This window comes from Alteromonas sp. LOR (assembly GCF_000753865.1).
In the GTDB taxonomy this organism is placed as follows: domain Bacteria; phylum Pseudomonadota; class Gammaproteobacteria; order Enterobacterales; family Alteromonadaceae; genus Alteromonas.
This window is the reverse complement of record NZ_JQFW01000027.1, coordinates 1-57,671: the sequence shown is the minus strand read 5'-3', so window position 1 is coordinate 57,671 and position 57,671 is coordinate 1. Positions and strand designations below refer to the sequence as shown.

The following is a 57,671-nucleotide window of genomic DNA, read 5'->3' as shown; positions in this document are numbered from 1 at the left end:
ACTATCAATACCATTGAGTACTTTTACGTTGAAGCCTGGAGTGGGCACACTTGAGGAACCAGGCTTAGTCTGCATTGGTTCTATTCCCATTGGGTTTGAGCAAATGGGCCATCCCGTTTCAGTTTGCCACCAATGATCCACTACCGGCTTATTGGTTTTCTCTAGCGTCCAATAATACGTAGGAGGGTCTAAACGCTCTCCGGCCATAAATATCGTTCGCAGACTGGAAAGGTCATACTGCTTGATAAACTCGCCTTCTGGATCTTCTTTTCGAATAGCTCTAAAAGCAGTAGGTGCGCCAAATAAAATATTGATTTTATGCCGCTCTACCATACTCCAAAATGCCCCTGCATCGGGCGTGCCTACAGGTTTACCCTCATACATTACCGAGGTAGCACCTTTTATCAGTGGTCCATAAACGATATAAGAATGCCCAACTACCCAGCCTACATCGGAAGCCGCCCAAAACACATCGTTTTCATCAATACCGTAAAGTGCTCCCATAGAATAATAAAGGGCTACGGCGTGACCACCATTGTCTCGTACTACACCTTTGGGTTTGCCGGTCGTGCCAGACGTATAAAGAATGTAGAGAGGATCTGTTGCGTCTACCTTAACGGCAGGGACGGGCGAACACGTTTCCATTAAAGAATGCCAATCATAATCGAAGGTAGAATCGAGTTCGGCGTGCAGCTGTGGCCGTTGAAAAACCACGCATCCATTAGGCTTGTGCGAGGCAAGCTCAATGGCACTGTCTACCAACGGCTTATAAGGGAGCAGCTTTGTCCCCTCAATGCCGCAAGACGCAGTAACGATAAACGATGGAGTAGCGTCATCTATGCGTACCGCTAATTCATTTGCTGCAAATCCACCGAAGACCACAGAATGAATAGCACCTAAGCGAGCACAGGCAAGCATGGCGATAGTGGCTTGTGGGATCATGGGCATATAAATTATTACTCGCTCTCCCTTAGAGACCCCTAGGTCTTGAAGCGCGCCGGCAAAGGTAGCCACTTCCTGTAGCAATTCACTGTAGCTATAGGTTCGCGTGGTATTGGTAACCGGAGAGTCGTAGATAAGGGCGGCTTTGTCTCCCCTCCCCGCATTGACATGGTGATCAAGCGCAAGATAACTGGTATTGAGCTGCCCGCCTTTGAACCACGTTTGATAACCGTTTGCTGAGCCAGATAGTGCTGTTTCAGGCGCTTTAAACCATTCTATGTCGCGAGCTTTTTCTAACCAAAAGCGTTCAGGAGAGGTTGTTGAGGCTGTATATTCTTCTTTGTAGTTCATAACCAAATCCGTTGTAGAGTTCATTGTTACACTACTTCAGTATAGTCGTGAATGCTTATAAGACTTCAGGCTTACATAAGTTAAGCTTTTGTTTAATAGTCAAAAAAAAGCCGGCAGCACCGCTACCAGCTTTTCAAAAAAACGAGTTCGCTTTTGATAAAAATAGCTTAGTCTTTTTTGTAGTCATCATGACATGACTTACAGCTTGCACCAATTTTCCCAATGGCATCTCGGTAAGCACTCTTATCGCCAGCTTTAACGGCAGTTTGTAAGCCCTGAGCGGCAGTGTTAAGCGCAGCAATTTTTGTTTCAACATCTGAGAAATTTTCCCAAATAGCATCTTTTGCGCCAGTGTCTACGTTGTATTCTCGAGTATCTACCGACAAGTAGTCGCCCATCATGGTAGCAAGTTGCTCTAATCGCACAGCGTTAGTTTGCATTACAGACTCATCAAACGGTAATGCGCCTTTTGCCATGCCACCTAGTGGTCCCATATTGCTTTTCACTAGTTGAAAAATTGACTGGCGATATTGTGTTGCCGCTTTTGCATGCTTTGCCGACATTGCAGGCTTTACTTCTGCGGCTAATGCGTTACTAGAAAACGCAACACTTGAAAATGCCATGCAAGCTGTGGCTGCGATTACTGCTTTATTTATATGTTTCATGCCTGTTCCCTTTTTTTAACACTATGAGATTTGCTTTCTATACACTGCGGTATCAGTGGTGATTTTTATAAGGCCTGTTGCCCCGCTGTTTCGAGCGCGCTTTTCATCGTGACGAAGAGCCGTTCAAAGCGCAAGTGATAATTGATAAAAATCAGGCGAAACAATCTAGGAACATGCCAAGCGCATGTTAGGGGCACAAAAAGTACACCCGCAAAATTGAGAGTTAGGAAACACAAGAAATTACAGCAGTGAAGAGTTAGAAAAATGATGGCAAGTAAAAAAAAGGCAAGGCCCCATTAAAGGGGCCTCTAGTGCGGCGCAATGCCGCTACCATGTTGAAATGGTAATCACACCGCTTAATAGCGTGGTGTGATAAATTCAGTATGGTTGAAGATTAAATTCTTCCGTTAAGCTCAGCAGAAATGGGTGAGTCTTGTAAACCTTGCTCAGCAATCCACGCTTGAAGTGTTTTGCCGTCTGCTTCTGGCGCTTGAAGGTCTTTACTTGGCATTTTCTTAACAAGTAACGTACCTACTTCAACCGCATTGCTGGTTACTGCTGTACGGATAAGGCTTTGTCCGTCACATGAAACACCTGCGTAATAATCGCGAAGTTTCAAACGGTAATCTGACTGTACGCTACGCATTTTCTTACGAAGCTCACCTTTGTCATCAGCCTGTACGATGGTACAGATATTAGCTAGTGCATCATTGATGCCGTCTGCTTGTGCTGCGTTAGAGAAAGCAAGAGTAGAAGCTGCGATAACGATAGAGGTTTTAACTATTTTCAACATGGTTAAAGTTCCTGATTTAATTAATAAAGGGTTTAAGTTGGTGCGTCTTTGCAAGTGCTGCGTGACTGCATGTGATGTATTAAACGCCATTATTGGTAGAACAAAAACATGCTGAACAATATATAAGTATTCAAACCTATACTTTAGTTGAAGCCAAAAATTACCACCCAGTGTTAAATGTGAAAATTATCTAACAATTTCATGAATTTAATCATAAGCGACGCAATAAAATCAGAATTATTGTATATAGGAAAGTAAGGACAAAAGGTATGAATTGAGGAAATAATTAGGCCAAATTGAACTAGATAGACAGTAGCTACAGATAAAAAAATGCCAGTTAGCATGGCTAACTGGCATTTTTTAATTATCTTTTTAAGTTGTCTTTTTGAGCTATCTTTCCGTGCTATCTTTCCGAGCTGTGTTTTTGGCTATTTTATTAAGCCTTTAAACATGATGAGGTGTGTAACCTCACCAGCATTACGACAGAAACTTAACACCTAAAAAGCTGACTAATTTAATTAGTTAGGTCGTCAAAGAACTTTTTAACGCCATCAAAGAAGCCTTGTGCCTTCGGACTATGTTTGCTTGACGCTTTACCCATAGACTCTTCAAGCTCGCGCAATAGCTCTTTCTGCTTAGATGAAAGGTTCACTGGTGTCTCTACCACAACCTTACACATTAAGTCGCCAAGCGCGCCGGTACGCACCGACTTAACGCCTTTGCTGCGTAGGCGGAACATACGACCAGTCTGAGTTTCAGGGCTTATTTTCAGCTTCACTTTCCCATCGAGTGTAGGAACTTCTAACTCACCACCAAGGGCTGCGGTGGTAAAGCTTAACGGTACTTCGCAGTACAAGTTGTTGCCATCACGCTCGAAAATTTCGTGGTCGCGAATATGTACTTGAACGTACAAATCGCCTGCTGGCGCGCCGTTTTCACCGGCTTCACCTTCACCTGACAAGCGAATTCGGTCACCCGTATCCACGCCTGCTGGAATCTTAACATTAAGGGTTTTCGTTTTTTCTTTGCGACCATGCCCGTGACAGCTGTTACATGGATCTTCAATAATTTTGCCTTTACCCGAACAGGTAGGACAGGTTTGTTGAACCGCGAAAAACCCTTGACGCATTTGCACTTGGCCGTTGCCGTGACACGTTGGGCATGTTTTTGGCGAGGAACCGTTTTTAGCCCCAGAGCCATCACACACTTCACATTCTGCCAAAGCAGGAACCCGAATATCAACGCTCTTACCGCGAACCGCTTCTTCTAGCGAAAGTTCAAGGTTGTATCGAAGGTCTGAACCTTGACGAGCGCGAGATTGACGACCGCCTCGACCGCCGCCACCAAAGATATCGCCGAACACATCACCAAAGATGTCGCCGAAATCTGCACCGCCGCCGTAGCCACCACCACCGCGGTTAGGATCAACGCCTGCGTGACCATACTGATCGTAAGCAGCACGTTTCTGTGAATCTGACAGAATCTCGTAAGCTTCTTGAATTTCCTTAAACTTTACTTCAAGTGCTTTGTCACCCTCAGTACGGTCTGGGTGATATTTCATCGCTAGCTTTTTATACGCTTTTTTAATTTCGCGTTCGCCAGCACTTTTATCTACTCCAAGCACTTCGTAGTAGTCACGTTTCGACATATCGTTTACTTACCCTACTTATTGTCGACAAGCCATGTAAATCGCCTGTCAAATCTACATCTGACTGTTGTGAAAATCACCTGCGCTGCTCATACGCTAACGACAAGTCATTTACACAACAAAGGCGCAGCAAGAAAATCCTGATGCGCCTGAACTGCTAAACAGCCCGGCGCACCGGGCTAATCAATACAGCTTACTTTTTATCTTCGTCTTTGACTTCTTCAAATTCAGCGTCAACAACATCGTCATCGCCTTTTGCAGAAGCTTCTTGCTCAGCGCCTTCTTGTGCACCGGCTGCTGCGCCTTGTTGCGCTTGCGCTGCTTCCATCAACTTGCTAGACGCTTGGATAAGTTCCTGCGTTTTCGCTTCGATTTCAGCTTTATCTTCGCCCTTGCTCGCTGTTTCTAGCGCGCTTAGTGCTTCTTCAATTGGCGCTTTGTCTTCTGCACTTAGTGCATCGCCAACTTCTTCCATTTGCTTGCGAGTCGCGTGGATCATGCCGTCAGCTTGGTTGCGAGCCTGAATAAGTTCTTCGAACTTCTTATCAGCTTCTTTGTTCGCTTCAGCGTCTGCTACCATTTTTTCTACTTCGTCGTCACTTAGACCTGAAGAAGCTTTGATAGTGATCTTCTGCTCTTTACCCGTATCTTTATCTTTTGCTGATACGTGTAGGATACCGTCGGCATCGAGATCGAAGGTTACTTCGATTTGCGGTACACCGCGTGACGCTGGACGAATACCTTCAAGGTTGAACTGACCAAGAGACTTGTTGCCGCTTGATTGCTTACGCTCACCCTGTAGTACGTGTACTGTTACCGCAGACTGATTGTCTTCTGCTGTAGAGAACGTTTGCGACTTCTTCGTTGGAATAGTCGTGTTCTTCTCGATTAGCGCCGTCATTACGCCGCCCATGGTTTCAATACCAAGAGACAGTGGAGTAACGTCTAGAAGCAATACGTCTTTAACATCACCAGAAAGAACACCGCCTTGAATTGCCGCGCCTACAGCAACAGCTTCATCAGGGTTAACGTCTTTGCGTGGCTCTTTGCCGAAGAATTCGGTTACATACTTTTGAACCAAAGGCATACGAGTTTGACCACCAACCAAGATGATATCGTTAATCTCGCCTACTGATAGACCAGAATCTTCGATAGCCTGCTTAAGTGGACCAAGCGAATTTTTAACTAACTCTTCAACAAGAGATTCTAGCTTAGAGCGAGTTAGTTTAATCGCTAAATGCTTAGGACCTGAACCATCAGCAGTGATGTAAGGCAGGTTAACCTCTGTTTGTTGTGAAGATGAAAGTTCAATTTTCGCTTTCTCACCGGCTTCTTTAAGACGCTGCATAGCAAGCGGATCTTTACGAAGGTCGATGCCTTGATCTTTCTTAAACTCGTCAACAAGATAGTTGATAACACGGTTATCGAAATCTTCACCACCAAGGTGGGTGTCACCGTTTGTAGCGAGTACTTCAAATGTGTGCTCGCCGTCTACTTCATCAATTTCGATGATAGAGATATCGAACGTACCACCACCTAAGTCGTATACTGCAACGATGTTATCGCCTTGCTTTTTGTCCATGCCGTAGGCAAGAGCAGCAGCAGTTGGCTCGTTGATAATCCGCTTAACTTCAAGACCAGCAATACGACCCGCATCTTTCGTTGCTTGACGCTGAGAATCGTTAAAGTATGCAGGTACAGTGATAACTGCGCCTGTCACTTCTTCGCCAAGATAGTCTTCAGCGGTCTTTTTCATTTTCTTAAGTACTTCAGCAGAAATCTGAGGAGGCGCCATTTTCTCGCCTTTCGCTTCTACCCATGCGTCACCGTTATCAGCCTCTACAATTTTGTAAGGCATGATGTCGATGTCGCGCTGTACCTCTTTATCTTTAAAGCGACGACCAATCAAACGCTTGATAGCGAATACGGTATTTTCAGGGTTAGTTACTGCCTGACGCTTCGCTGATTGACCAACAAGCGTTTCGCCGTCATTTGTGTATGCAATGATTGATGGCGTTGTACGATCGCCTTCCGCGTTTTCAAGTACGCGTGGTTTGTCGCCGTCTAGAACTGCGACACATGAATTTGTTGTACCTAAATCGATACCTATGATTCTACCCATTTTCGTGTCTCCGAAAAGTTTCTTAATTCTGTAAAATTAGTGGGGTTATTCCCGCTATTTTCAATAGTTGTCAGTAAAAAAACTGACTTTTTGTGTCTTATTTCGCTGTGCGTTGTTTGTTCAACTTACGCTTGCGTATCAACACCACCGCTTGGCGCGCGCGATACCATTACCATGGCAGGGCGGAGCAAACGGCCGTTAATTTGATAACCTTTCTGCATCACTGCCATTACTGTGTTCGGCGCGTGGTCTGCACTTTCTTGCATCGACATTGCCTGATGCAAATCAGGGTTAAAGGTTTCGCCCTGCGGATCAATAAGGCTTAATCCAAATTTCTCAATAGTGCTCATAAAACTTTTGTGGGTCATCTCCACACCTTCGAGCAGCGGCTTCACCGCTTCATTGTCGCTATCCGAAAGTTCGATAGCACGCTCTAGGTTGTCAACAACAGGCAGAAGCTCACCAGCAAAACGCTCTAGTGCGAACTTGCGTGCTTTCTCAACTTCACCTTCAGCGCGACGACGAGCGTTGTCAGCATCAGCGCGAGCGCGAAGTACGCCGTCTTGTTGCTCTTTAATCGTTGCTTGAGCTTCAGATAAAGCAGTCTCTAGCTCATAAATGCGCTGTGTAGCTTCATCTTGAGGAGCGTCAGTACCTTCTACTGCCTGGCCTTCAACTTCTACTTCTTCAGTAGCCTGCACAGTTTCATCAACTGCGTTTTCTTTATCTGCGTGCACGTCGCGACTGTCGCTCATGCCTACCTCCAAACATTGTCTAAATTGGGCAACACCCATTTGCTAGTATTACTAAACAAAAGGAATATCTCTGTTGCGCTTATTTATGGGGCTGGTTTGTAAGCGATCAAGGGTAACCACACAATTTTTGTGGTTTGAATTTAATTTTTTTTCGAAAAATAATTATCAGCGTCAATACTGCTCACTATTGTGAAAATCGTGTTAACGTAAATCAGTGATTTTTATGAGGCGGATGAATGCTCAGCATTTGGTCGGTAGGCAGTATTGTTGCTGTGTATCTTTTTATTTTGTTTGCTATTGGCTTCTGGGGCGAAAGGTACCTCAAAGACAATCGGCAGCACCCTATTTTATACAGCCTAGGCTTAGGCGTTCACTGCACATCGTGGGCGTTTTTTGGTACCACATCACAAGCCGCAGAATACGGTTGGGCTATCGTGCCTACTTACATGGGCATTATATTAACCATGGTTTTTGCATTTCCTGTGGTACTGCACATCAGTCGGTTATGCCAGCAACACAATATCACTTCTCTCGCTGACCTGATTGGTATGAGATACAAGCACTCTCACCTTGTCGCTGCTTTTGTGAGCGTTCTGTGCTTTGTGGGAGTTATTCCTTACATCGCTTTGCAGCTCGACGCCATTACAAAGAGTATTACTCTGATCACACCCAATACCGCCGAAACCAGCCAAAGCGTTAGCATGTATGTGGCTCTGTTGATGGCTATTTTTGCCATCATCTTTGGGACGCGAACCCTTAACTTAACTGACAAGCACCCTGGGCTTTTAATGACTATTGCATTTGAGTCGGTGTTTAAGCTTGTGGCGCTGTGGTGTATTGGTATTTTCGTTTGCTATTTTATGTTCGACGGTGTGCTCGACCTTATTTCAAAGGCGTCTGTACATGAACAAGCGCGAGATGTTATCTATGCCGACAGCGCTCCCCTTGTTTATGTTACTCACGTAATGCTTGGGGTTTGCTCCATGTTTGTACTGCCGCGTCAATTTCATATGAATTTTGTCGAGCTAAACGGCGAAGGGGAACTGCGAACCGCCCGCTGGTTTTTCCCCGTATATTTACTGGGTATGACCATTTTTCTCATTCCTTTGGCCCTGGCCGGCAAAATGCTGCTGCCTGAAAGCGTAAGCTCAGATACCTATGTATTGGCGCTTCCCCTTTTTGCCGAAAACACGCTGCTCTCAATCATTGCGTTTTTAGGAGGATTGTCTGCAACCACCAGCATGGTAATTGTGGCCACGCTTGCCCTAGGCATAATGATTGCCAACAACTTAGTTACGCCGCTTTGGATAAAAGCGAGGTTAAGAACCGAGCCAAACCATACGCTTGAGACAAATAAAGTACTCGTTATTCGTCGCTTAACCGTGTTGGTAGTGCTGTCGGTGGCCCTTTGGTATCACCTCAATGTCAGCCAAGCTGCACCACTGGTAAAAAGTGGCGTGATCGCCATTGCCTTGTTGGGGCAGTGCTTTCCCGTACTGATGTTTGGCCTTTATTGGAAAAAAAGTACTAAGGCTGCTGCTTTGGCCGGGTTATGTGCAGGCTTTCTTTGTTGGTGCGCACTACTGCTCTACCCCAGCGTTATGTCTAGTTACTATTTTAATGCACCGCCCACAGATGCTCAGCTAGGTATCGGCTTTATTGTTTCACTTATTACCAACGCCGCCGTATATGTGGTGGTTTCCCTGATAAGTTTAATCAATAAACGACGATTAATAAGTAGAAGGGGCTTAGTGGGTCATCGAGGTACCAATGGCTCTCAAACTCACAACCTAGTTGGCAATATTGACGACAGTGAGAATTTGGCCTTATCCACACCCTACTTAAAAATTCGCGTGGGTGACATCGTCTCTTTAACTCAAAGAGTGTTAGATAAAAAGAGTCACGACACGTTAATCAATCAACTTTCCATCGACGTCTCTGACGCTCGCGCTAACGGGCTTGCCAATCACACCTTATTGCAACGAGTAGAGCAACTTCTTGCAGCGCAAGTTGGCGGTCCAAGCGCTCGTATACTATTAGGCGCTATTGCCGATAAAAACACAGATTCACTTCCCGAGCTTGTAGACTGGGTGGAAGAAGCCTCTCAGTCGTTTCAATTCAATCACGAGGTGCTGCAGTCGTCTGTGCAAAACATAGAGCAAGGGATCAGTGTGCTTGACGAAAAGCTGCACTTACTTGCTTGGAATGAACGCTACGTTGAACTGTTCAGCTACCCTAGAGGCTTTTTAAAAGTCGGCATGTCAATACATGACATACTGAGCTTTAATGCCAAACGAGGGCTTTTTGGGAAGCAAGGGCGCAATAGGAACGAAACCGACACCAGCACTTCAGCAACAGCAGATTCGACGCCTTTAGAATCAACGCCTCTAGACTCAGCAACCATAGATACTGACATTACCGATGTAGATGAGATAAATGGCCGCATTAATCAAGAAATAGAAAAGCGCGTTCAGTTTATGCTGGAAGGGAGTCGCCACAAATATATACGAAAACAACATGATGGCAGGGTTATAGAACTTAACGGCGCCCCCCTTCCCGGAGGCGGCTATGTAACTACCTATAGCGATATTACCGAATACATCGCCATTCAAGATGAATTAAAAGAGTCAAAATCGGAACTTGAGCAGAGGGTAATGCGACGCACGAAAGAGCTTCAGCTTGCCAAGCAACAGGCTGATGCAGCAAATGAGAGTAAAACTAAATTTTTAGCCGCTGCAGGACACGATTTGATGCAGCCGTTTAACGCCGCAACCCTCTTTGCTTCTATGCTAGAGAAGAAAACGAAAAATAGTGAATTATCGGGCTTGTCTGAGGGCGTAGTAAATTCACTCAATAACGCACAAACGCTACTTTCTATGTTGCTAGATATGACAAAGTTAGACTCTGGCGTGCTCAAACCTAACAAGATGACCTTCGCGGTAGACGACGTACTTTCATCATTAGTGACGGAGTTTAGTCTTATCGCGTCTCAACGAGATATTTCATTAAAATACGTAAAAACACACTGTCACACACACACCGATAAACACCTTTTCAGAAGAGTGATACAAAACTTACTGTCTAACGCGATAAGGTACACCCAAAAAGGCAGTGTTTTAATTGGGGTAAGACAATGTACCGCCAATGGTGAAAAAGCATTGAATGTATGCGTTTACGATACAGGTCCGGGTATTCCACTGCATCAACAAGAAGCTATTTTTGGCGAATTCCACCAGCTAGAAAACCCCAATAGTTCACAGGGCATTGGCTTAGGATTAACCATTGTTGATGGGGTATGCAAGTTGCTCGGGCACTCTGTATCACTGAAATCTGCTTTGCATAAAGGCAGTTGCTTTGCCATTACTGTGCCTAAGTACCCTGCAAGCGCAATACAGAGAAAAGGAATGGAGGCCGAACCAAACCCTCTACAGTTTGACGCCACACAAGAGAATCCACACTCGCTGTTTTTAACAAATAAACGAATTCTACTTATTGAAAACGACGAGCAAGTAACGGTAGCCATGCAGGCGCTTCTCAGTGATTGGGGAGCTGAGGTTATTACCGCAACAGGAAAGAAAGACGCCCTTGCTGCTTTCAAACACAAACCTGACGTTATTATAGCCGACTATCATCTAAACTTCGGTGAAACAGGCACAGACATTTTGCAGTCAATGGACTCCATGCCATCTGATTCTATAGCGTCACTTCAATCAATAGCGTCGTTTCAATCAATAGCATTATCTGAATCATCAAAGTCGCTCAAGCCTAACAAACCAGCCCTTCGTATATTAATCACTGCGAACCGCAGCCCTGAGATAAGGGATTTAGCCGCAGAGATGAACCTTGCCTATTTACCAAAACCTGTAAAACCAAGTGCCCTCAAGCGATTGTTAAAACAGACGTTTAGCTAAAGTCGGTAAGAACTCCCCTATCGCTTAAGTATTTAGTACAGTGCCAATATGGCCTTTAACGATGCTAAATCTACTGGTTTAGTGAGATATTCGTCCATACCTGCATCGAGGCATTTTTGCTTTTCGCTATCCATGGCATGGGCTGTTAGCGCGACGATGGGTATCTTTTTGTTTTCATCTCCTGCATGCCCCTCGCGAATACGACGTGTTGCCTCATAACCGTCCACATTCGGCATTTGGCAGTCCATAAAAATAAGGTCGTAATGTTTCGCTCTTGGTTTCGACAAACGTTCTATCGCTTCAACGCCATCGTTTGCAAGCTCAACCTCTACTCCCAAGTTAGTTAAAATTGCTAACATAACTTGTTGATTTATCGCGTTGTCCTCAGCCAATAACACATTCAAATCGAAAGATTGTGGTTCTGTTTCGACGTGCATAACGCTATTAGCTTCCTCGCTTATTAGAGGCGCACTTAGCTTTACCACAAACCTAAACGTAGAACCCTGACCAGGTGTGCTTTCAACAGATATTTCGCCGCCCATCAATTCACAAAGCTGCTTGCTAATTGCAAGCCCCAGCCCGGTACCACCATATTTTCTTGTGGTCGACATATCAGCTTGGGAGAAAGAGTCGAAAAGTCCAGGCATGGCAGATTCGCTAATACCAATACCCGTATCACTAATCTCTACATTCAATAACAATGCATCTCCCTCGCTCACTACATTATACTGAATGTTTATACCGCCGCTTTCTGTGAACTTAATGGCATTAGACAGTAAATTATTAAAAATTTGTTTTAGGCGATGAGGGTCTCCCACAACCTTTTTGTAACTCTCACCAGCGGCTTTTGACTTAAGCCACAATCCCTTTTCTTGTGCTTGAAAGGTTTGTTCCTGCACAAAGTTGTCCATGAACTGCGCTAAGTCGAATTCAACATTTTCTATAGCCAGCTCTCCGGCTTCTATTTTTGAGAAATCTAGAATATCGTTAATGATGATCATCAATGAATCTGCACTGCGTTGAGCAGTGTTAATAAATTTCGTTTGTTTGTCATTAGGAGACGTACGGCTGATCATTTCAATCATGCCAATAATACCGTTCATTGGAGTGCGAATTTCGTGACTCATATTGGCAAGAAATGCACTTTTTGCTTCATTTGCTTTTATTGCTTCATGCTCATGAGCAATCGCTAAATCCCTTTCTTGCAGCAGCTCCACTTGTTTACTCACCAAACTTCTTCGCGCTAAATGTGCAAACCAGCTCAATGTTGTGCTCATAGCCAATGCAAAGAAAAAATGCATCGTCATAGACATCTCGACGACTGAATTAATGACTAACCACCCCGCCCAATTTAGCAGTATCAATAACACCCAGTGCAGCCTGTTCGAGAGAACAATACCGCTGGCAATAATAACTAAAAAAAGATTGGTTGTTTGTTCAGGTGATTGTGAGTGCCATAAATGTAAAAGGCTATTCGTTGTGCCAAGCAGTAATATTGAAACAATCCCTAAACGCTGCCATACACTTGAAAGATTTTGTGCTTTCAGCATAAGAGTAAAGCTAATGACAGTGGTTATGGATGCGGATGTGATAAGCACCCATTTAAATTCTTCAGTAAGTAACAGGAAGTGACTAAAGGAAAGCGCAAAATATAAAAAGAAAAAAGCCATTGCAACAGGTTTTAGTGGCTCCTGATGTACGCCTTTAGCTGTTGCCGCTGACTTTTGCAAACTCATCTTAATCCTAGTCCGTGTTTAAGAGAGTTAGATATTAGGCTAAAACTATAAAATTTACATAATCAATTAGGCTAAGAATTGCGCAGCTATTCATCTTTAGAACCACCTTCTCTTCTGCGGCTGTTGGTACCGCTATTTTGGTGCTGCTATTTTGGTGCTGCTATTTTTAGTGCTGCTATTTTTAGTGTGATTATGGTCGGTGCTGCTTTTTCCATTAACACCGTCGTCGTTTATACGTTTATTTGTCTATCTGCTTATCGCTGCTACCGGTATCGCTTGCACCAGTGAAGTTTCTATCCGTAATGTTTTGTTCAGTGCGGTTTTGTTCAACATTATGACCAAGCACCACATCGATAACTGTTTTCTCGTGTTCAGTGAACGCCGTTTTAAAATTATCACTGTGCACAGGTATTGATTTACGCATAGGTGGAGCAATGCGCTCGTTAGCTCTTGCCAACTGCTGAGTAAAATCTTCTATAGATATTCGATTGTAGGTATACACTCCCTCTTTCTTTCCTCCAATAGACGGCGTGAGCAGGTCGTCATGCTCGAGTAAAAACGCATGTTTGAATACCGCCTGAGATTTAGTAAAGCAATGTGTTTTGCTGCGCAGCATTGCCGCTTCTGGCAGCGCTTTAATACGAACGCTGTCATGGCTTTTTTGCCATGTAACACCACACACACTCACAACATAAGCGTCATCTTGCTGTGCGACGGTGGCTCTGGCAAGTGGGGAGCCCACGGGCATTGCGTCTAACGCTTTTATAACATCGGGTAATTCATTGAGAGAGAGCTTTTCTAATGTCATTACACCGCTATTAGAGGTGTAAGTAAGCTTTAGCGTATTTTCTAAGTAATACACCTGGCCGGTATCTTGCCAGATAGAAACAGCATCGTTTTTGTGATTATTGATATGTTTTTTGTTTTGCTGAGAAGCAAGGGACTGTTTGTTTAATCCACTTGATAAGCGCTTAATAATATTTGATAACACGGCATACACTTCATATTATTGAGTGTTGTGTTTTACGTATTTATAGCCAGTGTGGTTTAATTCTCGCACTACATTCTCACAATACAATAGTACTGAATTGGTTTACCCTTAATTAGTTCGTCTTCAATTGGTTTGCCCTCGATTGGTTTGCCAAGACTTACTACTTATCGACTTTATCCACTCTACTCACCACCCGCGCCCGCAAGCCAGAGTAGCTGCATGCCAGCTGAAGTAGGCACGCCTGTCAACTGGCGCGTCCACGGGCGCTTTATTTGTTATTGCTACCAAATCTAATACTATCGACACTGATACCCGTACCGATTACTCTAACGATATTACTACACATAAAAAGGATTTGCCGTTGCGACTGTTTTTCTCCGCTTCACTGAACTCAATACTCTTTGTATTGCTAACAACCTTGATAGTTGGGTGCAGTGACACCAATGAATTAAGTGAATCTGAAAGACGATATAACGCAGCAGTGAAGCTCCATGCAGAACGTATTGAGGAAACGAGAGCACTACTTGATGAAAAACTGACAGGCGAATTTTTATCTGACATTAATACGCTCATTTATGCAAAAGAAAAACTCGATAGTGCAAAGTCTGTTTTCATTGATGCAAAGATTGTCGGTATCACCTCCCCTGATGCACTAGCACTTGAATTGAGGTTGAAACAGTTTGAAAAACAAGCCGCCAAGTCATCCTTATCCTTATTGCGTGCAGCGCTTGAAAAGACCCTTAATTTTCAAAGTAGCGTACACGATATGCCGCTAGCACCTGTGAGCGGCGCATCGCTAGAAAGCAACTCGATGATCGAGTACATGGGCAAAAAATTTAATACCTCACTTGATGATTGCTGTCTTAAGGACCTAAAAGATATCGAAGTCTTTATGCGAGGCGCTGAAGGTGAATTGTTCTATGCACTGCGAAAGCGTATTCTCAATGTGGAAAATGATTTAACTCGAGTATTGTCTGACGATAACTATCGAAGTGGCTATAAAAAGCGCCTTACGCAATTAGAAAAAGATATGGACGCTTACTTTCAGCCGTAAAGCATTCACGCGATGGTATTACGGTATTTTAATGGTCCAGGGTTAAAGTTCGAAAATATTTGAAAGCGTTCGAAACGCGTAGTACCTAAGATAGTGCCGGTAAGAATAACGATCCTAAGAGTAACGATAATAATAAGAACGAGCCGATAAGGAATGAGGCGTATGAAAACGATAATACAACTTTCAATAAGTGCACTTTGTGTAGCATCAATATATTCATCTAATGCTTTTGGAGAAGCGCCGTCAGAGGCCATCCCAATTGTTAACAACTACCCGGACTGTAATTATGAAGTATTGAAAGAAATTACATTACAGGATGCAGCCTCACGGCTATCACATAGTGATAACGATTCACGAAAAGACTCGAATTCCTCAAACGTCTCGGGCAAGCAAGCCACTCAAGATAGCAACACCGATGCCTTATCTTTATTAAAGCAAGCTGCACTTCTTGATGCAAAAGAGCTTGGTGCCAGTCAAATTGTACTCGTATCCAGCGAACAGCTCTCTGTTAACAGCGATGGGAATGAAGGGGCTTCCAGTAAAACCCGCTCTCTTGAAAAAACATCTGCTGCAAAGCTCGACACTAATGATTCCGACACTACTAATTCCAACACTACTGCTTCCGAATCTCCTATTGTGAGTGCCGCGCTAATAAGCAGCTGTACCTCCAAGGCGCTAGCTAAAATTGGCGTAGAGAGAAATCGTTTGCTTGGTACTACCAAGGTAAGTATGTCCTACGAGTACAGCACTGTCGTCAAAGGGCGAGACATGACCTTTGATTTTGCCGACTACGCAATAGGCGGAAAAAAGGAGGTACAAAACCCTGAGCTTAAAAACCAAGTAATTTCTTTTGATAACGGTGTATTTGGGGTAAAGGTAGAAGATGATCTATCTATGCTGCTTGAAACATTAGGCACTCCTACCGCAGAGTTAATTCTCAATGACACTGAGACCTTATACGTCTACGGGCGAAACCTATGGATTGTGGTGCGAAACAACAAAGTAAAAAGCATACAGAGTCATAACACTTGGCTCTCTGCTGGTTTGATTAATTATTTTGAGTTTGATGACAGGCCATTTCTTGCATGGCAAGTGAACGGCTCCATTGGCAGAGGGGACGACATGAAGTCCATTGACGCCAAACTCGATGGCAATTTAAAAGAAGAATATACCTATCGACTAGCCTCAAAGAATGGCGTTTTTATTGATATCGGATTAACCCTTGAGATAGCTAATGAGGACAAGCGTTACGTCGCAAAAGACTTTGCTTATGGGTATCTTGATGGCAATGATTCTAAAGCCGATTCTGAAATAGCTCCTGAAATAACGAATTCGAAGCCGAGTATTTACGAAAAAATACACAGCGACCTCACCGAAGCATCTCAAACGCTAGAGCCCATTACTATAGATCAATTTTCCTTTACTCCCATACTTGCAGCACGTGGTTATCAAGACAAAACACTGCACATCTATGACAGAAGCCTGGCTATGGTGTATTCCAACAATACACTGAGAAAGTTGATAGTAAGAGACTCGTTTTTTAAAAATGTGCCACCTAAGGGCAAATGGACCTTCGGACCTCTACAAGCAGGTATGAACGAAGAAACTGTAACAGCGTTATTCGGTGAAGAAAACATTTTTGCACTTGGCGATTATTGGGAAATCTATGTCGATAATCTCAAATATGAACTCTATTTTGCCGAAAACGAAAAAGGCGCAATGTCACTCGATGAACTTGAGGTAGAGATGTTTTAGCACTAGCTGCCATCGTTATACTCAACTATCACTACAGATGTGTTGCACTCTTTCTTATAAAGCAATCTTATATTACATAAATGTATTTATAACTGTGTTAAAGGTTCACTATGCTTAAATTGTACGGATTTGATGTTAGTAATTACTACAACATGATTAAACTGGCGATGGCGCTGAAAGGGATAGATTATGAAGCCGTCATGACGTATCCAAATCAAACGCCAGAATATTTAGCAATCAGTCCAACGGGTAAAGTGCCCGCATTGCAAACAGACCAAGGCGTACTGGTAGAAACCAATGTCATCCTTGAGTATCTTGATGAAATCTCGCCTCAAGCGCCACTTTATCCAACCGAGCCCTTCGCAAAGGCCAAGGTGAAAGAGTTAGTTAAACTCATCGAGTTATATATTGAATTACCTGCAAGGCGTTGTCATACAGAGGCATTTTGGGGCGTACCCGTTGATGAAATCACCAAAAGAGAAGTGAAGCGTGCATTGTTTAACGGTGCTCAAGCGCTTGCCCGCGCCGCTGAATTTTCTCCTTATATTGCAGGTGACACGTTAACTGCGGCCGACATTATGCTGCTTTATTCCATGGACCTTGCAGCTCCGGTGGCTAAAAAGCTTTTTGATGTAGACTTGTATGAGTATGCTCCTGGCAGTAAAGCACTCATGACCAGGTTAAAAGAAATGCCGGAAGTACAACAAATTGAAACAGATAAACGGGCCGCTGCGCCAGCGTTTAGCGCCTATTTAAAAAAGGCCCTTGGCAGTAAATAAACGGGTGCCAATTAGTGCTTGTTGGCCAACATTATCCATCGGTTCGCATAGCATTTTTAAATGCTATGCCAGCCTTGGTTCTATTGATAACCCCTAGCTTCTTTAGCACTGCGGAAACATGCTGCTTTACCGTTGACTCTGAAATCGCTAACTCGTAGGCAATTTGCTTGTTAAGCAAACCATCGGCGACCATTTTAAGCACTTTCAATTGATGAGGCGTGAGCAGGCTCAATCGCGCGCTGAAGTCATCCAGGATACTGCTAGCATCCGCAGTGGCACTGATATGCTCTGGCAACCAGGTTTCGCCGTCTAATACAGTATCTACCGCATCTATAATACAATCCACAGACGCTGATTTAGGAATAAATCCACTTGCGCCCAACGCGAGTGCTCGCTGCACAATACCAGGTGCATCTTGAGCTGTTACAATAACTACAAGCACATCTGGATACTCAGCTCTAATCTCAGACAATCCGTTCAAACCCTCACTGCCTGGCATTCCCAAATCTAAAAACACGATGTCGATGCTGGTATCTTGAGCTAATAACGCCTTTGTTTCTGGGAACGTAGACGCTTCAAGTAGCACTGCGCCCTCGCTGTTTTGCAGCGCATGGCACATTGCAGCACGAAATAGCGGGTGATCATCCGCAATGAGCAATTTTACCGGTACTGGGCTATTCATTCATCGCCACCATTTGTATCTAGTATTTGTATCTAGCATTTTTATCTGTCATCCGTCTCTGCCGTTGATTTCTGCCATTCACTTCTACCATCTAGTTTTCGTATTTTTGGCTGTCAACTTGTTATTTTAGTGTAAACAGAATACTAACACGACATTGGGCTTCTTTCTCTTACCTACTTTCACCTTCTCTTGCCTAGCAGAAGATTTCCTTAGGACAAAAGATTTCGTAAACCTTAAATTAAGAAAAATCTATAGAAAGTATTAATAGAAAAGCCCGCTTAAAAAGCGGGCTCTTAAAGTTTGCAGCTTTGTTTTATTAGAAACGGTAGCCAAGCGTTAGATGAACGGTTCTTGGGTCGCCATAATAGCCAATCAAGGTTGTATCGCCTCCTAGCCCTGGTCCAAAATTGCCATCTTCGTCGCGGGTGACAAAGTCATATCCGCCGGTAAGGTACTCTTCGTCGGTGAGGTTTTTCACGTGAAGACCTGCGTACCAATCTCCTTCTATGCTTTCCCAACGAGCACTCAGGTTAACCATGCCATACGCATCTTGTTCAATAAGATCGCTGGCTTCGAACAGTAAATAGTCACTTCTGTAGTAGTAGTTTGCGTTAAATGTAATATCGCCAAAACTGGTTTCTAAGAAATAGTTAGCGTTTAAATTAAAGGTGTTTTCTGGCGTACTTGCTGAACCAATTAGTGGTGGTATCGCATTATTCTCTTTAATTTCAAAGTCGATGTATCCATAGGCCACATCAAACTGAAGGTTTTCTGAGGCAATCCAGGTCATCTCTAACTCGGCACCTGTTGCTGCTGTTTCTGCCGCGTTTCTTAAGCGTTGATCCAGCGCTGTAGGGTCGGATAAATCACCCTCTACACCAATATACTGCCTATCGCTATGATCGTAGGAAAAGAGCGTAACGTTCAATCGTAAGGTATCACTTAAGTCACTTTTCATACCCAGCTCAAAACTGTCTACCACTTCTGGATTTACGCCAGGTTCATTTATTGTTGCACGAGGGTTAAAGGTGCCCGACTTGAAACCTTGAGAATAGCTGGCGAAAAACATCATGCTTGGGTCGAATTGATATTCTAGCCCTACACGAGGTGTGAATCGCGACCAGCTTTGCACTGCTGGGGCATCGAGTAACCCATCACCATCTGTATCTGTGCCCAATACCTGTGGAACTAGCTGTCCTTCTGGGCGCACATAGCCTTCAATCCAGCCAGTGGAAGGATAGACATTGTCAAAAATAAGGCCGTTATTTACAAACGCAGATTTTTCTTCGTCGGTGTAGCGCGCGCCAAGAGACAGAGAGAGTTGCTCTGTAATGTTGTAATTGAGCTGAGCATAAGCGGCATAACTTTCTGAGTTGTTACAGCCGGTTACCTCACGGGTTAAACCCGGTGCGCCTAAAGACTGCCCAAGTACACCTAAGATGGCATCGAAATTACCACAGCTATCACCATCGTAAAAATAGAGTCCCGACACCACGTCAAAATTATCGCCAAAATAGTTTGCCTGTAATTCATGGGTAGTGTTGCTGTCGTCATACTCTGCCGGTACGTCAAAAATAGGCAGTGGCGTATTATCAAAGTCGATGTTTGTTGGAGAATAACTTTCGCGATGAGAGCCGATGTATTTAAGCTCTAATTTATCACTCACGTTATAGCGGGCCAGCCAGCTATAACCTTCTAATTCAACTCTGTTAGATGTTGGTAAGCTGGTATAAGAGTCAAATTTTGAATCAGGTACTGGCGCATCGGTTAGCAAGCTTGGTATCAATCGATAACCACCGCGGGCATTAGACGTATCTTCTGTTTTATCCCAGCCAAAACGGAAGAATAAATCTTCGCTAGCATGTACCTCTAGAGAGACTCTTGCAGCCCATAAGTCTTTATTATAATTTTCTTTATCTTGATTAGGCAATGCGCTTAGCAAATACTCGCCAAAGCCATCTCGGTTTAAGTTGGCATAACCCACACCTAAGTAAACCGTATCTTCAACCAGTGGAATTTGACCGGTAACCTTAAGGTCGCGCTGGCTATAGCTGCCCACCGTGCCTTCAATATTCATTTGCGTGTCGCCAGTCATTTCTTTTGTTACGTATTTAACTGCACCACCAATCGTGTTTTTGCCATAAAGTGTCCCCTGGGGCCCACGTAATACCTCGATGCGCTGAACGTTTAGTAAATCGAGCACTGCACCCTGTGGTCGTGCAATATACACATCGTCTACATAAATCCCAACACCAGGCTCATAGCCCCACAAAGGGTCTTGCTGCCCCAAACCACGAATAAACGCGGTTAACGTATTGTTAGTTCCGCGGCTGGTCTGCAAGGTTGTGTTGGGCGAGAATTGTTGTAATTCAGTAAGTACGCTAATGCCTTTTTCACCTAGTTCAACAGAGCCTACCGACGTTATGGCAACGGGGGTTTCCTGCAGCGATTCAAGGGTGCGACGCGCGGTCACTTCAATACGCTCTAATTTGCCTTTTTGATTTTCAGCTTGTTCTGTGTTGGCTGTTTGGCTATTGGTCTGTTGTGCCCAAGCAGGAGATGCACACAAGCTTGCGGCTACCGCAATAGCGCATAAACTGTGGCGAGCACTTTTGTGACAAGAAGCCTTGTGATGAGACACTTTGTGAAGAGAAAGTGGTGTGCAGCCATGACGCTTTGTGTGTGTTGTTAGTGACATAGTGAGTCCTTTATTGTTCTAAGTGTTATTCACTGCTGGATAATTTGCTACGGTCACGAAATACTTTAGTTAATTAATTGTTAACAGTATGTAGTACCATCGTACTATGGGATTTTTGCAAAAGTAACGTCAAACTTTACGTGTAATTTGAATACGTTAGATTTATTGACAATAAGCTTGCGCGAAAGCAAGTCGGTTAGTAGATCTACAATCGACTTAACTGCTTTGGAATATCTGCGGTCACAGATTTTTAAAGGAAAACAACTATGTTAAGTATGATTGGCTTGGTAGGCGGGCTATTGCTACTTATTGTGTTAACAATACGTGGGATGAACCTGTTTATCGCTGCCCCCCTGTGTGCGCTTATTGTGGCGCTAACCAATAATATTGCGGTATTTACCGGCGACGTAAACTTTGTAGAAACCTACATGAGCGGTTTCTCTGGGTTTATTGCGTCGTGGTTTTTCATGTTTTTGCTGGGGGCGTTATTTGGCAAATTTATGGAAGACACCGGCGCGGCAGACTCAGTGTCTCAATGGATAATTTCTAAAATTGGCTATAAACAAGCTGTCTTAGCGGTCGTCATGGCCTGCGCCATACTTACCTACGGCGGCGTGAGCGTATTTGTGGTGGCATTTTCCGTCTACCCCATGGCGGTCAGCTTATTTAAAGATGCCAATTTGCCTAGACGATTCATTCCTGCCGCCATGGCCTTTGGCTCGGTAACGTTTACGATGACGTCGGCGGGCTCACCAGAAATTCAAAACTGGATCCCAATTAAATACTTGGGTACATCGCCTTTTGCTGCATGGGAAGTCAGTTTAATTGTCGCTATTTTAATGGCGGTATTCGGATATTGGTGGCTAGCGAAAATGATTCGAAAAGCAGTTAGTCAGGGTGAAGTGTTTGAGGCAAGGGAAAGCGACCCTGAAATAAGAGAAAGGGATCTGCCACATCCATTTACCGGTATTGTGCCCCTGCTCGTTGTGCTTGCCATTTCGTTTTTATTTCATGAAGAGTTGGCTCAGTTAGCATTAATTCTAGCCTTGGGCGGCGGCGTGCTTTGTTTGTTAGCCATAAACTTTAAATACTTTCAAAGTTTGCCTGTTGCCATAAATGCTGGCACCACTGGGGCACTGATTGCCATTGGCAATACCGCAGCGGTTGTGGGCTTTGGCTCGATTGCAAAAAACACCGACGCCTTTCAACAAACGGTGGCCTTAATGACTCAAATACCTGGCAATGAGCTGATTGGTGCTGCCATTGCAGTCAGCGTAATAGCCGGTTTAACAGGTAGCGCATCGGGCGGCCAAGCCATTGCCCTTCCCTTAGTGGGTCCACACTATATGGACCAAGGTGTAGAGCCAGAGCAGTTACACAGAATTGTTTCTATTTCATCGGGCGCCCTCGACTCATTGCCTCATAACGGGTATGTCGTCACAACGATTCGCGCAATTTGCCATGAAACCCATCAAGCCGCCTATTGGGCAGTGGGAGCACTGACTGTTGTTGTGCCGGTAATGGGGCTAGCGCTGGCTATCGGCCTGTTTAGCATATTGTAAAAAAAGGAAAGGTTTTACTATGAATCAGCGTTTTCACGACTTTCTAGTGCTAGCGAATACGTGCACTGCCAGGCAACCTTCACTTTTTCGCCCTGCTAAAACTGGCATCTTGTTTGGCGGAAGGTCTGGCGGCAGCCAAGGCACCGGCGTGCAAGTTGCACTCCCAACTAAGTTAGCAACTAAGCTAACAATTAGGTCTATAGCGGCGCTGTTTTTACTGTCTGCACTGGCAACCACCGCTGTGCTGGCTAACGACGAAGTGAGTATCGATGAGCAACAGCAACCTACCTTGTTGGTAAATAAGCACACCTTTCACATGGACAAGTTTACTACCTTTGGTGGCAAAACAATTAACGATGTAAAGATAGGCTGGGAAGCCTACGGAAAGCTTAATGCACAAAAGGACAATGTGATTTTAATTACCCATTACTTTTCTGGCACTTCCCATGCAGCAGGGAAATACAGCGCTCTAGATGAAAATGCAGGGTACTGGGATAGTATTATTGGCCCAGACAAAGCCATTGATACCAACCGCTTTTTCGTTATAAGTGCAGACACCTTGGTGAATTTAAACGCTTATGATGAAAAGGTGGTCACCACCGGGCCCGCCACCATTAATCCATCTACAGGAAAACCCTACGGATTAGACTTTCCAGTAGTGACTATTCGCGACTTTGTTAATGTGCAAAAAGCCTTATTAGAAAGCTTAGGCATCAAGAAACTTCATGCGGTGGTAGGGCCTTCAATGGGCGCCATGCAGGCCATTGATTGGGCAAGTGCCTACCCAAGTTGGGTACCTAGAATGTTATCGGTAATAGGCGCGGGGGAAAGCGACGCGTGGACGACCACGGCTCTTGAGCATTGGGCTACGCCCATCAGACTCGATAAAAAATGGAACAAGGGTAATTACTCGCCAAAAGAAGCGCCAACGGATGGACTTACCGCATCGCTGATGCTGATAACGCAAAATGCCCTAACCCCTGAGTTTTTTAACGCTCAAGGTAATATGCTAGGCTTTAAAAACGTAGAGCAAGCTCCCCTATCCAGTATTAACGAACAACATTCCATCACAAAGTGGTTAAAAGCGCGGGCGGCCGCCCGTGGTAAAAAGATGGATGCCAATCACCTGCTGTATCTAGTAAGAGCGTGCCAGCTTTTTGTCGCAGGACATAAAGAAAACCTAGATGCGGGACTAGACACCATTAAGGCGAAGACGCTGTTTCTGCCTGCCGATTCTGATTTATTACTGATGCCCTATTTAGCTCAACATGCACATCAAACGCTTAAGCAGCAGGGAAATAACAGCGAATATACCGAACTTCAAGGGTCACTTGGACACCTAGAGGGCGTGGCAAATATATCAAAACAGGCAACCGCTATTCGCCAGTTTTTGGAAAATGAGTAAAGGATTTTATGATGACGATTAACACTATTATCAAAGCAGCCTTGGCAAGTAGCCTTTGCTTTTCCATTGCCTTACACGCGCAAACAAAACAAGAAGGCATGCCGGAGCTATCTCTCGACTTATCTGACGTCACCGTATCGGGGTTGTCTTCTGGTGGATATATGGCTACACAGTTTCAACTGGCCCACAGCGATTGGGTTAAGGGTGTAGGGGTTTTGGCAGCTGGCCCCTACTTTTGTGCCAAGGGCGATATTACAACGGCACTTGCCCAGTGCGTCAACAAGACCGACACCAAGCCAGATTTAATGGTTTTAAGTGAGCAAGCGGCACAATATGCAAAGGCGGGAAAACTTGCTGACTTAGACAATATGAAAGATGCCAAGGTGTGGTTATTTCATGGCAAGCGTGACGTGCGAATTGCCAGTGAAGTTAGCGATGCTTTATTCGAGCAATACACAATGTGGACAGACACTCAAAACATAAAATACGTTAACGATATGTCTATCGCTCACCTGTTTCCAACGAAAACGAACGGAACAGACTGTATGACATCAGAAAGCCCGTTTATTGGTAACTGCGATTATGACGCCGCTGGCGACATGCTTAACCATCTTGTTGAAGGGTTAACTGCACCAGACGATGAACTGTCAGGTTCGCTGCATACCATTAACCAACAGGACATTGCAGGCAGCAATGCCAAAACACTGGCCAGCGAAGGCTTTGTTTACGTACCGCAAAGCTGCGCAAGCGGAGAAAGCTGTCGGGCACACATCAGCTTTCACGGCTGCAACCAATACGCTGACGCTGTGGACGATGCCTATACGTCGCAAACAGGGCTGAATGACTGGGCCGATGACAACAATATGATTGTGCTGTATCCGCAAACAAAAAAATCACTCTTTATGCCGCTAAACCCACAAGGTTGCTGGGACTGGTGGGGATATGCCTCAAAGGACTATGCCAACAGAGATGGCGATCAGATAAAGGCGGTGAATTCGCTTTTACACTCTCTTGATACGTTACCCTCGCCAACAACTAAAGCTGTATCTCAAGTAACGCCTCAAGCAATGTCTCAAGTTGCACAGCCTTCGCCACACCAGGCAATCGCACAGCAAACTAGTGCACAGCAAACTAGTGCACAGCGAATTAAGACACAGCACAAGATAGAATCTATGAAACAGGAAGGCTTTGATGAATAAGCGAACGGTATTTATTACTGGAGGAGCCAGTGGTATTGGTTTAGGCATCGCAGAGACGTTGGTAAAACAGGGTCATCACGTTATTGTGGCGGATATTAACGAAAGTGCTGCGCAAGAGGCGGCAGCGGTGCTGGCCAGTAAGTTTGGCAGTATTAATGATGGCAGCGCGAGCGCAGTGGCGGTAGATGTGTGTGACGCAGCGCAAATTGCTGCCTTACCTGAAGTACTCGGTAAGCTCACCGTCGACGTACTAATTAATAACGCTGGCATCCAACACGTTTCAAACCTTGAAGATTTTCCTGCTGAAAAATGGCAGCAGTTGATTAATATTATGCTGGTTGGCCCTGCCCTAACCACCCAAGCGCTATTACCAGCCATGAAAGCACAAAATTTTGGGCGTATTATTAACGTGGGCTCTATTCACTCTCTTGTAGCCTCGCCGTTTAAGTCGGCCTATGTGGCCGCGAAGCATGGCTTGCTAGGACTTGCTAAAACTGTGGCATTAGAGACTGGTGACTATGATATTACTATTAATACCTTGTGTCCGGCCTATGTAAAAACTCCCTTAGTTGAGCAACAAATAGCGGCTCAAGCCAAGGAAAACAATATGACCGAGGACGAAGTAGTGAAAAAAATCATGCTTGAACCTATGCCGAAGAAGCAGTTTATTGAAGTTCAAGAACTCGCCGATACTGCCGCATTTTTAATGACAAACAGCGCCAAGAACATTACAGGTCAAGCAATAACCCTAGATGGCGGCTGGACCGCAAGGTAAAACTTCCCTTTTACAAAACACTTGTGCTAATGTCCAAATCATTGGAAATGAGAGGACATTAGCGTTCCATGCCCTACCAAACCGTTGCTTTAATTGGAAAACCTCAGCACGAGGCCACTCACGACAGCTTAAATTTACTTGCCGATTATTTACTCGCCAAAGGATGCGAGGTGTTGGTAGAGGAAAGTATTGCTCAAGAGCTAGAAACCGACAACATTAGAAGCTGCGACCTTGTCGCTATCGGTAAAGAAGCTGACCTAGCCGTTGTCGTTGGTGGAGATGGCAGCATGCTTGGCGCCGCCCGCGTACTTGCCCGTTTTGATATCCATGTTGTGGGTGTGAATAGAGGTAACTTAGGTTTTCTCACCGACATTCATCCCGACGATATCATTCAGCAACTTGACTACATCTTTAACGGCGAGTGTTTCGTTGAAGAACGCTTTTTACTGGAAGTGGGCGTTTACCGTCACGAGAAGTTAAAAAGTAATAGCTCAGCGGTCAATGAAGTCGTACTCCACCACGGAAAAGTGGCGCACATGATGGAGTTCGAGATTTATATCGACGAACAGTTTGTGTTTAGCCAGCGCAGTGATGGACTCATTGTAGCAACGCCAACGGGCTCAACCGCCTATTCGCTCTCCGCAGGCGGGCCCATCATTATGCCAAAACTTGATGCGCTAACCTTAGTGCCCATGTTTCCCCATACTCTGAGCAGCAGACCTATTGTGGTAGACGCCGACAGCCAGGTATCGATGAAAGTGTCAAAAGTGAATAGTGACTCGTTGCAAGTAAGCTGCGACAGCCACATTGTATTGCCGGTTTTACCTGGCGATGAAATTCGCATAAACAAAAGTATCGATAAACTTCACTTAGTACACCCTAAGGGCTATAGCTACTTTAACGTATTGCGTAAAAAGCTGGGCTGGGGCAGTAAGCTCTACTAATGTAGGGACTCGCCTTCTGCCATACGTGTGGCCGCCATACGTGTGAATACTGCAGATGTAGACTAAACATCTATGGCTTCATTTACCCTGTCTTCGTAAAGTTTTCGAATTTCTCGAGCCTAGCGAACTTTGTGGCAAGTTAACCGGCTTTTCTACCTAATGTTCGCCCTGCCATACAAAGAACACTGAATATTTTACACGGCTATTCATATTTCGAGCATCTTTTTCGCACCTTTTAGATAAACCTATCACATTGAAAAATAAAGAAAAATTAACCTTTGCGAATTTATTCAATTAAATTAGTTACTTATAATTTTGGTACAAGTCGGCATACCGGTTGCAACACCTTAAGCAACTGGCTCGATAATCTATGTTGTTTCAACATAACTTTTGAAGGTCGAAAGACTCGATAAGTATTATCAACACCTATTTACTGAAGCGATAATAAGGAGTTTATTATTATGAGTAACAACGAACTTAAATTTACTGCACCAGGTATGGATAACGAAACTGCAGCAAGCACTATCAAAACGTTAGAGCAACGTTTAGTGGCGCTACTTGATCTGCAGCTCACCCTGAAGCACATTCACTGGAATGTAGTAGGTCCAAACTTCATTGGTGTGCACGAAATGCTAGACCCACAAGTTGATGCAGTGCGCGAAATGACTGATACCATTGCAGAACGAATTGCCACACTGGGCGGCGTACCGAAAGGCACACCCAAAGCCATTGTAGAGGGTCGCTCGTGGAATGATTATGAGTTAGGCAAGGGCCTAGTGACTGACCATTTAAAAGCGCTAGATGCAGTGTATGACGGTGTAAATGGCGATCACCGCAAGGCGATTGAAGGCTTAGGCGACTTGGACCCAGTGTCGGAAGATATGATTACAGGTCAGTTAGCTGAACTAGAGCAGTTCCAATGGTTCGTAAGAGCGCATTTAGAATCAGGTAGCGGCGAACTAGCCCAATAGTTCCATCGGTAAACAGTACCGTTAGGAAAATAAAGGAAGGCCACCGAGGCCTTCCTTTTTTTTTTTCTATATTCCCTTGTCTTACTTCTTCTCTTTCCCTATTTTTTACTTTCCTCACATTTTTTCCCAAACGATTTTCTTTGCTTACTCACTTGTATCTATCTTTAACGTAATGCGAGTAATTACATGAGGTGGAATTGCCATTAACTTTACAGTGACCACTGGCAAAAAAAGTTGTAGGCTAAATTTCGAAGCAGAGGTCTTACGAACATTGGAAAGTGTGTGCTTTGTTTATAAAAAACTAATTTATATACAAATCAAAAAATACTCCTACGGCTTAATACCTTCTGCTTAGAAATATTATTTGCAGCCAAAAAACATGGTGCAAAAAAACAAAAATTAAAAACAACACTTAAATAGAGGTATATGGCTAGTCTGACGTAATTCATCGCCGATTACCGTAACCAAACATCATTAGACAAAAAGGAGTTCCATTTAATGGACTATTTTACAAAAGCGCTTAAACACTATGCTGATTTTACAGGCCGTGCGCGGCGCACAGAATACTGGATGTTTTATCTGTTCTACATTATTTTTTACATTGTGTGTTCAGCTGTTGGATACTTCCTTGGCACTGAATTTATAACGATGATTTACGCCCTTGCATTATTAATCCCCTTACTGAGTGCAGGCGCAAGGCGTTTACATGACACTGGCCGCTCAGGTTGGTGGCAGCTACTCAATCTAATTCCGATAATTGGCTCAATTATTTTGATTATTCTCTTAGCGCAAGACAGCCATGATGATAATGAATATGGGCCAAACCCTAAAGCTAGTCTTTAGGTTTCAGTTGTAGGCTTGGGTTTAAGTTTATAGGCTTAGGTTTTAGTTATAGGCTTAGGTTTTAGTTATAGGCTTAGGTTTTAGGTAATTGCCTTAGCAAATAGTTTTGTGGTTTACCTGTATAAGTAACAAGTGACGTGTAATAAAGCGCATGATGAATTTCACTCTCATGCGTTTTTTCTTCCTAATTGTTATTCCTTTTTTATAGTAGTTTTATTTCAATTAGCGTCAATCGACTACAATATGAAGTTGCACCAGGCCAATGCAACAGCGCATCGCGATAGCTAATTGTAAAAACAAGTGCAAAAAGCAAGTGCAACAACAGTTGCAATAGTAAAGCGCAATAGGCAAGGCACGCATAAAAATATCGTAAAACCTGTACAGCCCCCATAAATAGTGGGTCAGATAAAAATTTTCGGCAAATAACACCTCGCAAATCGACAGATTACATTCGACTATACTTTACATCTCAAGAATACTGTATATATTTACATGTACTGTATATATCATCATGTTCAACTTTATTAGAGTGTGGTTATGTTAGCGAATCTTTCGATATCAAATTTTGCCGTTGTAAAACAACTTTCTGTTCATTTTGAAAATGGCCTCACTGCGGTTACAGGTGAGACCGGGGCAGGTAAATCAATTGCCATTGATGCCCTAAGCTTGTGCCTTGGTGAAAGGGCCGATGCAAATGCGGTAAGAAAAGGTTCAGCAAAAGCCGAAATAGTGGCGCACTTTTCACTTGCTGATAATGCAAGTGCAAAAGCGTTTCTCGACGAACATGAATTAACCTCGGATGAAGATGAAACCAGCTGCTTTATCCGCCGGGTAATATCGAAAGAAGGTCGCTCAAAAGCCTTCATTAACGGCACTCCAGTATCTTTGCAGCAACTAAAAGGTCTCGGCCAAACACTGCTTTCCATTCATGGTCAAAACACCCATCTACAGCTATTAAAAGAAGATTATCAGCGCCAGCTTATTGATAGTTACGCAGACCATACTCATTTAATGAATGATGTAAAAGACGCTTATGGCTCGTGGAGAGACAAACAAAAAACGCTCAATGAACTGCGTTCGAAAGCTCAACAAAGAGAAGATCGTCTGCAGTTACTTACCTATCAGGTGCAAGAACTCGACGAGTTTGCCATTGAGAATGGCGAATTTGAAGAACTTGAAATTGAGCACAAACGCTTAAGCAACGGTCAGAGTTTATTAGAACAAGCGCAAACCAGTGTGTATAACCTCTATGAAAATGATGAAGGGAATGCGCTGACCGTTATTCAAAGCAGTATCGAGAAGCTTGGCGAATTAGAAGCACACGATGCGAGCCTAACGCCTATCATCGCCCTCCTTAACGACGCATCAATTCAAGTTGAAGAAGCAGCAAGCGAACTGCGTGGTTACTGCGATCAATTGGAAATAGACCCTCTGCGTTTACAGCAGGTTGAAGCCCGCTATTCAAAAGCGATGGAGCTGGCTCGTAAACACGCCGTAACGCCTGAAGAACTTGCTCAACATCACCAGTTATTGTCGCAAGAATTTGCTGCACTTGGCGAGCAGGAAAGCTTACTAGGCACACTCGAACACGATGTTGAAGCAGCAAGACAACATTATTTGGTGGCAACAAGCAGTTTATCTGAAAGCCGAATGAAAGCAGCTCAAAGTTTTGCAAACGACATTGAATCACAAATTCAGCAAATGAATATGCCGCACGCTAAAGTGTATATTGATATTCTTTATGACGAGCTGAAAAAGCCCGCAGTTAATGGGTTAGATACGATTGCCTTTAAAGTATCAACGAACCCTGGGCAAGATGCCGACGTATTGGAGAAAGTGGTATCAGGCGGTGAGCTTTCTCGAATAGGTTTAGCTATTCAGGTTATTGCTAGCGATAGCCATGCTACCCCCACTATGATTTTTGACGAAGTGGACACCGGTATTAGCGGACCAACCGCTTCAATTGTAGGTGCACTGCTAAGAAAATTAGGAAAGCAGTCTCAGGTTATGTGTGTCACCCATTTACCTCAAGTGGCGGCACAAGCACATAACCAGCTTTTTGTTACCAAGCTTACTGATGGCGAAAGTACAGAAACACAGATGATACCGCTGACGAAACAAGACCGAATTGACGAACTCGCCCGACTGTTAGCTGGCGACAAAGTAACCAAATCGGCACTTGCTAACGCAAAAGAGCTGCTAAAAAGCGCTTCATCGAACTAAAATGCAGTTGATTGGTCATAGTTGTCAATGTAGCATGCCTTCGCGCTTGCATTAAAACAGCTGAGGTTTCCTTATGAGGAAACCTTTAGGCACTAACAAAGGCAATACTGGACTTATATACGCATGAAGTTGCACCATCTTATAGTTATTCTTTGCATTACATTTACTACCACAGCTTGTTCTAACTGGATTTTCAGAATTGACGTTCCGCAGGGCAATTTTCTCGATCAGCGTGATGTTGAAAAATTGCGTATTAATATGACAAAAGAGCAAGTTATCTACGTGCTAGGTAACCCTGTTGTTCAAGACTCTTTTGATAGCGACACGTGGTATTACGTTTACGATATGAAGCGTGGCATGAAAGACCGAGGCGACGACTTCCAGCGTCAGATGATCATCACGTTTGTAGACAATAAAGTGGCAAACGTTGAAGGCGACTTTGAACTGTCTGAAGACTTCAATACTCCTCTCGACGAGTAATTCAAAGACGTCGTTTTACAGCAATGCAGAAAAATAGAACAGAAGCAGGTTATTAACCTGCTTTTTTAAATGTGCTTATATTTTCTACGATATTATATTTAAGCTGTTAGATTCAGGCATTAGACTTAAAGCACTAGATATAGGGTATTTGATTTAGGGTATTAATATGGAACATAGCTTTTGGCACAGCAAATGGCACAATAATGAAATTGGGTTTCATGAACCCACTGGCAATGCCTTGTTGGTGAAATATAGTGATGTTTTATTAGGCCCAGGTAGTAATGAAGCCTCACAAAAGCGAATCTTTGTGCCCTTGTGCGGGAAAACTAGAGATATTGCATGGCTGCTGTCAAAAGGCTGTCAGGTTGTTGGTGCAGAGCTTAGCGAGGTGGCTATTACACAGCTGTTCGACGATCTCAACATTACTCCCACTGTTAAGTCTTCGTCTAAGGGTAAAGTATATTCAGCCCCTAACCTTACCATTTTTGTTGGTGATATTTTTGCACTTCGTCGTGATGACATTGGCGAAATAACAGGTGTGTATGATAGAGCAGCATTAGTTGCTTTGCCCGATGATCTTCGTCGAAAGTACGCTAACCACCTTATAGACATAACTCATAACGCCCCCCAATTAGTTATCACATTCGACTATGACCAGAGTGAACTGCCAGGTCCTCCTTTTTGTGTGAATGACGAAATGGTTGCTGATATGTATGCTAGCAATTATTCAATTTCGCAGCTTGAGCGCTCTAATGTAGAAGGCGGTTTAAAAAGAAAAGTGAAAGCAGACAGCCTGGTCTTTAAGCTCAGTCTTTAAGCTTAGTCTTTAGGCTTCGTCTTTAATCGTAGTGCTTAGTTCTGGGTTCAAGTTTTTGCACTTAAGAGCTCACAACAATCCGTTCACGCTGCAGGTTCACTTGTGATTCTCCTTATTAGTATCCTTATAAGTACCCACATTAATGCATTCATTAGTACTTTCGATGTTAGGTTAAAAATTCCCAATCGAGTTGTCTCCCCATCTAGTCTTCTCACACCCACAGCAAAACGCGTTTTTTATTAATATCTAGGTCATTTCCTCGTTTTATAAGTTAAATAAGTCAGGTTAAAGTGGCTTATCTGTCCCCAATTCCTCGTTTTGCTTATCCTATAACTATCATAAAATCAGTAATTTAGACTTAAGTCTAATTCGCTACATATGTAAAAAAAATGTAATAAATCAACATTTGCACAATTATAGTCTTGAACTAATATCAAATTCAGAAAACCACGATACACAGTGTTCTGAAAAGCGTTGAGCTTTATACCAACGCTTCTTATTGATTATTGAATGTTTGCGCGTGCTAGGTGTACCCAGCGCCCTAATACTTAGAATGAAGTTCTTGCATAGGTATTCGCTGTCGTCTAATCAAGCCTGTGTGCTCGATGAGTATCTACTCGTAATCAGAGTTCTAAGTCGTTGTTTTCTCTACCTTTCGTTGGAATTCGCCGTGAAGGGTAGCGCAGTTTCACTGTGCAAGTTTCTATTTGGACTCTCACAGTGACATTTGCACTAAAAAACGAGATAGAAAACACACTACGCACTTTGAGAGTAATGCCGCATGAGCACTAACAACACTTGGTTTGGCCTTGCATTAATTGCAGGCAGCACATTGATACTAGGCGGATGTCAAAACGACGATGAGGCCATCGGAGGTACGTTAGAGAATCCCCCTCCCCCAACATCAGCCAATTACGAATTAATTTGGGCAGACGAGTTTGACGGCAATGCCCTAGACACGAATAAATGGGAAGTTCAATTGGGAGACGGGACGTCTGAAGGATTACCACCAGGTTGGGGTAATAACGAGCAGCAATACTACACCGCAGACAACATTACTGTTGAAGACGGTGTACTAGTCATAGAGGCTCGCATAGGCGACTCTCCAGACCCGAATTTTGCATTTACCTCCGGCAGGCTTCGCACTCAAGGAATTTTAGATTTCACCTACGGGCGAATTGAAGCTCGCATACAGGTGCCTGAAGGTCTTGGGCTGTGGCCGGCCTTTTGGACACTGGGAAGTGACCCCTCGCCCTTTGGAGAATGGGCTGCAAAAGGTGAAATAGACATTATGGAGTCTTTTGGACAAGCCACGCCTTTTGTAGCAGGTACTGTACACTATGGGCAAAGGTTTCCATTAAATGAAAGCGCTACCAAAACATTTGAAGTCGACCCCACCGACGGTTTTCATGATTATGCAGTAGAATGGGATTCTCAGCGTATACGCTGGTTTGTCGATGGCGTGCATTACTTCACAGTTAGCCGAGATACGTATTGGAATTACTATTTTAAAAACCAAATGGAAGGCTTCTTAGCCGGCGAAGAAGATGCTCCCTTCAATGAAAACCAGCATCTTCTTCTTAACCTTGCTGTAGGTGGCGATCCGGCAGGCACACCAAATCCCAACGACACTGATGTATTTCCAGGGCAAATGCTCGTGGACTATGTGCGGGTTTATCAGTGTCCGCTTCCCCCTGTAAATGATGGGTTAGGGTGTGAAAATAGTATTGACCAAGTTGACCCGTTCGTTATCACTCAAGGCGGTGATGGTACCCCGCCTGCGCAAAACGTAGAGATAAACAGCTTTAGTTTATACGACAACGGGCCTGGCGTACTCTTCCCTGACAGTAACAGCGAGCGTCCACTAGGTATTGGCGTTTTCGACAACAACGGAGCACTTACCGTATCCGAAGTCGAGGCTGCAGACGCTGATAGAGGTACCGTCATTGAAGTTGTCACTTCCGGCGGCGGTAATATCCAAATTAACGACCCAGAAGGCAACACCTTTGAGTTGTTTGGCATGGGTAGAGCGGATAATAATGAATTTTTTGGCGGCGAGCTCACCTTTGACCTTTTCGTAGACAGTGAGTCTACAGAGGCCACACTGCTGCAGGTAGGTGTTGACAGCGGCTTTCCAAACATTGGCTTTACACAGGTACCTCTGAGCGACTTACCGCAGGATGAATGGACGTCTGTATCCCTTGCCTTGAGCGACGTTATCCAAAGTAATATTGGCGCTTTCGGTGGTGGCCCTCTTGATATTGAACAGGTTCTCAACCTTATTGTGCTTGAACCCGTGGGTGGCGCTGCTCGCATTCAGTTCGACAACATTAGTTTAGTCTGTGGTGCGCCGTCCTCGAAGCCATGCGGCATTGTGAGTATCACCACCGTACCTCAAAACGTGTTTATTGATAGCGTCGACCCTTTATGGGACTTTGGCATTGGCGCAGGTGACAGTGGCTCAGGGTTTGCCACCTACACCGATGGTAGTAATCCAGATGGTGAGAACAAAATAGAGTGGGAAGTGATAACGGCTAATGATGCCGCTCGCGACCAAGTCATAGAGATTACCTTCAATGGTGACGGAGAGAGCGGCGTTTGGTTTATCGCTACCGAGCCCGTTAACCTCTCGGGCTATAACAGCGGTGCGGTGGTATTCGATATATTTGTTTCAGATTTTGGCAGTGACACCAACAGCGTAACAATGCAAATAGACTGTGTGTTCCCCTGCACAAGTGGCCCACAAGATATAGGTCGCCCTGGTGATGGCGAATGGCAAGAAATTGAAATTCCACTGAGTCAGCTTATTAATAGTGGACTCAATACCGCCAATGTAAGTGCTGGTTTAGTGTTGGCCACCACCGATGTTAATGCTACCTCAACATTTATCATTGATAACGTGCGCTGGGAGCCGACCACCGACATTGAAGAGGTAGAGGTGTTGCCCTTAAGTTTCTTTGCAGACTTTGAGGGCGTTGACGGGAGCGGCGCAGCGTTAGGTGGAAACTGGCAAAGTTTTGGCACCGTTTTTGATGCTAACGGCGGGTTTGTTTACAATTACGGCCAACCCTTCGCAACACCGTTAAACAGCAACAGCTTTGCCAATATCACCACTGACCAAGGTGGCGCAGGACAAGGTGCGCAACAGTTGGTTATTTTTAACGACTACAATAACCAAGACCATGGTAATGGCCTGCTAATACAGGCAGCGACTTTCCAGCAAGTCACGTTGAGTGCAGACGATACCGGTGTATACACGTTTAGCTTCGATGCAAGAGCGCCTAGTGAAGGTGCTATCGCCGAGCCCACCGTTGCGACTGCTTACGTACAAACCTTAGACCCATCAAATGGCTTTGCTACTACAGCGCGTGTGGAAATCGATTTATCCACATTATCAAGCTCAGATTGGCAAACCTTCAGTGTTGATTTCAATATTGACGGTGAGGCAATGGCTGGACAGTTGCTAGAGTTTGGTTTTACAAACCGCACTACTGGCTTTGCTCCCTCGGCAATTGTCGTTGATAACATAGACTTCAACCTAGCTGTTGGTGGAATAAACTACGCCAGCGACTTTGAAAGTGGCGACCCAAACGGTGGTGAGATTGGTGATAACTGGTTAAGTTTCGCTGCGGTATTTGGGGCGGATGGTAATTTTGCCTATAGCTATGGGCCGTTCCCATCACCAAACAACGCTGGCGGATTTACCAGCTATGCCTCAGGCGAAGCCACTGAGAGCCAAGGTACTCAGTATCTGAATGTATTCAGCGATTACAATAACGCCGACCATGGCAACGGCCTCACAATTGAAGCGGCTAGTTTTCAGGAGCGTACATTCTCTGCATCTGATGCCGGCGAGTATTCGTTTTCGTTCGATGCCAAAGCTCCTTTTGAGGGTGGTATTGCCCCACCCACCACAGCGTACGCCTACATTCGCGTACTCGACCCTAACAATGGATTTGCTTCATCCGTTGATATTCGAGTGGATTTGAGCGAAGTCAGCAACAGTGAATGGACTCGCTTTACTGTACAGGCAACGCTAGAAGACAGCTTAGACGGTCAAATACTTCAGTTTGGGTTCTCAAACTCAGCCACCGACTACAACCCCAGCGGCATTTTCTACGACAACGTAGAATTTTCCCGAGCTGAGTGAGGAGAGACGCAATGAAATATTTCAATAAAAATGTATCGAGCGCGGAGCAAGGGTTTATGAATACTGCCAGAACAAAGGTTCATTTCGCCAGTAAACGGCTTTTGATTGCTGCGGTTGCTTTAATGACCTGCAGTTCGTTAGCAGCACAGGAAGCTGAAAGCGAACAAGATAAAAAAGACGCTGACGTAGAGCGAATTATTGTCACTGTAGAGCGCAGAACACAGGACTTACAAGACTTAGCGGGCACTGCCTTTGCGTTTTCTGGAGAGGATCTAAAAGCCCAGGGCATTCAGGATATTACTGATATCGCCGAGTCTATCCCCGGCCTTGAGATTGGTAATAATCAAGGAAACGTGGAGGTGTGGATTAGAGGTATAGGCAGTTCCAACAACACCGAGCTTGGCGACCCTGCCGCTGCAACTCACTTGGACGGTGTCTATATTCCTCGTCCCTCGGGTATTGGTTCTGCTTTTTTTGACATATCGAGAGTGGAAGTAAATGTTGGCCCACAGGGCACGCTGCGCGGGCGTAACGCCACCGCCGGCTCGGTAAACATCATTCCTTGGCGGCCTGCCTTAAACCAGTGGAATGGAAGTGCCGAAGTGGAGGTGGGCAATTATAATCAGCGCTCTATAACAGGTGCGTTGAACATTCCTGCTACTGACAACTTAGCGTTTCGCATTGCCGGCACTAAAGTGGATCACGACTCGTATTATAACGATGTCGGCCCCTTAGGCTTAGAGCTTGCTGAAGCAGCAGACAATCTTGGTTTGCGCTTCCAAGCGCTTTACGAGCCAACAGAGGACCTGAGCATTTATTTATCTTACGACTTTGCACGCGAACAAGGCACAGGCTATACGGGCACGAACTTTGCGTTACCACTAGGGCTGGGCATAGATCCCGATGACATCGAAGACCCTCGAGATGTAGTAGGAAGAGGCTTCACTCCAATTCAAGACACCATCCACGATGGATTTAAAATTGAAGTGACGTGGGATATGGGTAAGGCCTTACTTGAATACAACGGCAGTTATCGAGACTTAATTTACGACTATCAAGCCGCCACACCGCTGTCACCTGATTTCCCTGGCGTACTTGAAGCACTAGACCCATTAGACCAAGCAATTGATGACTTTTCACGCTTTCAATTTTTAACAGATTCAGAGTCGATTATTCACGAACTGCGTCTGCTATCTGATGATGATACCAGTCGCTTAACTTACACCGCAGGTATCTTCTTATTTAATGAGAGACAGCAAACGTTTTTAGCATCGGCTGGCGATAGAGGCGGCTTTTTCCAAGGGGCTGAATTTAATCAACCAAATACGGATACCGATTCATTTTCTGTCTATGGCGACGCCACCTATGAGTTTAGTGCTGACACCCGCCTCACAATGGGTCTTCGTTATACTGAAGACACAAAAACTCGACAAGGTGTGAACGCACGCTATGCGTTTGCGTTGGGTGGGTTTGATGTCAATACCGGCAACCCGTTTGGTTGCTGTATGGGAGCTCGCGTTGGCACTGAAGGATTTGCGTTTGCAGGATTTGGACGCTCTATTTATGAGCCTGATCAAGATGGTGACGGCGCGGTATCCGATGCTGAATTTTTAAACTTTTACTTCGACGGTATTGCTCAGTTTGGCGAGCGAGACACCCTTGATGATATTTTTGCTAACGGCATTACTCCGGGCGGCGCAGACGTGCGTCCTGCGTGCTCAGATAGCGACGTAACCGACAACCTGATTTGTAATCAAGACGGCACCCACTCGTTTGCTGTGCCCATTTCACCAAACAACTCAATTACCGTTCAGGACGGACGCATTGATAACAACTTTGTCGACTGGCGTTTACGTATTGAGCACGACTTAAACAACGATCAGCTTGTGTATGGATTAATTGCAACGGGCCACAAATCTGGCGGCTTCAACGATACGTTTAGCGATCCAACGACAGGGCTTACTCTAGCGCCAACTTATCAAGAAGAAAGCGTCACTTTGTTTGAGTTTGGCTCAAAAAATGAGTTTGATTTGGGCGACGTGCCTACTACATTTAATTTTTCAGCGTTTTATAACGACTATCGCGATCAGGTGTTTACTAACCTACTCTCCGTAGAGCAGGCCCTTGAATTCAATTCAGGCGCCCCCGTAGACCCCCTCGATGCAACGCCAGGTGCATTGGTGGTTTCGTTTAGCTTCAACGCCGCAGATTCAGCCATTTATGGTATGCAGTTTGATGGTAAGTTTGAGCTACCCTACGATATTAACCTTAACTGGACAGCATTGTGGCTTGAGGCAGAAATTGAAGACAGCCAAGATATTCAAGACTCTCGTTTTCAAGCAGATGTGGCACCCGATGAAGCAGTGTTTCAGTCTATTGACGGCAACCGACTGCCCCGCACACCTCGCTTTCAACTCAATGCAAGCTTAAGCCAGGTGTTTGATATCAGTTCTGGCACCATTGATTACGTTATATCTGCAGGTTGGCGGGATGAGCAGTTTCTCACTATTTTTAACAGCATTGATTATCAAAACCCTGACAACCCGCGCCGCCGTCTAGACGACAGCGTAGACGCTTATTGGACCGTCGACGCAGGTTTAGGTTACACCCACGGCGATGGTGCACTTAGATTTGAAGCGTTCGCTAACAATCTGTTTGATGAGGTTCGCACTGCTGCAACCATTATTACCCAATTTGATAACACACGCTTCTTCACGCGCCCTAGAACCTTTGGTGTGCGCATGCGCTACACTTACTAATTAAGGTTTGAGTTATCTAAAAATTGATTACGGACGGCGACACCCTCATTTGGGTGTCGCCGCATTTACATGTTATTGAAAACCGTTAGGCACGCTTAAGGAGTGATGCAGTGACCAGACTTCATCGTTTAAAAACACATTTTGTAATCGCTGTATTAGCACTATTTTCACCCTGCCTATTTGCTACAGCTATTCACGTAGAGGTAACTAAAGCCTCAGACGGAGGCTATGTGTTAACGCGGGCAGGTAAACATTATGTGGTTAAAGGTGCAGGTGCGGATGGCGCTGATTTAAAAACCTTGAAGGCACATGGCGCTAACTCTGTTCGTACTTGGTCTATTGACGGTGGCGCTTATTCAGCATCCGAACTTTTAGATAAAGCTCATGAGTTAGGGATGACTGTGTCTTTAGGGATAGATTTTGCGCGGGAGCGCCACGGCTTCGATTACAATGACTCATCTGCAGTGGCAGCGCAATTAAAACGGGTGAAAGCAGAAGTGATGAAATACAAAGACCACCCTGCTCTACTCACGTGGTTTATTGGTAACGAATTGAACTTCGATTTCACTAACCCGAAGGTTTACGACGCGGTAAACCAAACCGCAGAAATGATCAAAAGCGTAGATCCACACCACCCCACTACCACAACGATGGCTGGCTTTGACAAAAAAGCCATGGATGCTATTACCCAGCGAGCAACATCATTAGACTTCATTAGCTTTCAGCTTTATGCCGATGTGGTAAACCTACCCAAGTATATCAAGTCTTACGGCTACACAGGCCCTTATATGATCACCGAATGGGGCGCTGTAGGCCACTGGGAAGTGTACAAAACAAAATGGGGAGCCCCTGTAGAAACAACAAGTTCTGAAAAGGCCAGTAACTATGCCAAGAGCTATTTAAAAGCTATTCAGCCCCACGCAAAGCAAGTTATTGGCAACTATGTGTTTTTATGGGGTCAAAAACAAGAACGCACCAGCACCTGGTACGGCATGTTTTTAGACTCTGGCGAGCGCACAGAAGCTGTTGATGTAATGCAATATATATGGACAGGCAGGTGGCCAGAAAATCGAACACCCCGGGTTAGCCCTATTGGCTTAGATGGCAAGGTAGCCTTTGATAACGTGTACCTTTTTATGGGTGATAAGTATGAAGCAACTCTCAATGCGGTAGACCCTGATAAAGACCCACTAACCTTCAAGTGGGAAATAAGAAAGGAATCGACAGCAACACAAGTAGGTGGTGATAAAGAGGAAGTTCCTGAGATTGTGGATGGATTGATTAAAGATACTTCTGCTCAAAAAATTGAATTTGAAGCACCGAAAACACCGGGGGCCTATCGGCTATACGCCTATGTGTATGATGGAACCGGTAACGCCGCTCACGCGAATATACCGTTTTTTGTAAAGTGAGCTTCATTGTGATTAATGATCTGCTCCCGCTTACTTCTATTCGCTTTCTCACAACATTTAATAATATGTCAAATGACGCTTTCTTTTTTACCCTGTGAAATTGATTCACGGTGAGTGAATTCTTTGCACTTATGGATCCTGACAGTCAAAACCTTTCGAAACAAACTCTCATTTTTTCAATATCTTAGACTAAGGTCTAATTATTGCTAATTTCCTGCAAGTAATTATTACGGATAAACTAGGTCGAGCGCTGATTGATAACGACGATAGAAGTTAAGTTATCAATCTCTCACCAAAAGGAACTTAGGAGATTTACATGCATTCACCCGTAAGCGTTGTCACCATAGTAAAAAATCGGACAGAAAAGCTCTGCAGACTCATAGAACAGCTCGAGTCGTGCACCCCATTACCTGAAGAACTTGTTATCGTTTGGATGTGCCCTCCTTCAACCCTCTCACTAGCGCAAAGTGAGATGTTTTCTATTGTCCACAAATTTGTGACTAACGAAACTTTGCCCATTGCTAAAGCGCGCAACCGAGGCTTGCAGGAAGCGAAAAGTAACCTACTGGCTTACGTTGACGTTGATGCCATTGTAGATACTCACTTTATCGACACGTTTACCAACGCATGGCGGCCTGGCTCAGTGCTATTTACCAAAGTGTCATTTGTTTCAGAATCACAATGGATATTTCCCCACGACACGTTATGCCATATCAAAAGCCAAGAACTGCCAGAAGAAGACAATAATGAAATTCCGTCAAGACGAAAAGAAAATGACGGGTGCGCGTTGACCGACGATAGCACTCGCTCAACAGTATTTTTTATCAGCAAAATAGATTTTAAGAGAACCGGTGGATTCGATGAAGGTTACGAGGGCTTCGGATTGAACGATGAAGACTTTTTTACGAACTGCCGCTCGCTGGGCTTTGCATTAAATCAAGTAGACTTACACACTTTCGCCCCAGAGCGACCAAATTATCGCTGCCCTATTAATCACCTTCTTGATTTTGTCAGAAACGCCGAGCGCTATCACGCTAAGTGGGGAATGAATCCATGTAGCGATGTTCTTCGTGCTTTCGCAGATGCCGGATATATCAATAAAGATTTTGAAACCGCAGGGATAAGCGTTCTTCAACTGCCTAAAGGAGAGAAGACTCTCGGCGAAACACAAGTATTGGCGGATGGGCAAGATGCCTCGCTGATTAAGCAAACTGCGTAGGATGTAAGAAGACTAATCAACAAGGAGTGACTATGTCTATTTTAAAACCAAATTTGGAGCAAAAAATTTCTGCTTTTATCAACCAAGCTGAATACCCCTGCGTAGGCGCTAAAACTGCGTTAAACAAGGGTAAGATCACAGTGAAGCAGTACGATGATTTACGATGCGACATAAATGACACCGATATACTAACGGATATTTACAACTTTATTCATCGCTTTGAGCTAGAAAAAGACATGTACTCATCGTTGGTATTCACCTTTGAGCAACCGGAAGTATTGAGCGAGGTTGCCTTCGACAAGTTACTGTGGCAAAAGCTTCAGCAACTTCATGATATCGACACCTGTATGCACGACTGGGATAAGCATGTAGATGACAATCCGCATAGTCCTAATTTTAGCTTTAGTTTAGGCGGTAAAGCGTTCTTTATCATAGGGCTTCATCCAGGGGCTAAACGAAAAAGCAGACGCTTTGAACGTCCGACACTCGTTTTCAACCTTCACGAGCAATTTGATCTACTGCGCGAGCAAGGCAAGTTTGAAGATTTAAGGGACCATATTCGTCAGCAAGACGAAGCCTTCTGTGGTTCGAAAAATACCTTATTGAAAAATCATGGTGAAAAATCGGAAGCCTATCAATACAGTGGCAAGCAGCAGCCCGAGCGCTGGCAATGCCCTTTCCATGCGAATCAAAATTAGTCTAATTTCACCGAATCTACACATTCAAATAAAGACATTGAAGGAGCAGAAATGCGACAAACCATTCAACCAAGAAGCGGTACGGCCTTTACCATTAAAAAAGGTGAACGGCTTAAAGTCATCGACCCTGAAGGCGAGCAAGTAGCGGATTTATATGCTTTTAATGCTCACGATAAAAATGAGTTCATGTCGTCGGGCCGTTCCCTAGATTACAATGAAAGTACTCATTTTGAAGCGGGCTGTAAGCTTTATTCTAATGAGAGCCAGGTGATGTTTGAAATTATTGAGGACACGGTAAAGGAACACGACTTTCTTTTAACGCCTTGCAGTGTAGACACGTTCAAACACTTCTATCCCAATGAAACACCAGTTCCTGGATGTCATGGCAACTTAGTGGCAGCATTTGCTGAATTCGACATTCCCGCGCATCACATCGGTACTACTTTTAACACCTTTATGAACGTGGATGTAAGCAAAGAGGGTAAAATAGCGGTGCTACCGCCTACCAGTAAAGCCGGTGACTACACTGTATTTGAAGCGAAGATGGACATGATAGTTGGCCTAACGGCGTGCTCAGCAGGCGAATCGAATAACTTTCGCTATAAACCAATCCAGTTTGAAATTATGCCCGCATTGTAAGAATCACTCAGCAGAAAAATTTAACAGGGCGAATTTAATAAGGACACGTTAACAGCAATAATTTAAGACGAATACGCTTGCTCTTATAGAGAGCAAGTTCGTTTACACGCCCGTTCTCTCGCGGCAAACGCATTAACGTTTTCACTATTCATTCGTCTTTATGCTATGGGTCTCGGCGGGGCTAGTCAATCTCACGGGATATACCAACTCTCACCAACTCAGTATCATTGCAGATACTCACAAACCAATAAGCATCTCTATGCCAAACAGTATTGCGCCAATTCCCCCACCCACAATGGTGCCATTGATACGCACTTTTTGAAGGTCTCTCCCTATATTCAACTCTACTTGCGCTGCCATGTCTTCTTCATCCCAACTATTGATCGTGTCTCTAATATGCCGGGTAAGAAATTCTGCTAACTCAGGGGCCATGTATTTTGCCGCCTCACCAATATGCTGATTGAATGAATGGGATAATTGGCTATCATTTCGCAAAGAAGCCCCTAAATCCTGTAATAATCCCGCGACCTTTTGCTCTGCTTTACCCTCGTTTTCTTCAAGGGATGTTAACAGCCATAGGTTAAATCGTTGCCACGAGCCGTGAAGGTAATTCTTTAGCGCAGGGTCGTTGATAACCTTTTCCCTAAATCCGTTTACCTTTTGCTCCATATCAGGGCTGTGCTGCAGGTCGTGTAAGAACTCATTGACCTGCTCGTCAAATGCATGCCTGATTGGATGATCTTCATCTTGATAGATATCTTCTAAAATAGAGGATACAGCCTTTACCGCGATTAACGCGCCCTGTTCGCTTATCCAACTAGAAGGTAAAATTTTCTCAAGTCTGCTGTATTCAGTCTTAAGCCATATCACCAGCGTATTAGCAATGTATTCTTGCGTGTCTGGTTGACTGAGTAACCCCGCTAACTTACCGAGAAGCCTATCGAGCATGACTTGGTGTTGGCGCTCTTTCGTTACTGCTCCTAATGAGGTAGCGATTAACTGGTTTAAATCGAGATTTTTCAGCCCTTTCTCCACTGTTTTAGCAATAAAGGCTTTAACCGGTTTATCGTCTAATACTCTTAACATTCCGCTTAGCGCATCACATAAAAAACGGCTTAGCTTTTGCGCATTCTGTGGAGTCTCTAACCACCGGCCAGCACCTTGCGCAGGGTTACTATCGCTTATCAGCTTTTCAATTGCATGAGGATTAAAAAACTTTTCTTTTACGAATTCAGAGAGGTTATTCGCAATAGCGTTTTTATTGTTCGCCACAATATTGGTGTGTGGAATTGGGTAAGATGAAGGAATAGGTTTGAACAACGCAGTGACGGCAAACCAATCGGCTAGCCCCCCGACTAAGGCTGCTTCACTTGCCATTTTGATAAGCCCTAGCCACCAAGTTTGAGCAATATCAGGCTGATATTTTTGAGTGAGAATAGTGGTCACAAAAACACCCGCCGCAAACAGTAAACATGCCAATGCCTGACGCTTAGCTCTGTGTAGCTGATACTGCTTATCTTGCATGCAATTTCCTTTTAAATAAAAAACGTTAACCGCTCAGGAGACCAGTTGATTGAAATAGCCTAAACGCTCACCGTCCTTTTCTCTGCTTCAACTTTTTACCTACAAGCTATGCAAACTACAGACCTTTTATCAGCAAACGAACGCTTTGAACGTATTTAGTTGCTAGGCAGTTATACAAAGTCGCTTTTTAAATGCTGCACAGTGCGGCTCAGCCGCTTCTTTATCCATACCTCACACGAGCGCTCTGCTTAGGCTTGTGCTTAAACCGTGAATTAGCACACATCTTTTGCTGCACATATCATCATCACAAATAGCGAAAAAAATCATTATTTAGCTTTTTCAGTAACTTAATAATCAAACCCACGACAGCAATGTACTACCCAGCATCTCGAATTATCGTAAACCTATGTTTTTTAATGATTTTAACAGTTGGCATATTACATGATTACAACATACTACGAAGCAACAGCTAGCTAGTCTGCATACTGGCTAAATACCTGCTACGCAACATTTAAGTAATAGTGAGAGAATAAAGACGTAATACTTACATAATCTTGTACCGCGTTACGCCACAAATTTTCTCGCTTTCAATATAAAATTATAGATTCTTAAAGGAACGAAAATGAAAAAGTCTTTTATCGCCGGTGCCATGATTGTAGTTAGTACAACCTTATTAAGCGGCTGTGTTATTCATGTGGGTAACGCTAGTGCTATGGATGGAAACGACGTGAGTACTATGCTTGGCAACGTTGATATAAAGAGCGGTAAGCATGCCGGTGATATTTCATCAATCAATGGTAACGTGGATATTGATGATCACGGCAGTGCTGAGGACATCAGCATAGTAAACGGTAATTTAGACATGGAAAGTCACGTAACAGCGAGGAGAGTTGACGTGGTAAACGGTGATATTTTCGCCGCATCTCATGTCACTGTCACGCAAGATGTAGAAACGGTGAACGGCGACATATCGTTTGATTCTCATGGTGAAATAGGCGGAAATATACAAACGGTAAATGGCAACATTCATATTACCGACGTAACAATCGAAAAAGACCTAGCTACTGTTAACGGCGACATTGATATTGAAGGCGACAGCGTTATTTTCGGCAACATCGTTTATAAAAGCAGCGACAGCAAGTGGATAGACGAGGATGACCACATGCCCACACTTACCATAGGGTCTAACGTGACATTGCACGGGTCTGTAAAATTAGAGCGACCGGTTGATCTTAAGATTGAAAATCAAGACATCAAAGGAAAGGTTATTGTAAGCTACGCCGACGCGAAGTAATCGATTACCGTATCGTTTACCGAACCTTTAATAATAGATAGGCGCTAAATCTACATGACCGAACAAGAAAAAATGCTCGCAGGCGAGCTTTATTTTCCTTCAGATAAACACCTTACGGCACGTCGTAAAGACTGCCGTAAGCATTTAGATATACTCAATAGCACATGTCAGACTGAACATAAAAAGCGCACACAGTTACTTAAAACTCTGTTCGCCGAAACGGGAAAGCGCCTTTACATCGAGTCTACATTTAAATGTGACTATGGTGAAAACATTGTTGTGGGTGAGAATTTTTACGCCAATTTCAATTGCGTTATTTTAGACGCCGCCAAGGTCACCATTGGCGATAACTGCATGCTAGCGCCACAGGTTGGTCTTTATACTGCAACACATCCAATAGACCCAGTGCAGCGTGCCACCGGCATTGAATTCGCAAAACCAATCACGCTTGGCGACAATTGCTGGGTAGGTGGAATGGCTGTAATAAACCCCGGTGTAACGCTTGGAAATAATGTGGTGGTTGCATCGGGTGCTGTGGTGACCAAATCCTTTGGTGATAACGTGATCATTGGCGGAAATCCTGCTCGTGTGATTAGGCCGTGTTAACCTTTGGTGTACAAATTTTTATCTAAATGGAAGGGGTTTAATCGCGAATCAGCTTTTTGGACCCAGCGGGCTCTATCAACTGACTAAGACAAGTCAGTTAGCGTAGCAATACCAACGGCGTTTTTGCCTTTGTGTTTGGCGCTGTATAGCGCCTCATCTGCGCTTGATAGCATTTGATTGGGTAAGTCGTTCAGCGTGAGCTGGTCCGGCGTAACGCTGACAATACCAAATGAACAAGACGCATTATAGGCAACCTCACCTTCTCCAAACTGTGCGTTAGCCACATGCAAACGAATACGTTCAACAATAGCAGGGGCGTGATTTTCGTCTTGCGTATCGGTAAATAAAATAACGAACTCATCACCTCCCAGTCGTGCAATGCAATCGGACTGACGAATGTTTTCCTTAATAATACTGGTTATTCGTGTCAGTAGCGCATCACCACTAGCATGACCATACTGATCGTTAATGGTTTTAAAGTTGTCCACATCGAACACGCACACTGATAACCATTTAAGCTCTCCCCTTAGCATTAAATTTACGGCTTCGGTGAGGCGTATTTCTAGGTAACTACGAGAGAATGCCTGGGTTAAATGATCGTACATTAAACGATCGCTTAGTAATCGTCGTTCTTCATAAAGGTCATCGATGTGCAACACCAGCGCCCACGCAATGGTCGATGTCACTAAAAATGAACCAATCCATGTAAGCGGCGGTAAATCAGCAACTTGAACACCTGTTAGCATGTCGCACACACCAGTTACCATCCAAATTGTATTGGCAAGAAGCAATAGTAAAACGGTGCTGGTATTGCTATCTTTTTGCTCCTTTTCTTGTGTCTGTAGTTGCCTTCTGCGCTGTCGTAAAAACACCCTAAAAAGTATAAAAATGCAATACACCGCCAATACTAAAATCCACACTCCCCAAAGCTCAAACAGTGGCCCGAACGCGAGGCCTGTGTAATAAGAGGATGTCGCATAAAAGGCATTGTCGAGAAATAGCGAACCCGGTATTACCGTGGCTACTGAGAAAGCTGCGCAAACGCCATAACACCACTTTAAAGACGTGGGTGCCTCGTATTCGTAGAACGCCAAATAGAAATGCAGGCTAAGTACCGTAGTAAACATAGCCGCAACCACTGTAATCCGATTTGAAATACTAAGGTAAGTGAGGTTATCACTTGAATTGAGCATGACCGCAAATGCACCAAAGAATATGCCGCTGACCAATGCTGCAATTGAGAAAATTAAGTAGTATTTAACCGACTCTTCATGGCGAGAAGTTAAGCGGTAGTAAAGAAGTACAAAGAAAAAGCTTAGTAACAAGCAAATGATGGAGGTCACGAATAGGGGCAGTGATAATCCTTGAATCATATCTTTTTAAACTACCTCTGCGGCTGTCATCGCTCGCTATTCTTAAGGGCGTAAATTTTTATCATACCCTAACGTAATTGCAAATATATTTGTGCTGTGTGCCGTAACTATTCACACAGTAGACGCCAAAGCGAACGGCATCAAATAATTTGAGTAACCTTTAGTATAAAGCAAGATAGCTAAATTGCTCAGCAGATCATATCGTCCTTTAGCATGAGGTCTCGGCCTCGCGGCGTGTTAAGTCTTTACATTGCGGTGCAGCGTTATTGCTAGTTAGCGATCTAAACCTAAACCGTCTGTGCAAATACCAAGTATGAAATACTACAAACATCATAGCTTCATTCACCTTTTAAAAAGGAGTTTAAAATGGCTAAAAACCACGGTAACCAAATAAAAAACGACGATACTTATGACGCCCTTCGCGACGAAGGCTATAGCAAAGAAAAGTCGGCGCGTATCGCAAATGCCCAAGCAAATAGTGAACAAACGCCGTCTAAAGATGGTGGCAAAGCCAACAGGTACGAAGATCGCACTAAAGATGAGCTCTATCAAAAAGCCAAAGAAGTTGGCATTGACGGGCGCTCTAACATGAGTAAAGGCGAGTTAATTGATGCGCTGCGTAATCATTAATGGCGGATACACCGCCATTAATGATCTACACCAGTTATAAAAAGTCTCCTATTGCTTGAATGGCAGGGTGAATATGTTTTTATAACTAGGCTGAACATTGCCAATTCCGGTGTCTTTGGTATCCGCATCGTGAAACGTGCCAAACAACCGGTCCCAAATTATACACACGCAACCATAGTTAGTATTACTTTCACTGATAACTTGGGAGTGATGATGAATATGGAAGCGGTTAGTCGTAAAAAACCAGCCAACTATGGCTGAATTCAGCCGTAAATTACTGTGTGCAAGTAAAGCTGTTACTGCCGTGAGAGAAACAAAAGCTGCACCCACCGACTCTCCACCTAAGAGAAATCCAACAATCGCTCTTGGCAGTATAAGAAAAAAAGCTTCTATCGGGTGATTTGCTAGTGAATTCATACTACTCAGTTTTTTAAACGCGTGATGCGCACCGTGGCCTGAAAGTCGCCAAAGCCATCCCCATCGGTGAGACGCCCTATGATACCAATAGTTAACAAATTCAAATGCAGAAAAGATAAGCAGTACCTGCATGACTACAGGCCAGTGTGAAGGCCAAATGTCTACTTGCCATGTTTCGCTGATACTTGTCATCCATTGAAAGAGTGAAGCTTCGTATAAAGCTTCAACAGCGGCATAAGCAGCTCCCGCAACAAATACAAAACCAAACAGCGCGACGTTTTCTCTGAAACTTTTTCGCCAATCCTTTCTGGCGGGAATAATGTTCTCAAATAGTGTAAGCAGACAGAATGCAACGACGATAAATAGGCTATGAGCATCTATAGACGCTTTCGTGTCGGCTAAGTACAGTGAAATGGCAATTAAGGTAGGTTGTACTATCCAATACACGGCGAAGCGCAATGTATTTTCTATAAGCGAAGTAATGTCTACGTTTGATTGCTTACTCATACCACTTCCCTGTCTAGCGGCTAAAAATTTTACTATCCGAAGAGCATATTTATAGGCTCCTCACATTTACAAAGTGTAGCCTTAAATAAATTAGTTATTTATGTCTTTTTGTAACAAATACTTTCAGCGGGCCCAGTAGAGCATGAACCTTGCTCATACAAAAAAAGAAATAAGGTCATCTTTATTCATAGTTAAAGCTACGTATATTGTATAGGTTGCTCTAATAGCACTTATCATACTCGGTTTGATCTTAACAATAGAGGCGCATACTCATGAACAATAACGTGGACAAAAATTTCTCTTTCATTAAAAAGGCGTCAAGATCACATCTGGCAGTCTTTAGTGTACGTGTTGCGAACCTTGATGCTACGACAAGCCTGACGCTGTTTTGAGAAAGAGTTCTGAGTTCAAATTTTTATCGCGAATGCGAACTTCAGCGTCATAGCCGATATTCGGAGTGTTTATTCATAGCCAGTTATCGGTGTCTTGCCCACCCAATATTGCGGTAATTTCAATATCACTATCAATAAAGCGAAAATAGATAGTGTCTGAACGATATACGCAACGCCGATAACCCAAACGAATATGCTCAGCAGATTGATATGCTAGCGGATTACTCGCTATTTTTTGGAACGTCTCAAAGAAGCCCAAAAAGTATTCGTCGGCCTGCGCTTCGCCAAACTCTTCTACTCCATAAACATATATACGTCGGAGATCTTCTTTTGCGTTTCTCGATAGTCTATATGCCGCCATTTAGCGTTTTAGGTCAGCTTTGAATTCAGCTAAAATTTCTTCTGGCGATTGATCAACGTGGCCGCTCTGTTCAGCTTTCGCAAGCTTCTCATTAATAAACTCAGCTCGCCTTGCTCTTCTGATAATGTCATTTACTAACTCGCTTTTATTTGCGTATTCTCCCGCGGCACCGACATGACTTTTTAACCAATCATCATTTTTTTCAGAAAGTGTAATACTTTGACGTGGCATTTTAACTTCTCCAACATATAAGCTGGTGCAATATTACACCAGAAGATATTCTGTGTCATATCCATGTGGGGAATATCGATATGTTAACGAGACTTTATTTAAAAAGTCATAAGTCGGCGAGGCTAGAACGAATTCAAAGTTAAGCCCAAAAGCTGCCGTTCGGGACTGAGATTTTCGTGAAGTCTCAAATACTAATTTGTGAAAAGAAGTAGTTGTTTTAAAGAAAACATCTAACCGGTAACTGTGTACGTATTGCCGACCTGTAGATTTTCAATGTGGCTAGCAGCAACTTGTCTTTTGCGGCCCCTTCAACAAAAGAGTGTTATCAGCGTAACCGCTCAACAATAACAACGCTGCAACGAAAAAAAGTACACGACGCATAGTAAAGTACTGTTATTGTGAAAAGATACTCAAGCGTGTATAGGAAATATCAAACTTCGCTATTGAGTCTGATCAGGTTTTGATTATGTTGTGCGAAAGGTAGTATTTAATGCGACAAATTGGCATATAACGTTAATATCTAAGTAAACATACTAAATTCAAAGCAAGAGTTAATTGTAATTAATTGATTTTATTATCTTTTGTTTATGGCGCGGTGATTGCACCCCATACCTAATATTCTGACCGATTGAGGGTAAAATGAAATGAAAGAGAAGCAATTCAATAAAATAAGAAATGGCCTGTTACTAGCAGTAATACTTTTCGAAGTATGTCACTTAACGTGGGAATACTTTAACGGCGGAGTAGTTACCCATCACCTTTTCATGCGCGCTGATCTTCCCGGATTGTCGAATTGGTGGGGACTGCTGATTTTGCCCCTTCTTGTGTGGCTATCCGCTGCAGTAATCCGAAAAAGAATATCAACTAAGTCAGATGCAAAAACACTTTCTCCGTCAATAATACTGGGTTTCTTTGGCATGCTGCTGGTAAGCACAGTTCAATCAATTGCTTTCATAAATGGCTTTCCAAGCGTAACAATGTATTTAGCTCTGGGCGTTTTAATTTCAGCTCTATTTGTACCGCTTTACAGAATGGAATTTATTCTCGGGCATGTTATCGGCTCAGCCTTTGTGTTTGGCCCTGCTATCCCATTTGTCAGTGTATTCATGTTCGCCACTATCTCGTTGTTGTCACACAAGTGCATTAAACCTTTGTTGCTGCGCTTCAAAAACCGCAGAATGACTTTGGGTTAAAATGTTCTGAGAGTTGATAATGGTCTAGTGTTGTTAGATAGGAAACCCTCGCGTTTAGAAAACATAATAAAACCTAAGTCAATAAAGTACCTTTGAACTTCCGGTTCTTGTCTCAAGCCACCAGTCATATGGCGTCTAAATCTATAAGTTAAAGTGTCAGGTGAAGTTAAAGCTGCTGTATCTTGGAGGTACGAGCTTAATTATAGCTGTAGGGCTAGCGCTCTAAAAATGCTAAAAAGCCTCGCTCTGCGCGGCTTAAATATTTCGTTTTTCTCGGTAAAGTTAAAGACTTTCTCCATGCCTGTTGGGTTGCCCCATCTTCTTTACACAGCGTAATTAACTCAGGGTGCACATAAGAATTACGCGCAATGGCTGGCGTGTTACCAAGTTGAGAAGACACCGTATCGAGCATGCTTTTAAGGGTAAGTTCGCCTTTTGCATTAGCCAGTTCTTCAAATGCAATCACACTGGCTCGCCACGTTCTAAAGTGCTTGGCACTAAACGATTCACCCATGACCTCTTGAATGTATTGGTTAACTTCACCAGAAGTCACATTGGTGCGCTCTGAGCCATCTATATATTGAAAAAGGTGCTGACCGGGCAAATCCTGCAGCTCTTTGATTACATGGCTAAGCACTCTGTCGGTGATATTTACCTGTCGCTCCTTTCCAGACTTAGCACGGTAGTTCAGCTGAATGGTTTTACCGGTTAGTTTTGCGTGACGGGTGCGAAGCGTAGTGGCACCGTAACTTTTGTTTTGCTTAACGTTGCGTTCGTTGCCAACTCTCAAGGCGCCTAAATCCATTAACCTGACCACCGCAGCCAACGTGCGCTGAACATTAAGCTCGTCACCCTGTAAGTCAGATTCTAATTGCGCTCTAAGAAGCGGTAACTTATTACCAAAAACACCGCAGGCCTCATACTTCTTTGCCTCCTGCTGAGCTCTAAATTCCGGATGATAACGGTACTGTTTGCGCCCTTTGCTATCAAACCCAGTCGCTAAAATATGGCCGTTTTCTTCAGGGCAGAACCACGCATTTTTATAGGCTGGCGGAAACGCTAAGCTATTTAGCCTATCAATAACATCTGCATCTTGTATGGATTTTCCGATCGGATCGAAATACTGCCATTGCTTTCCCTTTGGCTTTCGAGATATGCCGGGTAAATTGTCGTCAACATAAATTAATTGCATTTTTTCTTATGAATCCTAGTTATTCTAACCGCGACTTTTACTGAGCGTTTTATCAAGGTAAGTTTTCGTACACTGTTCTACTTGAACTACTTGTTTATCCCCGAGCACGCTGCTTGTTTATCACTGCGCACGCTGCTTGTCTATCGCTGCGCACGCTTAATTGCTTGTTGAATCACTTTGTCAGAAAAGTTCTATTAAAGGCTTTACTTACAACCTGCTGACACCCTCATATACTTAATAGCCTACAAGATTTGAGCCATGTTCTGCTGCCGTTTATTTAGCGATTGTCATATTCATCTATTCGCTATTGTTACTAACTATACAGATAGCTCTCAGCTAAGCCTTAATAGTTGCTCAGAGGGCTCCTTTCATAGTTGTCCATCTTCCCGTCCACAACGGCGCTTTTGCGAGTGAGAAACGTCCTATATCCTTGATGCGACGGAGATAATTCCGGCATTCCCGTGTAATTTTTATAAGTAATTTGGAATATATTACAGCGGCCTTCGGTGGTTTTGCGCTGTAAGCGAGTAAAACGCTGCTAATAATAGAGGCGTGCTTTTTGCACTGTACTTTTTACAAAGTACAGTGCAAAGTGCTATCCATAACCTGTTTTTTGCAGCGTTATTTTTAATCACCTTATAAGGGTTGCGACTACCGCAAAACACGGAAAACTCAGTAAAGGATTTATCCATGACAGACATCACATTTTCAGCTTACTTCGCCTTCTATTTGTATTTAGTACTTTTACTCGTGCAGTGGGGCGTTGCAACGGTGAGCAAAGCGAAACAACCCCATGCAGTTCCAGGCAAAATAGATGACGATTTATCACACGATAGTTTTGTCTTTAGAGCGCATCGCACGTTTCACAATACACTTGAAAACAGTGCTTTATTTATAGGTACTGTGTTATTTGCTTTTGTTATTAATTATCAAAGCCCAGTTTTTGCGCTTTGTGTATGGGTTTATGTTATCGCGAGAGTCATTCACATGGCACTTTACTATGCCATTGCCACCGAAAAGAACCCAAGCCCACGAAGCTACTTCTTTTTAATTGGTATTATTGCTAACGTGGTTATGTTGGTGTTGCTAGGAATGAGATTAGCGGTGTAATAACGGCATCCGCCCTAGTTAAAACACTTCATTGAAGCCGTTTTGAAAGGACGATTATGCGCATTACACTTCTTTGCAACTTAGATATTGCTAGTAATTTGGCCGCAAATCGTCTTATCACGGCCCTGCCCGAACATCATTTTAGTGTGCTAATGACAGCGCAGGTAGGTGGCAAAAGCCATCGCCCTAAAGCGCTTGAGGCGTTGTCATTCTACGAAAACACACTATTCACTGAAATTCTTTTTCCTGCGCTAATCTCTGGGCAAAAAGCTTCTGGGAAAGAAACTTGTGGAAAAGAGGCTTGTGAAAAAGAAGGCTATGAAACACCGAGACTTCTCACATTCGACGCCATGCAACAGCGTGGTATCGACATCCACTCCGTGTCAGAAATTAACGAAGGTAACGGCCTTTCTGTATTAGAGCGATGCCAACCCGATTTGATATTGTCGGTGCGCTTTGGCCGTATTTTAAAAACCCCCGCCCTTTGCGTGCCCAAACACGGAGTACTCAATCTGCACTCGGGATTATTGCCACAGTACCGCGGAATTATGGCAACATTTTGGGCTATGCTAAGGGACGAATCTCATATAGGGTGCACGTTACATCGCATACAAGATGGGGGTATTGATACGGGCGATATATTATCTACCCACCCTGTCAAAACTGATTACAACCTGTCCTACTTTGACAATATGCTTGCCATTTACCCAGCAGGCTTAGATGCCATGATCGCCGCGACAAAACGTATAACAGACAGCGTGGCGCTAGTTTCGATACCGCAAGACAACTCACAAGCCAATTATTATGGCCTACCAGACCCAGCCTCTATCTCATTATTTGAGCAGAAAGGTCATCGTTGGGTTATTCACAGTAACTTAATCAGCTTGGCGCAACGATTCTTTCCCTAATAACGTGTAACATACGTTTTTTTCTGCAGTAGAAATCGCAATAAAGCGCGCGTTGATTCGCGCAATAGTGCGTCGGTTCACCTTCTACGCTGCGTGTTATAGGTGACAATTAATGACAAGGAACATGTGTGGATAGGACTTTACTCAATAGGCTCAGTACCCTTTTTAGCCTAGCTGTTATGATGGTATTGCTTGCGCTTTTAACAACTGCGGCAAGTGCGGCAAATGAGGAAAGTGCACCAGCCGATACCATCACAAGTGCTGATTCAGTGAAGTTTTCACAAAAGCTAGATATTCAGCTGCGTTATGACAATCGCTCGAATAGACCTAGTCGAGAGCAGTATCGCTTTCGCTATTACCCTTCCGTTTCGCTATCAAAAGCGTGGTCGCTGCATAGCTTTGTTGTAACAGGTGACGGATTTTCTTCAAGCCACAATACCATTGGCAGTAGCAACACCGATCACCTCTACGCTAGGCGACTTTATGCCCGTCATGAAAGTGAGTACGGAAAGACAGAATTTGGAATAATACCTACGTACAAAGGCCGAGTTTCTTCTACAGGGCTATCGAAAGATGGGTGGATAACTGGCTTTCGACACGTTCGTTCTCTTCGCAATAATAGCGCTATAGAAGTTGTTGTAGGGCAACTTGCCAATGAACAAGCGAACCATGCGTTAGACATTGGCAAAGGAAACAGCGATGACAATTACTTTGAAGTTGAATATTCAGCACGAATGGGTCAGCGGCACAGCTATGAAGCCAGCATAGAGCGAATGCTACGTGGTGATTTCCTGCGTGCTGAATATCGCTTTAACTATTCCAGTGACAACACGTTGTTTTTTGAAAACGTGCAGCGCATTGATGCATCAGCAAATAAATTTGTTGCCGGTATGAGTGGCGAATTCTCTGGAGAACGTGTGGCCCTGCCCTACCCCATTGAGTACTTCGCTTACTACTCTTATGTGGACGATGGTTTTGGCGACCGCGTAGAGCTTACTGAAGACTTTTTAGGCACCGGACACGGTGGCTCTGTGGAATTTAGCAGTGTGTTGTCTAGACAGCACGATACCGACTGGTTTGTGAGGGTAGACACTGTGGGAGGCGTTACTCGCTTACTGGCTGGAGTAAAACTGTCTCTCAACCGATGAGGGTAGGTCATCAAAATTTAGTCAATTGCTTTGGAATAATTAAAGGCTTGGCAGAATTAGAAATTTGGAGAAATTAGTGAGCCTAATTGTTTTACTTACTGAATTTTCACACTCTCTTTGAAAAGCGAAGGCGAGAGCAATTAGCTAAAGGTAATAGTGAGCGGAGAAAAGAGTAGCGAAAGGCAGAATCTGTTTCATGCTCTGTCCAATCGCTACTTTATGTTTTGCGTTGTCTTTTTATAACTAACGCTTTGTTAGTCTACCTATTCAGTACTTTACTTTTTTAATCCCACTTGGGAGCAAAGTCAGGATCGACAATCCGCTCGCCATTATCCAGTTCATCAATTGCCTCTAACTCTTCATCAGATAGCTGCACGCCACCATAGGCTAGGTTTTCTGCCAGATGTGTTTTGCTGGTTGATGAAGGTATTGCATATATATGGCGTTTCTCCATCCATGATAAAACCACCTGAGCGGCAGAAGCATCATATTTCTTAGCAATCGCTGCGAGCGTATCATCGTGCATCACCTTACCCACCGCAAATGGCATGTAGGCAGTTACCTTAATGTCCTTTTCTCTGCACGCTTGTGCTACTGCGCGGTTTTGCATAAAAGGATGCACTTCTATTTGGTTGGTGTAGATTTCACCTTTACCTAAGATTTTCTCTGCTTGGTCGAGCTGATCTATCGTAAAGTTAGATACGCCAATATGTCGAGCCAACCCGAGTTCTTTCGCTTGTTTTAAACGATTTAAGTAACTCTCAAGGGTTATATCATTGCCTGGATACGGCCAATGTATAAGAAGTAAATCTACATATTCGAGTTTTAACTTTTCTAAGCTTTCATGGACACTTGCCATGAATTGATCTTCACCTAATGATTCATACCAAACTTTGGTAGTAACGAAAAAGTCGGCGCGTTTCAACCCACTGGTTTGAATAGCATCGCCTACCTCAGATTCGTTACCGTAAAACTGTGCAGTATCGATATGGCGAAACCCTACTTCGAGTGCATCGCTAACTGCTTGCCTTGCCTGCTCGGCTTCTAAACGAAATGTTCCCATTCCCAACTGTGGCATGTTTTTCATCTTTCCTCCTTGTCATTTTGAAACAACTTGTTCGTTAATTCCTACGGGGGTTCGCAGCAGTGGATCGCTATTTTTTGTTGATATTGGTTGGATGATGGAAATGTGTGCAGTGAAAATCACTGCAATAGTTGTTATATCAAGAGAATAGATTTGTCTGATTTTCGGGATACTTTTGTGACATTTCTCCCTCAGTATTGCTAAGGCATGAGCGCCTACTTGCAAGAACTTGTTCATAAGAGCTTTTTGATAACTGAGGAAATACCCATGAAACGATTAAGCATACTTACTACCGCAGCGTTATTAACTTTTACAGCCCAATACAGTGTTGCCGCCGATTTAACTGTAGAAATTCAAAACTTAACTCACGGCTTATATTTCACCCCCATTGCAGCGGTAGCACACTCTGCAGACGCCAGCCTTTTTGAGGTGGGTGAAACGGCAAGTACCGAGTTACAAATGATGGCAGAAGGCGGCAGTTTAGACGGTATAGCAACCATCGGCGACGCCATTGGAGCCGATGTTATCGCCAATCCAGCGGGCGGATTGTTAGCCCCTACCATTGCAGTTTCAGCCATGTTGATTAGGTGTGGCTTAGCTCGTATAACGTTTCTATATAGATTTGGTGAGAAGTAGCAGATGACTAGTCCTGATATAAGTTGACACTTTTTTCAGTTAAAAACGCTCGATGAACCTCATCGGGCGTTTTGTATTTTAATGATA

Annotated in this window: 45 protein-coding genes (1 of these 45 running past the window's edge); 28 read left to right on the top strand and 17 right to left on the bottom strand. The window is 43.9% G+C overall.

Features of this window, described 5'->3' with window-relative positions:
* The 6 genes from JV36_RS0110175 to grpE all read right to left on the bottom strand — a co-directional run.
* A protein-coding gene (locus tag JV36_RS0110175; protein WP_032097010.1) for a propionyl-CoA synthetase crosses the window boundary here: on the bottom strand, positions 1-1,293 show its 5' portion. The gene continues 609 nt to the left of window position 1, outside the view; the window shows 1,293 of its 1,902 coding nt (coding positions 1-1,293); the start codon lies at positions 1,291-1,293; the stop codon falls past the left edge of the window.
* Between the two features lie 167 nt (positions 1,294-1,460).
* Positions 1,461-1,958: a c-type cytochrome gene (locus JV36_RS0110170; RefSeq protein ID WP_032097009.1), complete on the bottom strand. Its 498-nt coding sequence runs from the start codon at positions 1,956-1,958 to the stop codon at positions 1,461-1,463.
* A 394-nt stretch (positions 1,959-2,352) separates the two neighbouring features.
* The gene (locus JV36_RS0110165; protein ID WP_032097008.1) at positions 2,353-2,751 is read right to left on the bottom strand and encodes a DUF3718 domain-containing protein; all 399 of its coding nucleotides are present in this window, start codon (positions 2,749-2,751) and stop codon (positions 2,353-2,355) included.
* Between the two features lie 514 nt (positions 2,752-3,265).
* A complete protein-coding gene (gene dnaJ / locus JV36_RS0110160) occupies positions 3,266-4,399 on the bottom strand; it encodes a molecular chaperone DnaJ (RefSeq protein WP_032097007.1) in 1,134 nt (377 codons plus the stop codon).
* Between the two features lie 193 nt (positions 4,400-4,592).
* On the bottom strand, positions 4,593-6,521 hold the full coding sequence (gene dnaK / locus JV36_RS0110155) for a molecular chaperone DnaK (RefSeq protein WP_032097006.1): 1,929 nt from the start codon (positions 6,519-6,521) through the stop codon (positions 4,593-4,595).
* A gap of 125 nt (positions 6,522-6,646) precedes the next feature.
* Positions 6,647-7,276, bottom strand: coding sequence for a nucleotide exchange factor GrpE (grpE, locus tag JV36_RS0110150; RefSeq protein ID WP_032097005.1), 630 nt, complete (start codon positions 7,274-7,276; stop codon positions 6,647-6,649).
* 236 nt (positions 7,277-7,512) lie between these two features.
* Here grpE and JV36_RS0110145 point away from each other — a divergent pair, with 236 nt between their 5' ends.
* A complete protein-coding gene (locus JV36_RS0110145) occupies positions 7,513-11,187 on the top strand; it encodes a hybrid sensor histidine kinase/response regulator (protein WP_032097004.1) in 3,675 nt (1,224 codons plus the stop codon).
* 32 nt (positions 11,188-11,219) lie between these two features.
* Here the strand turns inward: JV36_RS0110145 and JV36_RS0110140 are convergent, their stop codons facing one another.
* Entirely contained in the window at positions 11,220-12,923 is a 1,704-nt protein-coding gene (locus JV36_RS0110140; protein WP_032097003.1) for an ATP-binding protein, read from the bottom strand.
* A 238-nt stretch (positions 12,924-13,161) separates the two neighbouring features.
* On the bottom strand, positions 13,162-13,914 hold the full coding sequence (locus JV36_RS0110135; RefSeq protein WP_152561590.1) for a hypothetical protein: 753 nt from the start codon (positions 13,912-13,914) through the stop codon (positions 13,162-13,164).
* A gap of 361 nt (positions 13,915-14,275) precedes the next feature.
* On the opposite strand from JV36_RS0110135, the gene JV36_RS0110130 reads away from it, so the two are divergent.
* The 3 genes from JV36_RS0110130 (at position 14,276) to JV36_RS0110120 (ending at position 17,502) form a co-directional block, all read left to right on the top strand.
* Positions 14,276-14,968 carry a hypothetical protein gene (locus JV36_RS0110130; protein ID WP_032097002.1) on the top strand — a complete coding sequence of 231 codons (693 nt, stop codon included), beginning with the start codon at positions 14,276-14,278 and terminating at the stop codon, positions 14,966-14,968.
* Positions 14,969-15,130: 162 nt separating this feature from the next.
* Positions 15,131-16,723 (top strand): hypothetical protein, encoded by a 1,593-nt coding sequence (locus JV36_RS0110125; RefSeq protein ID WP_032097001.1) that lies wholly within the window; start codon positions 15,131-15,133, stop codon positions 16,721-16,723.
* Between the two features lie 110 nt (positions 16,724-16,833).
* A complete protein-coding gene (locus tag JV36_RS0110120) occupies positions 16,834-17,502 on the top strand; it encodes a glutathione S-transferase family protein (protein ID WP_032097000.1) in 669 nt (222 codons plus the stop codon).
* A 31-nt stretch (positions 17,503-17,533) separates the two neighbouring features.
* Here the strand turns inward: JV36_RS0110120 and JV36_RS0110115 are convergent, their stop codons facing one another.
* Together JV36_RS0110115 and JV36_RS0110110 are read right to left on the bottom strand one after the other, a co-directional pair.
* The gene (locus JV36_RS0110115) at positions 17,534-18,184 is read right to left on the bottom strand and encodes a response regulator transcription factor (RefSeq protein ID WP_032096999.1); all 651 of its coding nucleotides are present in this window, start codon (positions 18,182-18,184) and stop codon (positions 17,534-17,536) included.
* 316 nt (positions 18,185-18,500) lie between these two features.
* A complete protein-coding gene (locus JV36_RS0110110) occupies positions 18,501-20,882 on the bottom strand; it encodes a TonB-dependent receptor (RefSeq protein WP_081926595.1) in 2,382 nt (793 codons plus the stop codon).
* A gap of 266 nt (positions 20,883-21,148) precedes the next feature.
* Between JV36_RS0110110 and JV36_RS0110105 the strand changes: the two genes are divergently transcribed.
* The 16 genes from JV36_RS0110105 to JV36_RS0110030 all read left to right on the top strand — a co-directional run bounded on the left by JV36_RS0110105 (position 21,149) and on the right by JV36_RS0110030 (position 42,978).
* Positions 21,149-22,444: a GntP family permease gene (locus JV36_RS0110105; RefSeq protein ID WP_032096998.1), complete on the top strand. Its 1,296-nt coding sequence runs from the start codon at positions 21,149-21,151 to the stop codon at positions 22,442-22,444.
* A 19-nt stretch (positions 22,445-22,463) separates the two neighbouring features.
* A complete protein-coding gene (locus JV36_RS0110100; protein ID WP_081926594.1) occupies positions 22,464-23,849 on the top strand; it encodes an E22 family MetX-like putative esterase in 1,386 nt (461 codons plus the stop codon).
* Between the two features lie 8 nt (positions 23,850-23,857).
* On the top strand, positions 23,858-25,048 hold the full coding sequence (locus JV36_RS0110095) for an extracellular catalytic domain type 2 short-chain-length polyhydroxyalkanoate depolymerase (protein WP_081926593.1): 1,191 nt from the start codon (positions 23,858-23,860) through the stop codon (positions 25,046-25,048).
* Positions 25,041-25,823 carry a 3-hydroxybutyrate dehydrogenase gene (locus tag JV36_RS0110090; RefSeq protein ID WP_032096997.1) on the top strand — a complete coding sequence of 261 codons (783 nt, stop codon included), beginning with the start codon at positions 25,041-25,043 and terminating at the stop codon, positions 25,821-25,823. Before JV36_RS0110095 ends, JV36_RS0110090 begins: the two co-directional genes overlap by 8 nt.
* Before the next feature lie 68 nt (positions 25,824-25,891).
* Positions 25,892-26,767 (top strand): NAD(+) kinase, encoded by an 876-nt coding sequence (gene nadK, locus JV36_RS0110085; protein WP_032096996.1) that lies wholly within the window; start codon positions 25,892-25,894, stop codon positions 26,765-26,767.
* Between the two features lie 461 nt (positions 26,768-27,228).
* A complete protein-coding gene (dps, locus tag JV36_RS0110080; RefSeq protein ID WP_032096995.1) occupies positions 27,229-27,738 on the top strand; it encodes a DNA starvation/stationary phase protection protein Dps in 510 nt (169 codons plus the stop codon).
* Positions 27,739-28,236: 498 nt separating this feature from the next.
* A complete protein-coding gene (locus JV36_RS0110075) occupies positions 28,237-28,581 on the top strand; it encodes a DUF805 domain-containing protein (RefSeq protein ID WP_032096994.1) in 345 nt (114 codons plus the stop codon).
* A 537-nt stretch (positions 28,582-29,118) separates the two neighbouring features.
* The gene (gene recN / locus JV36_RS0110070) at positions 29,119-30,804 is read left to right on the top strand and encodes a DNA repair protein RecN (protein WP_032096993.1); all 1,686 of its coding nucleotides are present in this window, start codon (positions 29,119-29,121) and stop codon (positions 30,802-30,804) included.
* A gap of 123 nt (positions 30,805-30,927) precedes the next feature.
* Positions 30,928-31,284, top strand: a complete 357-nt coding sequence (locus JV36_RS0110065) for an outer membrane protein assembly factor BamE (protein WP_032096992.1) — start codon at positions 30,928-30,930, stop codon at positions 31,282-31,284.
* A 166-nt stretch (positions 31,285-31,450) separates the two neighbouring features.
* Positions 31,451-32,101, top strand: coding sequence for a thiopurine S-methyltransferase (tmpT, locus tag JV36_RS0110060; RefSeq protein ID WP_032096991.1), 651 nt, complete (start codon positions 31,451-31,453; stop codon positions 32,099-32,101).
* A gap of 781 nt (positions 32,102-32,882) precedes the next feature.
* On the top strand, positions 32,883-36,251 hold the full coding sequence (locus JV36_RS19240) for a glycoside hydrolase family 16 protein (RefSeq protein WP_052010277.1): 3,369 nt from the start codon (positions 32,883-32,885) through the stop codon (positions 36,249-36,251).
* Positions 36,252-36,262: 11 nt separating this feature from the next.
* Complete coding sequence (locus JV36_RS0110050) at positions 36,263-39,010, top strand: TonB-dependent receptor (RefSeq protein ID WP_052010276.1); 2,748 nt, start codon at positions 36,263-36,265, stop codon at positions 39,008-39,010.
* A gap of 110 nt (positions 39,011-39,120) precedes the next feature.
* Entirely contained in the window at positions 39,121-40,422 is a 1,302-nt protein-coding gene (locus JV36_RS0110045; protein WP_052010275.1) for a glycoside hydrolase family 2 TIM barrel-domain containing protein, read from the top strand.
* A gap of 316 nt (positions 40,423-40,738) precedes the next feature.
* Positions 40,739-41,641, top strand: a complete 903-nt coding sequence (locus JV36_RS0110040) for a glycosyltransferase family 2 protein (RefSeq protein WP_032096990.1) — start codon at positions 40,739-40,741, stop codon at positions 41,639-41,641.
* Between the two features lie 32 nt (positions 41,642-41,673).
* Positions 41,674-42,339, top strand: a complete 666-nt coding sequence (gene gntA, locus JV36_RS0110035; RefSeq protein WP_032096989.1) for a guanitoxin biosynthesis heme-dependent pre-guanitoxin N-hydroxylase GntA — start codon at positions 41,674-41,676, stop codon at positions 42,337-42,339.
* A 51-nt stretch (positions 42,340-42,390) separates the two neighbouring features.
* On the top strand, positions 42,391-42,978 hold the full coding sequence (locus JV36_RS0110030; protein ID WP_032096988.1) for a DUF1989 domain-containing protein: 588 nt from the start codon (positions 42,391-42,393) through the stop codon (positions 42,976-42,978).
* Between the two features lie 237 nt (positions 42,979-43,215).
* Here the strand turns inward: JV36_RS0110030 and JV36_RS0110025 are convergent, their stop codons facing one another.
* Positions 43,216-44,502 carry a DUF445 domain-containing protein gene (locus tag JV36_RS0110025; RefSeq protein WP_032139773.1) on the bottom strand — a complete coding sequence of 429 codons (1,287 nt, stop codon included), beginning with the start codon at positions 44,500-44,502 and terminating at the stop codon, positions 43,216-43,218.
* A gap of 622 nt (positions 44,503-45,124) precedes the next feature.
* On the opposite strand from JV36_RS0110025, the gene JV36_RS0110020 reads away from it, so the two are divergent.
* Positions 45,125-45,796: a hypothetical protein gene (locus tag JV36_RS0110020; protein ID WP_032096985.1), complete on the top strand. Its 672-nt coding sequence runs from the start codon at positions 45,125-45,127 to the stop codon at positions 45,794-45,796.
* A gap of 54 nt (positions 45,797-45,850) precedes the next feature.
* Positions 45,851-46,402, top strand: coding sequence for a sugar O-acetyltransferase (locus tag JV36_RS0110015; protein WP_032096984.1), 552 nt, complete (start codon positions 45,851-45,853; stop codon positions 46,400-46,402).
* Positions 46,403-46,485: 83 nt separating this feature from the next.
* On the opposite strand, the gene JV36_RS0110010 is transcribed toward JV36_RS0110015, so the two are convergent.
* Positions 46,486-47,775, bottom strand: coding sequence for a GGDEF domain-containing protein (locus tag JV36_RS0110010; protein WP_032096983.1), 1,290 nt, complete (start codon positions 47,773-47,775; stop codon positions 46,486-46,488).
* Positions 47,776-48,141: 366 nt separating this feature from the next.
* On the opposite strand from JV36_RS0110010, the gene JV36_RS0110005 reads away from it, so the two are divergent.
* Entirely contained in the window at positions 48,142-48,405 is a 264-nt protein-coding gene (locus JV36_RS0110005) for a Rho termination factor N-terminal domain-containing protein (protein ID WP_032096982.1), read from the top strand.
* Between the two features lie 48 nt (positions 48,406-48,453).
* Here the strand turns inward: JV36_RS0110005 and JV36_RS0110000 are convergent, their stop codons facing one another.
* From JV36_RS0110000 to JV36_RS0109990, 3 genes are all read right to left on the bottom strand, one after another.
* Positions 48,454-49,329 (bottom strand): sterol desaturase family protein, encoded by an 876-nt coding sequence (locus JV36_RS0110000; RefSeq protein ID WP_032096981.1) that lies wholly within the window; start codon positions 49,327-49,329, stop codon positions 48,454-48,456.
* Positions 49,330-49,794: 465 nt separating this feature from the next.
* Positions 49,795-50,082, bottom strand: a complete 288-nt coding sequence (locus JV36_RS0109995) for a type II toxin-antitoxin system RelE/ParE family toxin (protein ID WP_032096980.1) — start codon at positions 50,080-50,082, stop codon at positions 49,795-49,797.
* A complete protein-coding gene (locus JV36_RS0109990) occupies positions 50,083-50,313 on the bottom strand; it encodes a ribbon-helix-helix domain-containing protein (RefSeq protein ID WP_032096979.1) in 231 nt (76 codons plus the stop codon).
* A 644-nt stretch (positions 50,314-50,957) separates the two neighbouring features.
* Between JV36_RS0109990 and JV36_RS19235 the strand changes: the two genes are divergently transcribed.
* Positions 50,958-51,506 (top strand): hypothetical protein, encoded by a 549-nt coding sequence (locus JV36_RS19235; RefSeq protein WP_052010274.1) that lies wholly within the window; start codon positions 50,958-50,960, stop codon positions 51,504-51,506.
* A 214-nt stretch (positions 51,507-51,720) separates the two neighbouring features.
* Here JV36_RS19235 and JV36_RS0109980 read toward each other — a convergent pair whose 3' ends face one another.
* Positions 51,721-52,698 carry a DNA topoisomerase IB gene (locus JV36_RS0109980; RefSeq protein WP_032096978.1) on the bottom strand — a complete coding sequence of 326 codons (978 nt, stop codon included), beginning with the start codon at positions 52,696-52,698 and terminating at the stop codon, positions 51,721-51,723.
* 690 nt (positions 52,699-53,388) lie between these two features.
* Between JV36_RS0109980 and JV36_RS0109970 the strand changes: the two genes are divergently transcribed.
* The 3 genes from JV36_RS0109970 to JV36_RS0109960 all read left to right on the top strand — a co-directional run bounded on the left by JV36_RS0109970 (position 53,389) and on the right by JV36_RS0109960 (position 55,864).
* On the top strand, positions 53,389-53,808 hold the full coding sequence (locus tag JV36_RS0109970; protein WP_032096976.1) for an MAPEG family protein: 420 nt from the start codon (positions 53,389-53,391) through the stop codon (positions 53,806-53,808).
* Between the two features lie 56 nt (positions 53,809-53,864).
* Complete coding sequence (locus JV36_RS0109965) at positions 53,865-54,716, top strand: formyl transferase (protein WP_052010273.1); 852 nt, start codon at positions 53,865-53,867, stop codon at positions 54,714-54,716.
* A gap of 128 nt (positions 54,717-54,844) precedes the next feature.
* Complete coding sequence (locus JV36_RS0109960; RefSeq protein ID WP_235207820.1) at positions 54,845-55,864, top strand: hypothetical protein; 1,020 nt, start codon at positions 54,845-54,847, stop codon at positions 55,862-55,864.
* A 283-nt stretch (positions 55,865-56,147) separates the two neighbouring features.
* Here the strand turns inward: JV36_RS0109960 and dkgB are convergent, their stop codons facing one another.
* Positions 56,148-56,951 carry a 2,5-didehydrogluconate reductase DkgB gene (gene dkgB / locus JV36_RS0109955; RefSeq protein ID WP_032096975.1) on the bottom strand — a complete coding sequence of 268 codons (804 nt, stop codon included), beginning with the start codon at positions 56,949-56,951 and terminating at the stop codon, positions 56,148-56,150.
* A 264-nt stretch (positions 56,952-57,215) separates the two neighbouring features.
* On the opposite strand from dkgB, the gene JV36_RS0109950 reads away from it, so the two are divergent.
* Entirely contained in the window at positions 57,216-57,584 is a 369-nt protein-coding gene (locus JV36_RS0109950) for a spondin domain-containing protein (protein WP_200883148.1), read from the top strand.
* The last annotated feature ends 87 nt before the right edge of the window (positions 57,585-57,671 follow it).

Excerpts from the sequence above, each read along its gene's own strand:
- JV36_RS0110170 (WP_032097009.1), bottom strand. The coding sequence starts at position 1,958 with ATGAAACATATAAATAAAGCAGTAATCGCAGCCACAGCTTGCATGGCA.
- JV36_RS0110165 (WP_032097008.1), bottom strand. The coding sequence starts at position 2,751 with ATGTTGAAAATAGTTAAAACCTCTATCGTTATCGCAGCTTCTACTCTT.
- dnaJ (WP_032097007.1), bottom strand. The coding sequence starts at position 4,399 with ATGTCGAAACGTGACTACTACGAAGTGCTTGGAGTAGATAAAAGTGCT.
- dnaK (WP_032097006.1), bottom strand. The coding sequence starts at position 6,521 with ATGGGTAGAATCATAGGTATCGATTTAGGTACAACAAATTCATGTGTC.
- grpE (WP_032097005.1), bottom strand. The coding sequence starts at position 7,276 with ATGAGCGACAGTCGCGACGTGCACGCAGATAAAGAAAACGCAGTTGAT.
- JV36_RS0110145 (WP_032097004.1), top strand. The coding sequence starts at position 7,513 with ATGCTCAGCATTTGGTCGGTAGGCAGTATTGTTGCTGTGTATCTTTTT.
- JV36_RS0110140 (WP_032097003.1), bottom strand. The coding sequence starts at position 12,923 with ATGAGTTTGCAAAAGTCAGCGGCAACAGCTAAAGGCGTACATCAGGAG.
- JV36_RS0110125 (WP_032097001.1), top strand. The coding sequence starts at position 15,131 with ATGAAAACGATAATACAACTTTCAATAAGTGCACTTTGTGTAGCATCA.
- JV36_RS0110120 (WP_032097000.1), top strand. The coding sequence starts at position 16,834 with ATGCTTAAATTGTACGGATTTGATGTTAGTAATTACTACAACATGATT.
- JV36_RS0110115 (WP_032096999.1), bottom strand. The coding sequence starts at position 18,184 with ATGAATAGCCCAGTACCGGTAAAATTGCTCATTGCGGATGATCACCCG.
- JV36_RS0110110 (WP_081926595.1), bottom strand. The coding sequence starts at position 20,882 with ATGTCACTAACAACACACACAAAGCGTCATGGCTGCACACCACTTTCT.
- JV36_RS0110105 (WP_032096998.1), top strand. The coding sequence starts at position 21,149 with ATGTTAAGTATGATTGGCTTGGTAGGCGGGCTATTGCTACTTATTGTG.
- JV36_RS0110100 (WP_081926594.1), top strand. The coding sequence starts at position 22,464 with ATGAATCAGCGTTTTCACGACTTTCTAGTGCTAGCGAATACGTGCACT.
- JV36_RS0110095 (WP_081926593.1), top strand. The coding sequence starts at position 23,858 with ATGATGACGATTAACACTATTATCAAAGCAGCCTTGGCAAGTAGCCTT.
- JV36_RS0110090 (WP_032096997.1), top strand. The coding sequence starts at position 25,041 with ATGAATAAGCGAACGGTATTTATTACTGGAGGAGCCAGTGGTATTGGT.
- nadK (WP_032096996.1), top strand. The coding sequence starts at position 25,892 with ATGCCCTACCAAACCGTTGCTTTAATTGGAAAACCTCAGCACGAGGCC.
- dps (WP_032096995.1), top strand. The coding sequence starts at position 27,229 with ATGAGTAACAACGAACTTAAATTTACTGCACCAGGTATGGATAACGAA.
- JV36_RS0110075 (WP_032096994.1), top strand. The coding sequence starts at position 28,237 with ATGGACTATTTTACAAAAGCGCTTAAACACTATGCTGATTTTACAGGC.
- recN (WP_032096993.1), top strand. The coding sequence starts at position 29,119 with ATGTTAGCGAATCTTTCGATATCAAATTTTGCCGTTGTAAAACAACTT.
- JV36_RS0110065 (WP_032096992.1), top strand. The coding sequence starts at position 30,928 with ATGAAGTTGCACCATCTTATAGTTATTCTTTGCATTACATTTACTACC.
- tmpT (WP_032096991.1), top strand. The coding sequence starts at position 31,451 with ATGGAACATAGCTTTTGGCACAGCAAATGGCACAATAATGAAATTGGG.
- JV36_RS19240 (WP_052010277.1), top strand. The coding sequence starts at position 32,883 with ATGAGCACTAACAACACTTGGTTTGGCCTTGCATTAATTGCAGGCAGC.
- JV36_RS0110050 (WP_052010276.1), top strand. The coding sequence starts at position 36,263 with ATGAAATATTTCAATAAAAATGTATCGAGCGCGGAGCAAGGGTTTATG.
- JV36_RS0110040 (WP_032096990.1), top strand. The coding sequence starts at position 40,739 with ATGCATTCACCCGTAAGCGTTGTCACCATAGTAAAAAATCGGACAGAA.
- gntA (WP_032096989.1), top strand. The coding sequence starts at position 41,674 with ATGTCTATTTTAAAACCAAATTTGGAGCAAAAAATTTCTGCTTTTATC.
- JV36_RS0110030 (WP_032096988.1), top strand. The coding sequence starts at position 42,391 with ATGCGACAAACCATTCAACCAAGAAGCGGTACGGCCTTTACCATTAAA.
- JV36_RS0110025 (WP_032139773.1), bottom strand. The coding sequence starts at position 44,502 with ATGCAAGATAAGCAGTATCAGCTACACAGAGCTAAGCGTCAGGCATTG.
- JV36_RS0110020 (WP_032096985.1), top strand. The coding sequence starts at position 45,125 with ATGAAAAAGTCTTTTATCGCCGGTGCCATGATTGTAGTTAGTACAACC.
- JV36_RS0110015 (WP_032096984.1), top strand. The coding sequence starts at position 45,851 with ATGACCGAACAAGAAAAAATGCTCGCAGGCGAGCTTTATTTTCCTTCA.
- JV36_RS0110010 (WP_032096983.1), bottom strand. The coding sequence starts at position 47,775 with ATGATTCAAGGATTATCACTGCCCCTATTCGTGACCTCCATCATTTGC.
- JV36_RS0110005 (WP_032096982.1), top strand. The coding sequence starts at position 48,142 with ATGGCTAAAAACCACGGTAACCAAATAAAAAACGACGATACTTATGAC.
- JV36_RS0110000 (WP_032096981.1), bottom strand. The coding sequence starts at position 49,329 with ATGAGTAAGCAATCAAACGTAGACATTACTTCGCTTATAGAAAATACA.
- JV36_RS0109995 (WP_032096980.1), bottom strand. The coding sequence starts at position 50,082 with ATGGCGGCATATAGACTATCGAGAAACGCAAAAGAAGATCTCCGACGT.
- JV36_RS0109990 (WP_032096979.1), bottom strand. The coding sequence starts at position 50,313 with ATGCCACGTCAAAGTATTACACTTTCTGAAAAAAATGATGATTGGTTA.
- JV36_RS19235 (WP_052010274.1), top strand. The coding sequence starts at position 50,958 with ATGAAAGAGAAGCAATTCAATAAAATAAGAAATGGCCTGTTACTAGCA.
- JV36_RS0109980 (WP_032096978.1), bottom strand. The coding sequence starts at position 52,698 with ATGCAATTAATTTATGTTGACGACAATTTACCCGGCATATCTCGAAAG.
- JV36_RS0109970 (WP_032096976.1), top strand. The coding sequence starts at position 53,389 with ATGACAGACATCACATTTTCAGCTTACTTCGCCTTCTATTTGTATTTA.
- JV36_RS0109965 (WP_052010273.1), top strand. The coding sequence starts at position 53,865 with ATGCGCATTACACTTCTTTGCAACTTAGATATTGCTAGTAATTTGGCC.
- dkgB (WP_032096975.1), bottom strand. The coding sequence starts at position 56,951 with ATGAAAAACATGCCACAGTTGGGAATGGGAACATTTCGTTTAGAAGCC.
- JV36_RS0109950 (WP_200883148.1), top strand. The coding sequence starts at position 57,216 with ATGAAACGATTAAGCATACTTACTACCGCAGCGTTATTAACTTTTACA.